General features: G+C 69.8%; 57 protein-coding genes and 1 pseudogene (2 of these 58 only partly in view). 22 read left to right on the top strand and 36 right to left on the bottom strand.

Going from position 1 to position 55,126, the window contains the following annotated elements:
* Positions 1-113: the 5' portion of a DUF4229 domain-containing protein gene (locus ABZ463_RS20860; protein ID WP_352010923.1), read on the bottom strand. It extends 85 nt beyond the left edge of the window; 113 of the gene's 198 nt are visible here — the first part of the coding sequence; the start codon lies at positions 111-113; its stop codon lies off the left edge, out of view.
* Between the two features lie 269 nt (positions 114-382).
* Between ABZ463_RS20860 and ABZ463_RS20855 the strand changes: the two genes are divergently transcribed.
* On the top strand, positions 383-622 hold the full coding sequence (locus ABZ463_RS20855) for a BldC family transcriptional regulator (protein WP_184711992.1): 240 nt from the start codon (positions 383-385) through the stop codon (positions 620-622).
* A 133-nt stretch (positions 623-755) separates the two neighbouring features.
* Here the strand turns inward: ABZ463_RS20855 and ABZ463_RS20850 are convergent, their stop codons facing one another.
* Entirely contained in the window at positions 756-995 is a 240-nt protein-coding gene (locus ABZ463_RS20850; RefSeq protein ID WP_352010924.1) for a hypothetical protein, read from the bottom strand.
* A 10-nt stretch (positions 996-1,005) separates the two neighbouring features.
* Positions 1,006-1,842, bottom strand: coding sequence for a hypothetical protein (locus ABZ463_RS20845; protein WP_352010925.1), 837 nt, complete (start codon positions 1,840-1,842; stop codon positions 1,006-1,008).
* 114 nt (positions 1,843-1,956) lie between these two features.
* Between ABZ463_RS20845 and ABZ463_RS20840 the strand changes: the two genes are divergently transcribed.
* Complete coding sequence (locus tag ABZ463_RS20840; RefSeq protein ID WP_352010926.1) at positions 1,957-2,259, top strand: PLDc N-terminal domain-containing protein; 303 nt, start codon at positions 1,957-1,959, stop codon at positions 2,257-2,259.
* A gap of 69 nt (positions 2,260-2,328) precedes the next feature.
* Here ABZ463_RS20840 and ccsB read toward each other — a convergent pair whose 3' ends face one another.
* The 7 genes from ccsB to ABZ463_RS20805 form a co-directional block, all read right to left on the bottom strand.
* The gene (ccsB, locus tag ABZ463_RS20835; protein ID WP_362778048.1) at positions 2,329-3,309 is read right to left on the bottom strand and encodes a c-type cytochrome biogenesis protein CcsB; all 981 of its coding nucleotides are present in this window, start codon (positions 3,307-3,309) and stop codon (positions 2,329-2,331) included.
* Entirely contained in the window at positions 3,299-4,897 is a 1,599-nt protein-coding gene (locus tag ABZ463_RS20830; RefSeq protein ID WP_352010928.1) for a cytochrome c biogenesis protein ResB, read from the bottom strand. The genes ccsB and ABZ463_RS20830 overlap by 11 nt, the downstream gene beginning before the upstream one ends.
* Positions 4,897-5,643 (bottom strand): cytochrome c biogenesis protein CcdA, encoded by a 747-nt coding sequence (locus tag ABZ463_RS20825; RefSeq protein WP_352010929.1) that lies wholly within the window; start codon positions 5,641-5,643, stop codon positions 4,897-4,899. The genes ABZ463_RS20830 and ABZ463_RS20825 overlap by 1 nt, the downstream gene beginning before the upstream one ends.
* Positions 5,633-6,214, bottom strand: coding sequence for a TlpA disulfide reductase family protein (locus ABZ463_RS20820; protein WP_362778044.1), 582 nt, complete (start codon positions 6,212-6,214; stop codon positions 5,633-5,635). The genes ABZ463_RS20825 and ABZ463_RS20820 overlap by 11 nt, the downstream gene beginning before the upstream one ends.
* A 56-nt stretch (positions 6,215-6,270) precedes the next feature.
* Positions 6,271-6,909 carry a histidine phosphatase family protein gene (locus ABZ463_RS20815; protein WP_362778041.1) on the bottom strand — a complete coding sequence of 213 codons (639 nt, stop codon included), beginning with the start codon at positions 6,907-6,909 and terminating at the stop codon, positions 6,271-6,273.
* Between the two features lie 219 nt (positions 6,910-7,128).
* The gene (locus ABZ463_RS20810) at positions 7,129-8,073 is read right to left on the bottom strand and encodes a LysR family transcriptional regulator (protein WP_352010932.1); all 945 of its coding nucleotides are present in this window, start codon (positions 8,071-8,073) and stop codon (positions 7,129-7,131) included.
* A 232-nt stretch (positions 8,074-8,305) separates the two neighbouring features.
* On the bottom strand, positions 8,306-8,590 hold the full coding sequence (locus ABZ463_RS20805) for a hypothetical protein (RefSeq protein WP_362778038.1): 285 nt from the start codon (positions 8,588-8,590) through the stop codon (positions 8,306-8,308).
* A 518-nt stretch (positions 8,591-9,108) separates the two neighbouring features.
* Here ABZ463_RS20805 and ABZ463_RS20800 point away from each other — a divergent pair.
* Both ABZ463_RS20800 and ABZ463_RS20795 read left to right on the top strand, forming a co-directional pair.
* Positions 9,109-9,591: a vitamin K epoxide reductase family protein gene (locus ABZ463_RS20800; RefSeq protein WP_362778035.1), complete on the top strand. Its 483-nt coding sequence runs from the start codon at positions 9,109-9,111 to the stop codon at positions 9,589-9,591.
* Positions 9,592-9,621: 30 nt separating this feature from the next.
* Positions 9,622-10,401, top strand: coding sequence for a thioredoxin domain-containing protein (locus tag ABZ463_RS20795; protein ID WP_362778032.1), 780 nt, complete (start codon positions 9,622-9,624; stop codon positions 10,399-10,401).
* 301 nt (positions 10,402-10,702) lie between these two features.
* Here ABZ463_RS20795 and hemL read toward each other — a convergent pair whose 3' ends face one another.
* The 7 genes from hemL to ABZ463_RS20760 all read right to left on the bottom strand — a co-directional run bounded on the left by hemL (position 10,703) and on the right by ABZ463_RS20760 (position 19,097).
* Positions 10,703-11,998, bottom strand: coding sequence for a glutamate-1-semialdehyde 2,1-aminomutase (gene hemL / locus ABZ463_RS20790; protein ID WP_352010937.1), 1,296 nt, complete (start codon positions 11,996-11,998; stop codon positions 10,703-10,705).
* Positions 11,999-12,536: 538 nt separating this feature from the next.
* Positions 12,537-13,175 carry a bifunctional DNA primase/polymerase gene (locus ABZ463_RS20785; protein ID WP_352010938.1) on the bottom strand — a complete coding sequence of 213 codons (639 nt, stop codon included), beginning with the start codon at positions 13,173-13,175 and terminating at the stop codon, positions 12,537-12,539.
* A 202-nt stretch (positions 13,176-13,377) separates the two neighbouring features.
* Positions 13,378-14,364, bottom strand: coding sequence for a porphobilinogen synthase (hemB, locus tag ABZ463_RS20780; protein WP_362778029.1), 987 nt, complete (start codon positions 14,362-14,364; stop codon positions 13,378-13,380).
* 141 nt (positions 14,365-14,505) lie between these two features.
* On the bottom strand, positions 14,506-16,086 hold the full coding sequence (locus tag ABZ463_RS20775; RefSeq protein WP_352010940.1) for a bifunctional uroporphyrinogen-III C-methyltransferase/uroporphyrinogen-III synthase: 1,581 nt from the start codon (positions 16,084-16,086) through the stop codon (positions 14,506-14,508).
* Positions 16,083-17,003, bottom strand: coding sequence for a hydroxymethylbilane synthase (hemC, locus tag ABZ463_RS20770; protein WP_352010941.1), 921 nt, complete (start codon positions 17,001-17,003; stop codon positions 16,083-16,085). The genes ABZ463_RS20775 and hemC overlap by 4 nt, the downstream gene beginning before the upstream one ends.
* Complete coding sequence (locus tag ABZ463_RS20765) at positions 17,000-18,319, bottom strand: glutamyl-tRNA reductase (protein ID WP_352010942.1); 1,320 nt, start codon at positions 18,317-18,319, stop codon at positions 17,000-17,002. Before ABZ463_RS20765 ends, hemC begins: the two co-directional genes overlap by 4 nt.
* 70 nt (positions 18,320-18,389) lie before the next feature.
* On the bottom strand, positions 18,390-19,097 hold the full coding sequence (locus ABZ463_RS20760; RefSeq protein ID WP_352010943.1) for a redox-sensing transcriptional repressor Rex: 708 nt from the start codon (positions 19,095-19,097) through the stop codon (positions 18,390-18,392).
* A gap of 215 nt (positions 19,098-19,312) precedes the next feature.
* Between ABZ463_RS20760 and ABZ463_RS20755 the strand changes: the two genes are divergently transcribed.
* The gene (locus tag ABZ463_RS20755; protein ID WP_184711971.1) at positions 19,313-19,561 is read left to right on the top strand and encodes a glutaredoxin family protein; all 249 of its coding nucleotides are present in this window, start codon (positions 19,313-19,315) and stop codon (positions 19,559-19,561) included.
* On the opposite strand, the gene ABZ463_RS20750 is transcribed toward ABZ463_RS20755, so the two are convergent.
* On the bottom strand, positions 19,558-21,339 hold the full coding sequence (locus tag ABZ463_RS20750) for an antibiotic biosynthesis monooxygenase (protein WP_352010944.1): 1,782 nt from the start codon (positions 21,337-21,339) through the stop codon (positions 19,558-19,560). The two genes, ABZ463_RS20755 and ABZ463_RS20750, sit on opposite strands and share 4 nt — an antisense overlap.
* 203 nt (positions 21,340-21,542) lie before the next feature.
* On the opposite strand from ABZ463_RS20750, the gene ABZ463_RS20745 reads away from it, so the two are divergent.
* From ABZ463_RS20745 to ABZ463_RS20735, 3 genes are all read left to right on the top strand, one after another.
* Positions 21,543-22,190 carry a sigma-70 family RNA polymerase sigma factor gene (locus tag ABZ463_RS20745; protein WP_362778023.1) on the top strand — a complete coding sequence of 216 codons (648 nt, stop codon included), beginning with the start codon at positions 21,543-21,545 and terminating at the stop codon, positions 22,188-22,190.
* A 154-nt stretch (positions 22,191-22,344) separates the two neighbouring features.
* Positions 22,345-22,983: a DUF5667 domain-containing protein gene (locus ABZ463_RS20740; RefSeq protein ID WP_362778020.1), complete on the top strand. Its 639-nt coding sequence runs from the start codon at positions 22,345-22,347 to the stop codon at positions 22,981-22,983.
* Positions 22,984-23,080: 97 nt separating this feature from the next.
* Entirely contained in the window at positions 23,081-23,947 is an 867-nt protein-coding gene (locus tag ABZ463_RS20735) for an HAD-IB family hydrolase (protein WP_352010947.1), read from the top strand.
* 38 nt (positions 23,948-23,985) lie between these two features.
* On the opposite strand, the gene ABZ463_RS20730 is transcribed toward ABZ463_RS20735, so the two are convergent.
* The 8 genes from ABZ463_RS20730 to proC form a co-directional block, all read right to left on the bottom strand.
* On the bottom strand, positions 23,986-24,837 hold the full coding sequence (locus ABZ463_RS20730) for a lysophospholipid acyltransferase family protein (RefSeq protein ID WP_352010948.1): 852 nt from the start codon (positions 24,835-24,837) through the stop codon (positions 23,986-23,988).
* On the bottom strand, positions 24,834-25,838 hold the full coding sequence (locus ABZ463_RS20725) for an NAD-dependent epimerase/dehydratase family protein (protein WP_362778016.1): 1,005 nt from the start codon (positions 25,836-25,838) through the stop codon (positions 24,834-24,836). The genes ABZ463_RS20730 and ABZ463_RS20725 overlap by 4 nt, the downstream gene beginning before the upstream one ends.
* 23 nt (positions 25,839-25,861) lie before the next feature.
* On the bottom strand, positions 25,862-25,960 hold the full coding sequence (locus tag ABZ463_RS20720) for an AURKAIP1/COX24 domain-containing protein (RefSeq protein WP_018654693.1): 99 nt from the start codon (positions 25,958-25,960) through the stop codon (positions 25,862-25,864).
* Positions 25,961-26,256: 296 nt separating this feature from the next.
* Positions 26,257-26,460, bottom strand: coding sequence for a helix-turn-helix domain-containing protein (locus tag ABZ463_RS20715; protein WP_012887307.1), 204 nt, complete (start codon positions 26,458-26,460; stop codon positions 26,257-26,259).
* A gap of 321 nt (positions 26,461-26,781) precedes the next feature.
* Positions 26,782-27,579 (bottom strand): phosphatase, encoded by a 798-nt coding sequence (locus tag ABZ463_RS20710; protein ID WP_352010950.1) that lies wholly within the window; start codon positions 27,577-27,579, stop codon positions 26,782-26,784.
* Positions 27,580-27,623: 44 nt separating this feature from the next.
* Positions 27,624-28,787, bottom strand: a complete 1,164-nt coding sequence (locus ABZ463_RS20705; RefSeq protein ID WP_352010951.1) for an acetoin utilization protein AcuC — start codon at positions 28,785-28,787, stop codon at positions 27,624-27,626.
* A 166-nt stretch (positions 28,788-28,953) separates the two neighbouring features.
* On the bottom strand, positions 28,954-30,204 hold the full coding sequence (locus tag ABZ463_RS20700) for an MFS transporter (RefSeq protein ID WP_352010952.1): 1,251 nt from the start codon (positions 30,202-30,204) through the stop codon (positions 28,954-28,956).
* 79 nt (positions 30,205-30,283) lie between these two features.
* A complete protein-coding gene (gene proC, locus ABZ463_RS20695; protein ID WP_362778011.1) occupies positions 30,284-31,078 on the bottom strand; it encodes a pyrroline-5-carboxylate reductase in 795 nt (264 codons plus the stop codon).
* 121 nt (positions 31,079-31,199) lie between these two features.
* Between proC and ABZ463_RS20690 the strand changes: the two genes are divergently transcribed.
* Positions 31,200-31,697 (top strand): hypothetical protein, encoded by a 498-nt coding sequence (locus ABZ463_RS20690; protein WP_362778009.1) that lies wholly within the window; start codon positions 31,200-31,202, stop codon positions 31,695-31,697.
* Positions 31,698-31,704: 7 nt separating this feature from the next.
* On the opposite strand, the gene ABZ463_RS20685 is transcribed toward ABZ463_RS20690, so the two are convergent.
* A complete protein-coding gene (locus ABZ463_RS20685; protein ID WP_362778006.1) occupies positions 31,705-32,832 on the bottom strand; it encodes a CU044_5270 family protein in 1,128 nt (375 codons plus the stop codon).
* A complete protein-coding gene (locus ABZ463_RS20680) occupies positions 32,825-33,394 on the bottom strand; it encodes an RNA polymerase sigma factor (RefSeq protein WP_352010956.1) in 570 nt (189 codons plus the stop codon). Before ABZ463_RS20680 ends, ABZ463_RS20685 begins: the two co-directional genes overlap by 8 nt.
* A gap of 193 nt (positions 33,395-33,587) precedes the next feature.
* On the opposite strand from ABZ463_RS20680, the gene dnaK reads away from it, so the two are divergent.
* The 6 genes and pseudogenes from dnaK to ABZ463_RS20650 all read left to right on the top strand — a co-directional run bounded on the left by dnaK (position 33,588) and on the right by ABZ463_RS20650 (position 41,152).
* Positions 33,588-35,459, top strand: a complete 1,872-nt coding sequence (dnaK, locus tag ABZ463_RS20675) for a molecular chaperone DnaK (RefSeq protein WP_352010957.1) — start codon at positions 33,588-33,590, stop codon at positions 35,457-35,459.
* 26 nt (positions 35,460-35,485) lie between these two features.
* Positions 35,486-36,082, top strand: a complete 597-nt coding sequence (gene grpE / locus ABZ463_RS20670; RefSeq protein ID WP_352010958.1) for a nucleotide exchange factor GrpE — start codon at positions 35,486-35,488, stop codon at positions 36,080-36,082.
* Positions 36,083-36,116: 34 nt separating this feature from the next.
* Positions 36,117-37,304 carry a molecular chaperone DnaJ gene (gene dnaJ / locus ABZ463_RS20665; protein ID WP_352010959.1) on the top strand — a complete coding sequence of 396 codons (1,188 nt, stop codon included), beginning with the start codon at positions 36,117-36,119 and terminating at the stop codon, positions 37,302-37,304.
* 2 nt (positions 37,305-37,306) lie between these two features.
* A pseudogene (locus ABZ463_RS20660) lies at positions 37,307-37,582 on the top strand (helix-turn-helix transcriptional regulator); the annotation flags it as partial.
* A 155-nt stretch (positions 37,583-37,737) separates the two neighbouring features.
* The gene (gene clpB, locus ABZ463_RS20655; RefSeq protein WP_362778001.1) at positions 37,738-40,323 is read left to right on the top strand and encodes an ATP-dependent chaperone ClpB; all 2,586 of its coding nucleotides are present in this window, start codon (positions 37,738-37,740) and stop codon (positions 40,321-40,323) included.
* Between the two features lie 88 nt (positions 40,324-40,411).
* Positions 40,412-41,152, top strand: a complete 741-nt coding sequence (locus tag ABZ463_RS20650) for a hypothetical protein (RefSeq protein WP_352010961.1) — start codon at positions 40,412-40,414, stop codon at positions 41,150-41,152.
* Between the two features lie 45 nt (positions 41,153-41,197).
* Here ABZ463_RS20650 and ABZ463_RS20645 read toward each other — a convergent pair whose 3' ends face one another.
* A complete protein-coding gene (locus ABZ463_RS20645; RefSeq protein ID WP_352010962.1) occupies positions 41,198-41,686 on the bottom strand; it encodes a hypothetical protein in 489 nt (162 codons plus the stop codon).
* 220 nt (positions 41,687-41,906) lie between these two features.
* Between ABZ463_RS20645 and ABZ463_RS20640 the strand changes: the two genes are divergently transcribed.
* The gene (locus tag ABZ463_RS20640; protein WP_362777998.1) at positions 41,907-42,506 is read left to right on the top strand and encodes a hypothetical protein; all 600 of its coding nucleotides are present in this window, start codon (positions 41,907-41,909) and stop codon (positions 42,504-42,506) included.
* On the opposite strand, the gene ABZ463_RS20635 is transcribed toward ABZ463_RS20640, so the two are convergent.
* Both ABZ463_RS20635 and ABZ463_RS20630 read right to left on the bottom strand, forming a co-directional pair.
* Complete coding sequence (locus ABZ463_RS20635; protein WP_352011280.1) at positions 42,482-43,120, bottom strand: TetR family transcriptional regulator; 639 nt, start codon at positions 43,118-43,120, stop codon at positions 42,482-42,484. The genes ABZ463_RS20640 and ABZ463_RS20635 overlap by 25 nt on opposite strands.
* Positions 43,121-43,237: 117 nt before the next feature.
* The gene (locus tag ABZ463_RS20630) at positions 43,238-44,347 is read right to left on the bottom strand and encodes a CapA family protein (protein ID WP_362777996.1); all 1,110 of its coding nucleotides are present in this window, start codon (positions 44,345-44,347) and stop codon (positions 43,238-43,240) included.
* Positions 44,348-44,494: 147 nt separating this feature from the next.
* Here ABZ463_RS20630 and ABZ463_RS20625 point away from each other — a divergent pair, with 147 nt between their 5' ends.
* The 4 genes from ABZ463_RS20625 (at position 44,495) to ABZ463_RS20610 (ending at position 48,142) form a co-directional block, all read left to right on the top strand.
* Complete coding sequence (locus ABZ463_RS20625) at positions 44,495-44,914, top strand: Fur family transcriptional regulator (protein ID WP_352010965.1); 420 nt, start codon at positions 44,495-44,497, stop codon at positions 44,912-44,914.
* Between the two features lie 21 nt (positions 44,915-44,935).
* On the top strand, positions 44,936-46,387 hold the full coding sequence (locus ABZ463_RS20620; RefSeq protein ID WP_362777993.1) for a catalase: 1,452 nt from the start codon (positions 44,936-44,938) through the stop codon (positions 46,385-46,387).
* A 243-nt stretch (positions 46,388-46,630) separates the two neighbouring features.
* The gene (locus tag ABZ463_RS20615; RefSeq protein ID WP_352011281.1) at positions 46,631-47,185 is read left to right on the top strand and encodes an HD domain-containing protein; all 555 of its coding nucleotides are present in this window, start codon (positions 46,631-46,633) and stop codon (positions 47,183-47,185) included.
* A 135-nt stretch (positions 47,186-47,320) separates the two neighbouring features.
* Positions 47,321-48,142 carry a Rieske (2Fe-2S) protein gene (locus tag ABZ463_RS20610; protein WP_352010967.1) on the top strand — a complete coding sequence of 274 codons (822 nt, stop codon included), beginning with the start codon at positions 47,321-47,323 and terminating at the stop codon, positions 48,140-48,142.
* Positions 48,143-48,198: 56 nt separating this feature from the next.
* Here the strand turns inward: ABZ463_RS20610 and ABZ463_RS20605 are convergent, their stop codons facing one another.
* Positions 48,199-48,426 carry a hypothetical protein gene (locus tag ABZ463_RS20605; RefSeq protein WP_352010968.1) on the bottom strand — a complete coding sequence of 76 codons (228 nt, stop codon included), beginning with the start codon at positions 48,424-48,426 and terminating at the stop codon, positions 48,199-48,201.
* 29 nt (positions 48,427-48,455) lie between these two features.
* The gene (locus tag ABZ463_RS20600) at positions 48,456-49,211 is read right to left on the bottom strand and encodes a sulfite exporter TauE/SafE family protein (RefSeq protein ID WP_352010969.1); all 756 of its coding nucleotides are present in this window, start codon (positions 49,209-49,211) and stop codon (positions 48,456-48,458) included.
* Positions 49,212-49,365: 154 nt separating this feature from the next.
* Between ABZ463_RS20600 and ABZ463_RS20595 the strand changes: the two genes are divergently transcribed.
* Entirely contained in the window at positions 49,366-49,974 is a 609-nt protein-coding gene (locus ABZ463_RS20595; RefSeq protein WP_362777989.1) for a response regulator transcription factor, read from the top strand.
* Here ABZ463_RS20595 and ABZ463_RS20590 read toward each other — a convergent pair.
* Positions 49,915-51,588 (bottom strand): histidine kinase, encoded by a 1,674-nt coding sequence (locus tag ABZ463_RS20590; RefSeq protein WP_362777986.1) that lies wholly within the window; start codon positions 51,586-51,588, stop codon positions 49,915-49,917. The genes ABZ463_RS20595 and ABZ463_RS20590 overlap by 60 nt on opposite strands.
* A 95-nt stretch (positions 51,589-51,683) precedes the next feature.
* Between ABZ463_RS20590 and ABZ463_RS20585 the strand changes: the two genes are divergently transcribed.
* Positions 51,684-53,564, top strand: a complete 1,881-nt coding sequence (locus ABZ463_RS20585) for a serine hydrolase domain-containing protein (protein WP_362777983.1) — start codon at positions 51,684-51,686, stop codon at positions 53,562-53,564.
* Between the two features lie 15 nt (positions 53,565-53,579).
* Here ABZ463_RS20585 and ABZ463_RS20580 read toward each other — a convergent pair whose 3' ends face one another.
* Positions 53,580-54,500 carry an SPFH domain-containing protein gene (locus tag ABZ463_RS20580; RefSeq protein WP_352010973.1) on the bottom strand — a complete coding sequence of 307 codons (921 nt, stop codon included), beginning with the start codon at positions 54,498-54,500 and terminating at the stop codon, positions 53,580-53,582.
* Positions 54,501-54,594: 94 nt separating this feature from the next.
* Positions 54,595-55,126 carry the 3' portion of an ABC transporter ATP-binding protein gene (locus ABZ463_RS20575; protein ID WP_352010974.1) on the bottom strand. Its footprint extends 263 nt past the window's final position, so the window shows 532 of its 795 coding nt (coding positions 264-795); the start codon falls outside the window, past its right edge — the gene reads right to left on this strand; the stop codon is at positions 54,595-54,597.

Below are 55,126 nucleotides of genomic sequence, written 5' to 3'. Positions count from 1 at the left end.
AATGCGGCGACCAGCAGGATGAAGGGCTGGCGAAGGCCGAGGAGATAGAGCACACCGATGCTCACGGCCAGGAGTCCCAGCCGGGAGACGGTGTAAACGAAGACGGGATGCACAGCGTTGAGGTTACGTCACCCCACACCCGGCCTGCTCAGGGGTAGGTGTGGGGTGCCGAAGTGGGTGCTTCGCACTGCGCGTGAGCGCTGCTAGTGTGCACAACAGATCAGTTTCGTAAAGAAACACCCACGAGACTCTCAAAGAGGCTCTATCATATAACAATCGGGCAGTCAGTCGATAACAACCCGTGATCTTTGTAGAAAAGCACGGATAAATCAGACTTCGCTCGGCACACTGGTTACCTGTCCGCCCGCTGGCAGGAAGCGGGATGCGAGGGGGAGAGATTGTGGAGAGTAGCAGCGAGCGTCTGCTGACGCCCGGAGAGGTTGCCGCCCTCTTCCGGGTCGACCCAAAGACGGTTACACGCTGGGCCGCGGCAGGCCGCATCAGCAGCATCCGTACCCCCGGAGGGCATCGGCGGTTCCGCGAGTCGGAAGTGCACGCCCTTCTGCGCGGGGAAGACGTCTTGACGGCCGAAAGGCCGGCAGGCGACGCACCGCGTGTCTGACGACTTATGACGTCACACCATCGGTGGTCCTACGGGGCCCCCACCCGGAAAGCCGCAGGGTCACCGATGGAGTCGTACGGCTCGCACCCCCCGAGCCGCAACCCCGCCCCCACCCGGGGTGTCCCCAGGGACCTCAGCCGTCCTGTTCGGCCTTGAAGGCCAGGAACTCACGTTCCAGATCGTCGTTCTCCTCAAGCCAGCGCCGTCTGCGCTCGGCGAGTTCCTCCTCGGTGAACGCCTCCGCCAGCCACCGGTCGTAGTCCGGATCTCCCGGTAGCAGTTCCACGTACGCGTTGCCGATCAGACGCCCGTCATCACTGGACAGAGTCTGCGGCACGCGCAGCGTTCCGTCAGCGAGCCGGATGACGTACATCCCAGATCACCTAGATTCCGTAACGCCGGTTGAAGAACAACATGACATCGAGCGCCAGCCTCGTGTTACCGCCGAGCATGTCCACCAGGGCCGGACGCTGCCGCGAAACGATCGCGGCGAAGGCGTCAGCGAAAAACTCCTTACGCCCCAGATCGCCCGACTGAAGGTGGAACCCGGAGGCCAGCATAGGGACGCATCTCTCATAAAGGGCCGCGAACTCGGGAGAGTCGGAGACCCAGTCTCCGTGGGGAGCGTCCACGTCGTCCAGGGCGTGCCCGACCTCGTGCATCATCACGTCCGGAGTCGGCGAGGGCCGGTCCCCCACGACGATCTTGCGGTCGCCGTACGCTCCCGCGCAGATGTCCCAGGTCGCCCGGCCCGAGGGCAGCGGCGCGCCCCGCAGATAGCCCATGTCGTCCAGGTCGGGCACCCCGCCCGCTCCGACGTAGATGCCGTCGAGCCCCTCGGCGAGTTTCCTCTTGAGGATGTCGGGCAGCCTGGCCAGGCTCTCGACCGCCCGTACGGCGTCTGCGGACGGCGGCCCCTGGTCGGCGTCCCACTGGCGGTGCAGGATGCGTTCGAGCCGCCCGCAGTGCCGTAGGCCGTCGCCCATCCCGGGAGCGTCCGGAGGGTTCGGCATGGCCCTCGGCCGCTCGTCGTCGAGCTCGAAGTCCCGCCAGGTGTACTGCGGGCGGTCGACCACCGGAGCCGTCACGGCGCCCATCCGCCACTCCGGCGCGAGCGGCGCGTCACGGACCGCTCTCCCTGCGACACTCTCCGTGCGCTGCGGCAGGCTCCGCTGCCACCAGCGCCGCCGATGACGGCCCTTGTCCGCCGAATTCGCCATCACACGCCCCAGGAGGAAGTGGCAACAGGCTCCACCGTACGGCGTGGGCCCCCGTCAGTCACCCGGATCGGGGCCACGACCGCACCCTGCCGCCGAATGGCTTACAGTTCGGGCATGCCCCTGCTTGTCGGTCTGGCGATACTCGCCTTCTGGCTCTACTGCCTGTTCGACGCGATCACCACGCCGGACGAGGACGCCAGAAACCTGCCCAAGCTCCTATGGGTGATCATCGTGCTGCTGCTGCCCGTCGCGGGCGGCGTGTTCTGGCTCCTGCTCGGCAGGCCGAGCGTCTCCGGGGCCAGGGGAACGCTCCCCCCCGACGACCACAGGCCCGTGCGCCGCGAGGCCCCCAGGGGCCCCGACGACGACCCCGAGTTCCTCAGGGACCTGGAGCGGCGGCTGCGTGACGAGGAGTGAACAGCGCATGCGAAAGCCCGCCAGGAGGTACGGCACGGCCGCCCTCCTGACGGGCGGGAAGGACCGGTCTCAGCCGGGAACCTCGGCGTAGGAGTGCAGACCGCCGAGGAAGATGTTCACCCCGACCAGGTTGAACATCAGGCAGGCGAAGGCGATGAGTTGCACGATCATCGCGGCCCTGCCCCTGAACCCCGCAGTCGCGCGGGCGTGCAGGTAGGCCGCGTAGGCGATCCAGGTGATGAACGCCCAGACCTCCTTGGGGTCCCAGCCCCAGTAACGTCCCCACGCCTTGTCCGCCCAGAGGGCGCCCGCGATGACGGCGAACGTCCAGATCGGGAAGCCGACCACGATGGCGCGGTGCGCGACCCGCTCCAGGTCCTGCCGGGACGGCAGCCGGACCGCGCTGTCCTTCCTCACCAGGAAGAGGACACCGGCGACGCCCGCCATGATGAACAGGCCGCTGGCGATGATCGCCGCCGACACGTGGATGGCGACCCAGTAGGAGTTCAGCGCCGGCACGACGGGACCGGCCTGCACGTACAGATACCGTACGGCGAAGCCGAGCCCGAGGGCGGCGGCGACCGTGACGAAGGCCCCCAGGAACAGGTTCCGGTAGCGCAGGTGCATGAACAGGAACGCGCTCACCGCCGCGAAGCACATCGCGACCACGAACTCGTACATGTTGCCCCACGGCCAGCGGCCGATGGCCCAGCCCCTGGTCAGGATGGCCGCCAGGTTCGCGGCCCAGCCGAGCCAGGTCAGCGCGAGCGCGACCGGGGCCGCCCGCAGCGCCCAGGCGGGCGGTGCCTTCTCCTCGGGCGCCTCGTCCCGGGGGGTGTCCTGGGAGACACCCGCCGCGTCCCCGCCGACCGTGACGAGCGCGGGTTCACCGGCGGTCCTGGCCTTCGCGGTGGCCTTCGCGGTGCTTCTGACCCGGCCGAAGCCGAGGTCGAGGGCGTAGCCGATCATCGCGACGATGTAGAGCAGCACGGTCGCCAGGGTGAGCTGGTCGCTCAGCGTGGCGAGGCCGACATCGACCTCAACGGGCATCGTTGTTCACTCCTGGATTCAAAGCGGCGACGATCCCGGCGAACTCCTCGCTGAAATCGCTGCCTTCGGTGCGCGTGAGACCGCCGATCTCGACGTGTCCACTGTCCTTTTCCTGCCGGTCGCCGATCCGCACCCACACCCGGCGGCGGCGGACGGTCAGCGAGAGCACCAGGCCGATCACCGAGAGCGCGGAGGCGACGAGCGCGGGCATCCGGCCCGGGTCGTGGGTGATCTGCAGCGCGATCCACTGCCTGAGCCCGGTGAACTCGATCGACCCCATACCGTTCGGCAGGTCGAGCTTCTTGCCGACGGCCAGCGGGTCGGCCTTCATGACCAGCGGCTTCATCTTCTTCAGGCTCGTCGGGTCCAGCTCGTAGACCGACTGCGGCCTGCCGTTGCGCAGCCCGAGGTCCCCGGCGAACGCGCCGTACACCTGGGCGGTCGGGTTGGCCGCGCCGGGGAAGACCGAGATCCACTCACCGTTCATCGGCACCGTGGTCGGCAGGAAGCCGATCAGGAGGCCGAGCTGCTCCGGCTGGGCGTCGGGCACCTTGATGACGCACTCGGAGGTGAACGTCGCGGGCTGGACGACCAGGCACGGCACGGGACCGTCGAAGGCGACCTGCCCCCTGCCGTCGGTGATCTTGAAGGTGGGGGCGTAGCCGTGGTCGATGAGGTAGGTCAGCGTGCCGTTGACGTCCAGCGGGTCGTTGACCTTCAGCGTGTAGTCGCGCTGTCCGGCGCCGGGGGCGTCGGTGACCTTGAGCCTGGCCTCGAAGTCGAGCGGCTGGCCACGTCGCTCGCCCTGGGCGATGTAGGTGGCCTGGAAGTCGTCAAGGGTGAAGGAGAACGGTTCGAGCGACTCGGCGCTGACCTGCTGGCCGGGCATGTAGCGGTCGTAGGCGGCGACCGTGTTGGCGAAGCCCTCCCCCTCGACGACCAGCACGTTGCCGCGGTAGCCGTACAGGGCGCCCGCGCCGACCGCGACGAGCAGGCCGAGCAGCGCGACGTGGAAGATCAGGTTGCCCGTCTCGCGCAGGTAGCCCTTCTCTGCGGAGACCCAGCCGGGCCCGGTGACCACCCGGAAGCGCATCCGGCGCAGCCGCTTCGCCGCCTCCTCGACGGTCAGGTCACCCTCGAAGGAGGCGTTCTGCGGCAGTCGAAGCAGGTTGCGCGGCGGCGCCGGGGGCTTCTTCCGCAGCTCACGCAGGTGCGTCGCGGCACGTGGGAGCACGCAGCCGATCAGGGACAGGAACAGCAGCAGGTAGATCGCGGCGAACCACGGCGCCCTGAACACGTCGAACAGCCACAGCCGGTCGAGCCACTCGGCCAGGGCCGGGCTGTCGCTGAAGTACTGCGAGACCTTGGCGTCGGAGACGCCGCGCTGCGGCCAGATCGACCCCGGGACCGAGGCGAGGGCGAACAGGAACAGCAGGATCAGGGCCGTGCGCATCGAGGTGAGCGTGCGCCAGAACCAGCGCGCCCACGCGACCACGCCGAACGAGCCCGGCCGTACGGCCCGCTCGTCCCCGTCCGGCTCGCGCCGCCCGGCCGTACGGCCAGGCTCGGCCTGCTTGACTTCCTCCATCAGATCACCGGCTCGAATCCGCCGATCCACCCCTGCATGGTCGCGACGAGCTCTCCCCAGAGTCCCGTGACGAGCAGCAGGCCGACGGCGACCAGCATGGCCCCGCCGATCCGGGTGATCAGCTGCGAATGGCGGCGAACCGCCTTGAACGTGTGCAGTGCCCTACGGTATGCCAGCCCCGCCACCAGGAAGGGCAGTCCGAGGCCGAGCGCGTAGGCGAAGGCCAGCAGGGCTCCCCGCCCCGCGCTGCCCTCGGTGAGTCCCAGGGTGAGCACGACACCCAGGGTGGGGCCGATGCAGGGGGTCCAGCCGAGGCCGAAGACCACGCCGAGCAGCGGCGCCCCGGCCAGCCCTGCGGCTGGAATCCGGTGGATGCGCAGGTCACGCTGGAGACCGGGCAGCACCCCCATGAACGCCAGGCCGAGCACGATCGTCAGTACGCCGAGCACCCGCGTGATGATCGCGGCGTTGTCGGCCAGCGCCTCGCCGAGACTCCCGAAGATCGCCCCGCCCGCCACGAAGACCAGCGCGAAGCCGAGCACGAACAGCCCGATGCCCGCGACCATCCGGCCGCGCCTCGGGTCACCGCTCATCCCCGTCACGTACGACAGGTAGCCGGGCACCAGTGGCAGCACGCAGGGCGACAGGAAGGAGACGAGGCCGGCGGCCACCGCGATCGGCAACGCCAGCAGCAGCGACCCGCTCGCGACCGTCGCGGTCAGGTCGGTTCCCACCTCAGTGCTCACCGCCGACCTTGGTGACCACGTCGAGGAGGTCGTTGTACTTGACGGCGCCGAGGGCACGGGCCGCGATCCGGCCCTGGCGGTCGATGACCAGCGTCGAGGGGATCGCGGCCGGGGGCACGGTGCCGTGGAAGGACAGCGCGATCCGGCCCGGCTGGTCGAAGATGCTGGGGTATCCGGGCTGCTGGCTGCGTTCGAAGGCCTGGGCCTCGGCCTTGCGGTCCTTGAAGTCGATGCCGAGGAACTCCACGCCCGACGCCTTGGTCTTGGCGGCGATGTCCTTGAGCACCGGCGCCTCAGAGCGGCAGGGCGCGCACCAGGCGGCCCAGAAGTTCAGCACCACGACCTTGCCCTTGTACGAGGCCAGGGAGACGGCCTTGCCGTCGAGGGTCTCGCCCTCGACGGCTGGAGCTGGTTTGCGGCCGGCGGCCTCGAACGTGGTGATCTTGCCGTCACCCGGCACGAAGCGGGTGTCCCCGCTCTGCGGCTGCGATCCCTGGTTACCGGCACATCCGGCCACGGTGACGATCGACACGGCCACGAGCAGCACGGCGGCGAAGGGTTTTGCGCGCATCAGGGGCTGAGTCTTCCTGTACTACAACCGGTAGAGCAGTCACTCTACCGGCGTGGTCAGGCGCCCGGTACGGCAGGGCGCCCGACGAGCGCGCCCGCGGGTTCGCTGTATCCGACACTGACCAGCCGGTCGCCCTCGAAGGAGAAGCTCGTGAGGCTGGCCAGCGAACACTGCCTGCGTCTGGGGTCGTGCGGCAGCCGCCTGCCCTCGGCTGCGAGCCGGATGATCCAGATCGGCAGCTGGTGGCTGACCAGCACCGCCTCGTGACCGCGCGCCGCGTCCCTGGCGGTGTCGATCACGCTCTTCATCCGCCGGACGACGTCGGTGTAGCGCTCTCCCCAGGAGGGACGCAGCGGGTTCCACAGGTGGCGGTAGTGGCGCGGGCTGCGGAAGACGCCGTTGCCCCCGGCGACCGAGACGCCTTCGAAGATGTTCTCCGCCTCGATGAGACGTTCGTCGAGGGTGACCTCAAGGCCGAAGGAGGAGGCGATCGGAGCGACGGTCTCCTGGGCCCGCTCCAGAGGGGAGGAGAACAGGGCCGTGATGTCTCGTCCCGCGACGGACTTGGCGACCAGTTCGGCCATCTGCTTTCCCGTCTCCGACAGGTGGTATCCGGGGAGCCTGCCGTACAGGATGTTCGCGGGGTTGTGCACCTCACCGTGGCGCAGGAGGTGAACGACGGTCGTCTCAGCCATGGTGCCGCCAGCCTACCGACAGGTATGGATGAATAGGGCGCATAGATGGACCAGTGTGGCTGTGCCGCCCGGACGACGCCAGCGCCGAAGACAGTCGACTTCCGGGTTTAGCGGCGTTTTCCGGTGCTTCGTGCATGATCTCACCGTTCTACGGCCGATCTGTGGCCGATATGGGACACCTGTTCACGGGCCGGTCACCGTGGCGCCCGGCCCGCGCGCTCAGCCTTCGACGGGTTCCCCGACCGGATCGGCCGTACCCGCCGGACAGTGGGGCTCGGAGGCGAGCCTGAGCGCCTCGACCGCGGCCCTGATCGCCGGGCGGCGGGCCGCGTCGGTGCGCCAGAGCGCGTAGATCTTCCGGGTGGGACGCGGCCTGAGCGGGACGATCCGCACCCCCTCGGGCACGAAGTCGCGGCCGAGACGGGGGACGATCGCGCAGCCCTGCCCGGCCGCGACGAGGGCGAGGTGGGTCGGATACTCGTCGGCCATGCAGGCGATGTCGGGTTCGAGCTCGGCCGAACGCAGCGTGTAGACGAGCCAGTCGCGGCAGACCGTACCGGGCGAGGAGCTGATCCATCGCTCGCCGGACAGTTCGGAGAGCTCGATCTCCTGCCGGTCGGCCAGCGGATGGCACGAGGGCAGGATCGCGTCGGCGACGTCGTCGAAGAGCATCGCCCTGGAGAGCCCCTCGGGAACGGCCAGCGGCCGGTTCATCCAGTCCTGGACGACCGCGAGGTCGAGCTCACCCCTGCTCACCTCACGGAGCTGGCGCTCCGGCTCCCGCTCGTGCAGCTGGAGCCTGAGGTCGGGGTGGCGCCGCTGCAGGTGGGACAGCGCCGCGGGCAGCAGCCCCCGCGCCGCCGTGGGGAACGCCCCGATGCTCAACCTGCCGACGACCGCTCCCCGCAGCGCCTCGAAGTCGGCCTCCGCGGTCTCGACCAGCGCGAGGATGCGCTCGGCGTGGTCGGCGAGCAACCCGGCCGCGTCCGTCAACCGGACCCCGCGCCCGTTGCGCTCAAGCAACGTCGCGCCGGTCTCCCGTTCGAGCTTGGCGAGCTGCTGAGACACGGCGGACGGGGTCACCATGAGGGCGTCGGCCGCCGCGCCGACCGATCCGTACACGGCCACGGCGTGCAGAGCTTTGAGGCGGTTGAGATCCAGCATGTAGCAACTCTAAACGCCCGTAGCGGAAAAAGCTCCCTTTGCTAAAGAAAAAGCACGAACAGGGACGAAAGTCGCCGAATCCATCACACCTTCGCCCAGCCCGGCCCATCGCCTTCGTTCATACCCTTTCAAGCCACCCGTACAGCTTCGCGACGCCTGGGTGGTTTTGCGGCATCAGGTCCCGTACGGCCGCCGCCCCCGGAGGCCGTACGGGGACCGAAGAACGGAGACCTCAGTCCTTGGCGCTGACCTGCCCGCTCCCCTTGCAGGGACGGCAGGTGATCTCGACCTGGGTCACCACCGTCCCGCCCGCGGCGGTCTTGGTCTCACGGGTCTCGTAATAGTGGCCGTTTCCCTCACAGTTGCCACAGGGGCGCGTCGCTCCCATCGGCCTCTCCTTCACCTGGGCCGCGGCCTGGGCGACGTCCGCGAACGACGCCCTGACCCGCTCCGCCTGCTCCCCCGTCAGGAAAGGCAACACCACCTTGCCGCCCGCGGCGGTGGGAATGCCCAGCACATACGTTCCTCGTTCGGTCACAGGCTTTTCCAATCGGGGGACGATGATCGATCCGGAGGGCGACCGTCTACCACGTATCTCCGATGATCATGGTAGGCCGCCCATGACACCACACCGGCACATGCACGACCGTCCGGCGCGTCTCCCCTCGGGCACCGCCCTGGGGAGTCACCGGCACGGCCCCACGACCGACTCCGTCAGGCTACCTGCCCGATCCTCGCCGCCACCCTCGACTTCTCACAACCCCCACTTCCGGGAGGAACACAACCACTCCCCACACCGAAAAGTCCCCACCGAACCGCAGAAATCACGAAAGGAAAACCACCCCGGGTCTTTCCAAGGACTTTGTCCCCTACTTCGGGAAAGCCTGTCCCGGCTATCGTCGCTCAGACCCGACAGATCCCCATGAGCACCAAAGACGCACTACCAAGCCCCTTACCGCCCTCTTACGCCCTTTGTTCTAGCCTCGCCTCTGTCCCGCACGGCGACGCGAAGCTGGAACCCCCATAGGAAACCCCATGGCCACAGACGTTCACCCGCACCCCGGTCGAGCACCGGAACGGCCGCGCTGGTTCCTCGTCGCGACGATCCTGCTGAGCGTCATGGGCCTGGCGGTCTCGGCCTACCTGACCCTCGCCCACTACGACACCGCGGTGCCCCTCGTGTGCGCGGAGAACTCCACGATCGACTGCGCCTCGGTGACGTCGAGCAGTTACTCCGAACTGCTGGGCATCCCGGTACCCGTGCTCGGCCTGCTGTTCTTCGCCGCGATCACGGTGCTGACCACCCCGTGGGCCTGGCGCTCGACCTCCCCCCTCATCCGCTGGGTACGGCTCGGCAGCGTGATCGTCGGCGTGCTCTTCGTGGTCTACCTGGTGAGCGCCGAACTGCTCGTCCTCGGCAAGATCTGCCTGTGGTGCACGGCCGTACACGTGATAACCGTGGCGCTTTTCGGATGCGTCGTGACCGACGAATACCGGCGGGCGGGCCAGCCGGTCTGACCGCCGCAGCGATATCGATGAGGAGTCCTCATGAGCAAGAACGCCCGGCGGCAGTCGGCCAGGGAGCGCGTCGCCGAGGAGCGCAGGCTGCAGGCCGCCAAGGACAGGCAGCGGAAACTGCTGCTGGGCATCCTCGGTGGCATAGCCGCCGCGGCGGTCATCGTGGTCGCGGTCGTCGTGGCGCAGAACAACGCCGGTCAGAGCAACCAGAAGGCCGTCGCCTACACCGGGCCGCTGGCTCCGACCACACGCCAGGAGGACGGCTCGATCCTCATGGCCAAGGAGGGCGTCACCGCCCCCACCCTGGAGATCTTCGAGGACTTCCAGTGCCCCTTCTGCAAGAAGCTTGAGGACACCGCCGGCGACGCGATCTACAAGGCCGCCGCCGAGGGCAAGGCCCGGGTGATCTTCCGGCCGTTCCAGCTCTTCCAGGCCCCCGCCCACCCCGAACCCGTACCGTCGGTCTCCCGGCGCGGCGCCAACGCCGCCCTGTGCACCCCGCCCGACAAGTGGGCCTCCTACGCCAAGACGCTGTACGCCAACCAGCCGGTCGAGGGGCAGAACGGCTTCGAGAACAAGGACCTGCTCAACTGGGCCCGGGACCTCGGTTTCTACGACGCCGGGTTCGACAAGTGCGTCACCGGCCTGGAGATGGGGGCCGACGTCGACAAGGCCACCGAATACGCCCAGAAGCAGAAGGTCAACAGCACCCCGACCCTCCGCCTCAACGGCAAGGACCTGACCGCCGAACAGGTCAACGAACTCCTCTCCGCTCCTGAGAGCTTGGAGCAGATCCTGAGCTCGAAATAATGTTGTGTCTCTTTGCGCCGCCTTCGGCGTCGCGGGTCCGGGCGCTTCGAGCCGGCGCTTTCCCTCGTCACTCCGTCGCTACGCTCCTGCGTTCCTCAGTCCAAGCACCGGCGCACCCGAACCGAAAACCCCTCACACACAGCACCGGTAAAGCACAAGACCAAACTCTTCACTTCTGGCGCCGGGGCGTCCGGGGCGGAGCTCTTCAGGCTTGGCGTCGGGGCACCCAGGGCGCCTCTCAGCCTGGGTGCGGGGCACACCCAGGCCGAGGTGTTTCGGGTCGGCAGGTCCGAGCGACGGTTCAGAAGGCCTGGGCTGCGGCTTTGGCGGCTGCGGGGAGGGCTTCGACCACCTGGGAGAGGGCCTCCTCGTCATGGGCGGAGGAGAGGAACCACGCCTCGTACGCCGAGGGAGGCAGATAGACGCCCTGGTCGAGCATGGCGTGGAAGAACGCCCGGTAGGCGGCGGTGTTCTGGGTCTGCGCACCGGCGAAGTCGGTGACCTGGTCCTCGGTGAAGAAGATGGAGAACAGGCTGCCCGCACGCTGCAGGCGGTGCGGCACCCCGGCCGCGGCCAGGGCGTCGGAGGCGGCACGGCCGATGATCAGGGCGGCGGCGTCGACCCGGTCGTAGACCTCCTCGTCGCAGGAACGCAGGGTGGCCAGGCCCGCCGCGCAGGCCAGCGGGTTCCCCGACAGGGTGCCCGCCTGGTAGACCGGCCCCTCGGGAGCGAGATTGGCCATCACGTCGGCACGACCACCGAAGGCGGCGGCGGGCAGACCACCACCCATGACCTTGCCGAAGGTCATCAGGTCGGCCTCGACCGGGTCGAGGCCGTACCACCCGGCTTCGGAGACCCGGAAGCCGGTGAGCACCTCGTCGAGGATCAGCAGGGCGCCGTGGGCGGTGCACAGCTCACGCAGCTTGGCGTTGAAGCCGTCCAGCGGAGGGACGACGCCCATGTTGGCCGGGCACGCCTCGGTGATCACGCACGCGATCTCGTCGCCGAACTCCCGGAAGGCCTCGGTGACGGCCTCGACCGAGTTGTACGGCAGCACGACCGTGTCGGCGGCCGACGCTCCGGTGACACCGGGGGTGTCGGGCAGCCCGAAGGTGACCAGTCCCGACCCGGCGGAGGCGAGCAGCGCGTCCACGTGGCCGTGGTAACAGCCGGCGAACTTGACGATCTTCGCCCGGCCGGTGAACCCCCGCGCCAGCCGTACGGCCGACATCGTGGCCTCGGTGCCCGAGCTGACGAGGCGGACCTTCTCCACGGGCTCGACGAGGGAGACGATCTCCTCGGCGAGTTCGACCTCGCCGGGCGTGGCCGTACCGAACGAGGTCCCGGCCGCGAGCGCCTCCTGCAGGGCCTCGACCACGGCCGGGTGCCGGTGCCCAAGGATCATGGGCCCCCAGGAGCACACCAGGTCGACGTAGCGGTTACCGTCCACGTCGGTGATGTACGGCCCCTGCCCCGAGGCCATGAACCGGGGCGTACCACCGACGGCGCCGAAGGCGCGGACGGGAGAGTTCACCCCTCCAGGGACGATCTCGCGGGCACGGGCGAACAGGTCCTCGGACTTCTCAGTAAGGCTCACGCCCCCAGCGTAACCACGACAGGCCCAGCCCCCACCCCAGGGCATCCCAACCCCCGCCCCTGGCCTCAACCTGCGAAAGGCCACGGTAGGAGCACCGTCCTTGGCCGGATAGGGGTCCGCTCCGGACACCACAATTACTCAGCGTGCAGAGACCCTGCCCTCGGCAACCAGCGCGAAAAGCCCCTATGCCAGAAGTGCAGGGCTTCACCCCGACCGTCCGGCGCGGTGCGTGAAGAGTTCCGGCCTGTGCCTTACCGCCGCCAGGCGGATCAAAGAGGCATGATTCGGGCGCGCCAACCTCGGGCGTGAAGAGTTTGATCTTGTGCTTCACCGGCGCCAAGCGTGAGGAGTTTCGGTTCGGGCGCGCCGGTGCTTGGACTGAGGAACGCAGGAGCGAAGCGACGCAGAGACGAGGGAAAGCACCGGCCCGAAGCGCCCGAACCCGCGACGCCGCCAGGCGTCGCAAAGAAACACAGCACCGACCCGAAAGCGCCCAAGCCCGCGACGCCGCCAGGCGGAGCAAAGAGACGCATCGCCATCAGCAGGTATCGGCCAGCTTTTCCAGCACGACCAGCGGGTCAGGCAGCGGTCGCCCGTCCGGGGGGCGGAGCCAGGTGGCGGGTTTGCCTGTCGGCAGCAGGGAGGGCGGTGCCATGACGTAGCTGTCGCGGCAGTGCCACCGTAGTCCGGGCATCTCCTCGATGGTCGAGGGGCCATAGTCGAGGGAGCAGGACCACCACTCGTCCTCGTCGTCGGAGGTGTTGCGGGTGGCCACATAGAACAGGACCCGGTCACCGTTGGCGGCGACCGGGCCCTGGGCGGTTCCGGCGGAGTCCATGTTCGCGAAGGCGGTCAGGCCCGCGGCGAGCGGCACGTCGAAGACGTCGAAGACCCTGCCCGTGGGGAGGATCACGTTCGCCTCCGGGTCACGTTGCCACCAGTGGCTCAGCAGGGCGGGGTCGGTGGTCGCCTGCATCTGCCAGGCGCGGGAGAGCGGGTGGGCACCGGCGTCCGGGCAGCCGATGCGGTCGCACGAGCAGGCGCGGGAACCGCTGTTCAGGGGCCGCGCCCCGGGACAGCTCGCCCAGCCGAGGGCGGCGTACTCCAGCACGGAGGCGACCGTCTGCTTCGGATGAGCGCGTCGTTTGCCCCGACGAGTCAGCGGTACCCCCACCATCGTGTCCTCCGTCGTCCGCGCGTCCCGCGTGCCTTCGGATGCGATGACATGCCCGTGTTCGGTCGATCAGCGAAAGAAGTCAGACAGCCAGGGTCTACACCACCTGGGACACATCCGCACCGGTCCTCGCACTCTAACGCACAGACCCCATGTGCGAATGACAAACCCCCGGTTCTCACCACGTGCCTGTCGTCACACCAGGTCAGCCGAGCTTCCTGGCCACCTCGGTCGCCCAGTAGGTGAGGATCATGTCCGCCCCGGCCCTGCGGATCGCGATCAGGGACTCCATGATGGCGCGGTCCCGGTCGATCCAGCCGTTCGCCGCGGCGGCCTCGATCATGGAGTACTCGCCGCTGACCTGGTAGGCGGCCACCGGGACGTCCACCAGGTCGCGGATCTGGCGCAGGATGTCGAGGTAGGCGAGGGCGGGCTTGACCATGACGGCGTCGGCCCCCTCCTGGAGGTCGAGGCGCACCTCGCGCAGCGCCTCACCGATCGGACCCGCGGGGTCCTGCTGGTAGGCGTTGCGGTCGCCGAACTGCGGCGCGCACTCGGCGGCCTCCCTGAAGGGGCCGTAGAACGCCGAGGCGTACTTGACGGAGTAGCCCAGGATGGGGATCTCCTGGAAGCCGTCGGCGTCCAGCGCGGCGCGGATCGCGGCGACCTGGCCGTCCATCATGCCGCTGGGCGCGATGACCTGGGATCCGGCCCTGGCCTGGGCGACCGCGACGGCGGCGTAGCGCTCCAGGGTGGCGTCGTTGTCGACCTCCCCGCCGGGGGTCAGGATGCCGCAGTGGCCGTGGTCGGTGAACTCGTCCAGGCAGGTGTCGGTCATCACGACCAGCGCGTCGCCGACCTCGGCGACCACGTCGGCGACCGCGCGCTGGACGATGCCCTCGGGGTCGTCGCCGGCCGAGCCCCTGGCGTCCTTGACCTCGGGCACGCCGAACAGGATCAGGCCGCCGACGCCCGCCTGCGCGGCCTCGTTGGCGGCCTTGAGCAGGGAGTCGCGGGTGTGCTGCAGGACGCCGGGCATGGAGGTCACAGGGCTGGGCTCGTCGATGCCCTCCTTGACGAACACCGGCAGCACCAGCTCCGCGGGATGCAGCCGGGTGCCCGCTGACATCCGGCGCATCGCCGCCGTACGGCGGAGCCTGCGTGGGCGCGCGACAGGGAACTGGGCGGTCATGATGTCTCCCCCTCCCCCCGGCACACGGGCACCACGGAGGGTGAGAGGAGCCGGGGGACGTATTCGGTTTGTCCAACGTCTTCCCGGGTGCCGACGCGCCGACCTCCTGCCGCGCGGCACCCGTGCCTACCGTCCTCCAGGCTACTTGGCGCGGCGCCTGGCCCCTCGTCTGGTCTGGGAGGGCCTGCGGGGGACGTCTCCCGCGGCGACGGCCGCCTGGCGCTGCTTGGCGCCGTACTCCGCCAGTGCCGAGGCGAGAGCGGAGGCGGAGGGCTTGTCGGCCATGACGTCCACCCTGAGCCCGAACTCCTCGGCGGTCTTGGCGGTCTGCGGGCCGATCACGGCGATGACCGTGACGTTGTGCGGCTTGCCCGCGATGCCCACGAGGTTGCGCACGGTGCTCGACGAGGTGAACATCACCGCGTCGAAGCCGCCGCTCTTGATCGCCTCCCGGGTCGGCGCGGGCGGCGGCGCCGCCCTGACCGTCCGGTAGGCGGTGACGTCGTCGCACTCCCAGCCGAGTTCGGTCAGCCCGGCGACCAGGGTCTCGGTGGCGATGTCCGCGCGGGGCAGCAGGACCCGGTTGATCGGGTCGAGCATCGAGTCGTACGGCGGCCACTCGGCGACCAGTCCCTCGGACGACTGCTCCCCCGAGGGCATCAGGTCGGGCTTGACGCCGAAGCTCACCAGGGCCCGCGCGGTGGCCTCGCCGACGGCGGCGACCTTGAGCCCGGCGAAGGCCCTGGCGTCGAGGCCGTACTCCTCGAACTTCTCCCTGACGGCCTTGACGGCGTTGGCGCTGGTGAAGGCCACCCACTCGTAACGGCCTGTGACCAGGCCCTTGATCGCCCGGTCCATCTGCTGCGGGGTCCGGGGCGGCTCGACGGAGATCGTGGGGACCTCCTCGGGCACCGCGCCGTAGGAGCGCAGCTGTTCGACGAGCCCGGCCGACTGCTCCTTGGTCCTGGGCACGAGCACCCGCCAGCCGAACAGCGGCTTGGTCTCGAACCACGACAGGCGTTCCCGCATGCCGACGGCCTCGCCGACCACGATCAGCGCGGGTTCGGTCATCCCGGCGTGCTTGAGGTCGGGCGCGATCCGGCCGAGGGTCGTCACCACGGTGTACTGCTCGGTGGTGGTGCCCGAGCCGCTGATCGCGACCTGTGTCGAGTCGGGACGGCCCGCGGCGATCAGTGCCTTGCCGATCGCGGCGGCCTGGGAGAGCCCGTTGTAGATCACCAGGGTTCCCGCGCCGGTCGCGTGCGCCGACCAGTCGTCGACCTGGGTGGCGTCCACGACACGGAACTCGGGCACGGAGACCGCGGCGGGAATGCCCGCGTAGGTGAGGACGGCGGTCGCCGCCGGCACGCCGGGGACGATCTCGAAGTCCACCTCGGCCTTGGCGCAGGCCGCGACCTCGTCGGTGATCGCGGAGAAGAACATCGGGTCGCCCGCGCACAGGCGCACGACGTCACGGCCCGCCTTGGCGGCGTTGACGGCCCGTAGTGAGACGGCCTCCTCGTTCGCGGTGTCGACGACCTCGACGTTCTCCCGGCAGTGGCGCAGCAGCGTGCCGTACGGCTCCCGATCGAGCACGACGACGTCGGCCTTCGAGAGCAGGTCGGCGCCGCGAAGCGTGAGCAGGCCCTCATCGCCTGGCCCGGCGCCCACGAAGGCGACGAACCCGGCGGAGCGCTCGAAGGTGGTACTTCCGGAGCTCAATGTGCTCGCTCCCCTATCAACGTGCCTGCCCCTTCGGCGATCATCTCGGCCGCGAGGTCGCGACCGAGATCCATGGGCGCCGAAGAGGTCCCGGCGGCGGACTTGCGTACCGCTCTGCTGCCGTCCACGGCGACGACAGCGGCGGTCAGGAACAGATCGTGCCCGCGCTCGGCGGAGTAGGCGCCGACCGGAGCCGAGCACCCCGCCTCAAGTGCGGCGAGCACCGCGCGTTCGGCGGTCACCGCGGCGCGTGTCGCGGCGTCGTCGAGCACGCTCAGGAACTCGGCGAGGTCGGGGCGGTCGGCACGGCACTCGACGGCCAGCGCGCCCTGCCCGGGGGCCGGGAGCATCTCCTCGACCTCGAAGACCTGGGAGATCTCGGCCTCGCGCCCGAGACGGCCGAGTCCGGCGGCGGCCAGGACGATGCCCTGCAGCTCACCGGAGGTGACCTTGCCGATGCGGGTCTCCGCGTTGCCCCGGATCGGGACGTACTCCAGGTCGGGCCTGAGGACCCGCAGCTGGGAGACCCGGCGCGGGGAGCCGGTGCCGATCTTGGCGCCCGGCGGCAGGTCGGCCAGCTTGGCGGGGCCGACCAGCGCGTCCCTCGGGTCGTCGCGGGGCGGGATGGCGGCGATGACGATGCGCGGGTCCGGCGTGGTCGGCAGGTCCTTCAGCGAGTGGACCGCGAAGTCGATCTCGCCCTCGATGAGCTTGTCGCGCAGCGCGCTGACGAAGACGCCGGTGCCGCCGAGCTGGGTGAGGTTGGCCTTGGTCACGTCGCCGAAGGTGGTGACGCCGACGAGTTCGACGGCGCGGCCGGTCAGCTCGGTGAGGCGGGCGGCGACCAGGCCGGACTGGGTCGTCGCCATCAGGCTGCGCCGGGTCCCCATCCTCAGTGGAGAAGCGGTGTCGCTCATCTGCCCACCTCCTTCTTGTTCGTCTCCGTTTCCACCGAATCGACCCGTCTCACCGCATCGGGCACCTTCGGGTCAAGATTGAACAGCTCGCGCAGCGCCTCCGCATAATGATCGCCTGCCGGAGACTCGGCGAGCTGTTTGACACGCACGGTGGGCTCGTGGAGCAGCTTGTCGACCACGCGCCTGACCGTCTGCGCGACCTCGTCGCGGACCCGTCCGTCGAGGCCGGGCACCCGGGAGGCGAGCCGTCCGAGTTCGGCCTCGACCACGTCGGCCGCCTTGCTGCGCAGCGCGACCACGGTCGGGGTGACCCGCGCGGCGCGCTCGGCCGACAGGTAGGCGGCGACCTCGCGGGTGACGATCTCTCGTACGGCGGCGACCGCCTCGGCCCGTCCGCCGTCGTCGGTCTCGGCGATGTCGCCGTCCTGCATCGACTCCAGGTCGACGAGGGTGACGCCGGGCAGGCTCCGCACGGCCGGGTCGACGTCGTGGGGCAGGGCGAGGTCCAGCACGAACATCCGCCTGGCGGGGACCATGTCGACGGTGACGACCACGTCGGTCGCGCCGGTGCACGAGATCACCAGGTCGGCCTCGGCCAGTTCGGCCGTCAGGTCGTCGAACCGCGCGGCCCTGCCGCCGACCGTCTGCGCCAGCCGTACGGCGCGCTCGTGGGTGCGGTTGACGATCACGATGTCGGTGACGCCGGCCCGCTGGAGGGTCGCGGCCGACAGGGCGCTCATCGAGCCCGCGCCGACGACCAGGGCGCGCCTGCCCTGGATGGGGCCGAGGGCGCGTTCTGCGAGGGTGAGGCCGACGCCGACGAGGGAGGCGCCCGCCCGGTCGATGCCGGTCTCGGTGTGGGAGCGCTTGCCGACCCGCAGGGCCTGCTGGACCAGCTCGTTGAGCGTCGGGCCCACGGTGCCCTGCTCCTGGGCGAGCCTGAGCGCCGAGCGGATCTGGCCGAGGATCTGCCCCTCGCCGAGGACCATCGAGTCGAGTCCCGAGCCGACGGAGAACAGGTGCTCGACGGCCCGGTCCTCGTAGTGGACGTACAGGTGGCCGGCCAGCCGCTCCATGGGAACGCCGGAGTGGACGGCGAGCAACTCGGAGATCGCGTTGACGGCCGCGTGGAAGCGGTCGACGGTGACGTAGACCTCGACCCGGTTGCAGGTCGAGACGACCATGGCCTCCGCGACCCGGACGTCCTGTTGCACGTCGTGCAGCAGTTTGACCAGCGCGTCACCGGTGACGGAGACCTGTTCGAGCAGTGCGACGGGGGCGGTCCTGTGACTCAGACCGACGACGAGGACGCTCACCGGGCCTCCTCGGGTCGTGGTGAACCCGTGGTCTCCCCGCGGGAGACGTCGTGCCTTCGGGCTCTGTCGTTCACAAGTCCACCGCCTCGGGCCACTCCTCGGCCATCGCGGGCCCCCCAGTCATCCGATCCGTCTTACGTTGTTCGTGGAACGCGAGGATCTGCAGTTCAATGGATAGGTCGACTTTACGGATATCGACGCCTTCGGGTACAGCGAGTACGACCGGGGCGAAGTTCAGAATGCTCGTCACACCGGCGGCTATGACCCGGTCGGCCAGTTCCTGCGCCGCCGCGCCCGGGGTCGCGAGCACGACGATCGACACGGCCCGCCGCCTGATGACGGCCTCAAGCTCGTCGACGTGCTCGACGGTCAGTCCCGCGATGTGGTCACCAACCACCTCCGGGTCGGCGTCCAGGAGCGCCGCGACCCGGAACCCCCTGGAGACGAACCCTCCGTAGTTGGCGAGCGCGCGCCCGAGGTTACCCACCCCGACGATCGCGACCGCCCAGTCCTGGGTCAGACCCAGTTCACGGGAGATCTGGTAGATGAGGTACTCGACCTCGTAGCCTACCCCGCGGGTGCCGTACGAGCCCAGATGCGAGAGGTCCTTGCGAAGCTTGGCCGAGTTCACTCCGGCGGCGACGGCCAGGTCCTCCGAGCTCACGGTCGCCAGGCCCCGCTCGGCCATGCCGTTGAGCGCTCGCAGATAGAGCGGCAACCGGGCGACGGTCGCCTCGGGAATGCCACGTTCACGAGCTTGGGAAAGACGGCGAATCACGTGCCGGAGCTCCAGGGGGACAGGCGGCCGGCGCGGCCCGGACGCGACGGATGACGAGGTGAGGCCACTGTCTTTCAGGTTAGTCCCTTTGTGAACCGGTGCACAAAGTGGGTCTTCCCAGTGTCGGGTACGGAACGGGACGACGAGAACTCCCAGGTTGCTCTCCTGTCCCCCACGTTCCCGGACCGGCCGTGCCCTGGGCTAGCGTGACGGACATGGCACCGCAGGACCACCGCATCACGCTGTACGGCAAGCCCGGCTGTCACCTGTGTGACGACGCGCGGGCGGTGATAGGCCGCGTGGCGGCGGAGCTGGGCGTTCCGTGGGAGGAGCGTGACATCACGCTCTCCGAGGAGGACCAGGCGAAGTACTGGGAGATGATCCCGGTCACGCTGATCGACGGCGTCCAGCACGACTTCTGGCGGGTCGACGAGGGTCGGCTGCGCGCCGCGCTGGCTCGCTAGATCCTGAACGCCGTGGGCAGCGGCATCACCTTGGCGGCGTTGACCGTGAGTTCGATCACGTTGGTCGCCAGCACCATGCTCTGCCGCTCGGCGACGAAGCGCTCGACGTGGGGCTGCCGCTGGTGCTCGGCGTAGGCCACCTCGTCGCGGTACAGCTCGTAGACGATGCGCTGCAACGGGGCCGACTTCACCGAGTGGCAGGCGTAGATCAGCGTGTCCGGCTCGGCGCGGCGGACGGCCTCAAGTGTCTCCTCGGCCAGCCGGTCGAACCTCTCCCCGGTGCCGTCGAGGAGGGTGAACACGGTCAGCAGCCCGAAGATGGCCGGGGAGGGACGGCCTGCGCCACCCGCCTGCTCGGGCCCGGCGCCGGGATACATGACGCCGGTCTCCGGGGCGGCCATGGGCGGCTGGCCGTAGGCGCCGAAGGCGGGCACCCCGGGCTGGGACTGTTCGGGCGCCTGGCCGTGCCTCGCGCCCCGTGAGAGGTCGGGGCCGCCGGGCGGGACGGGCGGGGCGCCGAAGGCCTGGTCGGCGGGCATGGGGGCGAGGCCGTTGTTGTGCCTGCCGCCGTACAGGGGGTCGGCGGCGAACTCGCCCGTGCCGGGACCGACGGCGGGATCGACGGGTTTGGCGCGCCTGCCGCCGCCGCGCCTGCCGTACTCGTTGGTCTGGATGTCGTACTCACCGGTGGCCGGGCCGCCGGAGGTCATGCCGAACTGGCCGTTCCCCTGCGGCTGCGGGCCGTACGCGCCTGCCGGGGGCGGTGCGGCGGGGGGCGCAGAGGGCTGCGCGGTGGGCGGCGCGGCGTAGTCGCCCGCCATGAACATGCCCGTCGCGGGCCCGCCGAACATCTCGTTCCCCACGGGCGGCGCGTTCGGCGGAATCGGTGCCTGCCGTGTGTGCGCCGCGTAGTCGGCCTCCCGCTCCCCGGCCCGATATTCGGCCACCAGGTCTCCGAGACCGGAATGGCGCGCGGAGTCCTCGGGTACGGCCCGGCGTCCGGCGACCTGGACGTCCTGGAAGGGCGGCTGCTCCGGCGCGGCCCTGCGGCCCGCGGGCCGTGTCTCGCGTCGTGCGTCCTCCACCGGTTCCTCCTCGTCCTCGTCCTCGTACGGCGCCAGCGGGCGCAGCACGACGTACCACACGGCGGCCCCTGCGACGGCGAGCAGGACGATGGTGAGCATCCCGGGGACCGCGAAGCTGACCGCCCCGATCGTGGCCAGGCCCACGGGGCCGAGCACGAGCATGGCGTGCAGGTTGTCGGCGTCGTAGTCGTCGCCGTTGCGGCGCAGCACCGCGAGGATCAGGGCGCCCAGCAGGACGAGCGCGGCGCCCGCGTGAACCGCCCAGAGCAGGTAGGCCGGGAAGACGTCCCAGTGGCGGCTGCCCAGCGGCAGGCTGGTGGTGAACTCCTGTTCGAGGTCCACCCGGTCGGAGATCATGATGACCGTTCCGACAATGGTGAACGCCACGCCGAGGAGCCAGGAGGCGAACCTTCCCGCGGACCCGCGTCCGATGAGCTGGACCACTCCGACGGCCAGCCAGAGCGGGGCGAGCAATGATCCGGAAAGCTGGAAAACGCGGAATGTGGTCGCCCCAAATCCAATGAGACAGCCGGTTCCGATTACTGCGAGTGACACGCCCAGCGTCGCCGTCGTGAGGCTCCAGGCGATCAGCCATCCCTTGCGTTCATCCCGGATACGGCTGATGAGAGCGACTGTGGCGATGATCGCGAGCAGCGCCCCGGCGAACGCGATGACAGCGACGAGGAGATTCATGGTGCCTCCAATGCTGCCGGACATTACCCGCTAACCGGTAGCCGAACTGATGACGGGCTGCTCGGACCGACGTAAAACCACCGGCGCCCTACCGTACCGACCGATTACCGGCAGTCACGACATTGCCCAGTGGATTGTGGAATTTCAGGTTGTTTTCCTAGAGTGTTCGAGCACGCCGTGCCCCCTCCCCCAAGGGATACCGGATGCCAGACACGTGGCCGTTCGCCGGGCCCCTCCCCACGACCACCGGGGTGACCCAGCCTGCCCGCAGTAATGAACTCGCCGCACGCGAGGAGGACGCCTCGGAGGAACTCCGGAGGCTTGTTCTGCGTGCCAAGACAGGGGACACGGACGCCTTTGGCACGCTCTACGACCGCTACCTGGACCTGGTCTACCGGTATGTCTACTTCCGGGTCGGCTCCCATCCACTGGCCGAGGACCTCACCAGCGAGACCTTCCTGAGGGCCCTGCGCCGGATCGCCGACTTCACCTGGCAGGGCCGCGACTTCGGGGCCTGGCTGGTGACCATCGCCAGGAACCTGGTCGCCGACCACTTCAAGTCGGGCAGATACCGCCTTGAGGTCTCGACCGCCCAGGTGTTCGACGTCCCCCTCGACGGCCCGCACATCCCGGAGAACGCCGTCGTCACCGCGATGATCAACGATCGGGTGCTCAGCGCGGTGCGCGCGCTCGGTCCCGAGCAGCAGGAGTGCGTGGTCCTACGGTTCCTGCACGGCATGTCCCTTGCGGAGACCGCTCTCGTCATGGGCAAGAAGAGCGGGGCGATCAAGGCCCTGCAGTTCCGTGCCATCCGGGCGCTGGCTCGTACGCTGCCCTCGGATCTCGGCTGACCGTACCGATGGCAGGGGATCGCGTAACCTGGCACGCGGGGCTGTCGTTAGGCAAGTGCACAGACGGATCATGACCTGGGGGCGGCAGGGAGCGTTCATGGGTAAGTGGCTGCCCGGCATCTCACACAGATCGCGGACACACATCCAGGATCGCGTGTCCCGGCTCGGTGCCGACATGAGCGGCGACCCCCGGCCCGAGTTCCGCGCCGAACTGCGTGAACGCCTGATGAACGCCGCCGAGGAGGACCTGCCCCCCGAGCCCGTCGCCGCCGACGTCCCGGACGTCCCCCGGCGGGCGCGGCGCCGTACGGCGCTGGTGCCCCAGCTGGTGAGCCTGGCGTTGGCGGGCGCGCTGGTCGCGGGAGGCGTGGGGACCTACCGGTCGATGCCCGGCGACGCGCTCTACCCCCTCAAGCGGGCGGCGGAGAGCACGTTGTTCCACCTGAGCACCGACGACGCCGAGCGGGCCGACCGCTCCTTCGGCTACGCCGAGACGCGCGCCCACGAGGTCGAGGAGCTTCTCGGCGCGACCAAGCGGGAGAGCGGCCTGATCGACGAGACCCTCAAGGACATGGAGGACACCACCCGCTCCGCGGTCACCTCCCTCACCCGGGTCGAGCGCCGCAGCGGCAGGAGCACCGGGCAGCTCAGGCGTTTCGTCCAGAAACAGCGCAACCAGATCGAGATCATGCTCCCCAAGATGGACGAGGAGGACCGCCGCAGGGCCAACGGCTACCTCGACTACATCGACGGCCTGACCCAGCCCGACTCGCGGCCCGTCACCAGGGACTGATCCACACCAGGACGTCACAGGGCGTCACGACGACTGTCACGGGGTCTAGAGAGCGGCGCACGGGCGCGGTGCACGGGCGCGGTTAAGCTGAGGGGCTATGAGGCGGCTACTACGACGGCGGGACGAACCTCGGACGGCCGGAGAGGTGGCGGCCGCGGCGGCGGTGGCCATGCCGATGGCCGAGCCCGACCCGTCCTCGGCCGCCTTCTTCGACGTCGACAACACGATGATGCGCGGCGCCTCCATCTACCACTTCGCCAGGGGGCTGGCCTCGCGCGGCCTGTTCACCACCAAGGACCTGCTCAGGTTCGCCCTCGGCCAGGTCATCTTCCGCGTCCGCGGCGACGAGAACCCCGACCACATCGCCAAGGCCAGGGAGACCGCGCTGGCGTTCGTCGCGGGCAGCAAGGTCGAGGAGATCGTCAGGCTCGGCGAGGAGATCTACGACGAGGTGATGGCCGACCGCATCTGGGCGGGCACCCGCGCCCTCGCCCAGGGCCACCTGGACGCCGGCAGACGGGTCTGGCTGGTCACCGCGACGCCGGTCGAGCTGGCCCGGGTCATCGCCCAGCGCCTCGGCCTGACCGGCGCCCTGGGCACGGTCGCCGAGACCAGGGACGGCGTCTACACCGGGCGTCTGGTCGGCGACCTGCTCCACGGTCCCGCCAAGGCGGCGGCCGTACGGGCGCTGGCCCGCCGGGAGGGGCTCGACCTGGACCGCTGCTCCGCCTACAGCGACTCGGCCAACGACCTGCCGCTGCTCTCGCTCGTCGGTCACGCGACCGCGGTCAACCCGGACGCCGAGCTGCGCGAGTACGCCAGGGAGAACGGCTGGGACATCAGGGACTTCCGTACCGGCCGTAAGGCGACCATGATCGGGCTGCCCATCGCCGCGGGCGCCGGGGCGGTCGCGGGCGGAGTCGCCGCGGCCGTCGCCCTGCGCCGTTTCTACCGCTCCAGGTGACCCGCTCCGGATGACCCGTTCCAGGTGACCCGAGAGGGTCAGAGGAACGGCGGGAAGGCGTGTCCCCGCCGCAGGCGCAGCTCGTTCAGCTGCTGCTGGATGACCTCACGAACCTGGTCGGTGAGGTTGAGGACCAGCATGGGGTCGTCGGCGTCCGAGGGGGCGAACTCGTCGGTCCTGATGGGCTCGCCGAAGCCGATCACCCACTTGGACGGCAGCGGCACCAGCCCGAGCGGGCCGAGCCAGGGGAAGAACGGCGTGACCGGCAGGTACGGCAGGCCGAACGCCCTGGCCAGGAAGCGCAGGTCGCCGATCTTGGGGTAGATCTCCTCGGCCCCCACGATCGCGCAGGGGATGATCGGCACCCCCGCCCTGATGGCCGAGGCGACGAACCCGCCACGGCCGAAGCGCTGCAGCCGGTAGCGCTCGGAGAACGGCTTGCCCACACCCTTGAACCCCTCGGGGAAGACCCCGACGAGTTCGCCCTTGCGCAGCAGGCGGTCGGCGTCCTCCGGGCAGGCCAGGGTGTGCCCGGTCTTGCGGGACAGGTGCCCGAGCACGGGGAGCTGGTAGACCAGGTCGGCGCCGAGCAGCCGTACGGCGCGGTGGCTCGGGTGCTCGTCGTGCAACGCCACCTGGAGCATGAGCGCGTCGAGCGGGACGGTGCCCGAGTGGTTGGCCACGACCAGGGCGCCGGAGTCGTCGGGGACGTTGTCCATCCCGACGGTCTGGACGCGGAACCAGTGCCGGTACAGCGGGCGGATGAGTTCGAGCAGCACCCGGTCGGTGAGCTCGGGGTCGAAGCCGAACTCGTCCACGTCGTACTGTCCGGAGACCCGGCGCCGCAGGAAGTCCAGCAGTCCCGCGACGCGGTCGTCCTTCTCGCTCACCGTCCGGCCGCCGTCGGGAGAAGCCGGGAGGGCAGGCCCCGCGAACGGACGAAGTCCTCGAACGCGGCGGCGGTGGAGAACTTGGGCCGCCAGCCGAGCTCCGCGGCGAGCCTGGTGGTGTCGACCACGCGTCCGTAACGCATCAGGCGCACCTGCTCGGCGGAGTAGCCGGTCAGCCCCGTGCCCTTGACCAGGTCGCCCATGAGCCGGAAGGCCGGTGAGGGCAGCGGGATCGTCGGCAGGCCCGCCCTGCGGGCGCACTGGGACAGCAGCAGCACACCGTCCCCGGCCACGTTGAACGTTCCGGGGTGGTCCTCGGTGGCCATCCGCCTGAGCACCTCGACGGCGTCGTCCTCGTGGACGAACTGCAGCCGGGGGTCGAAACCGAGCACGGTCGGCAGGACCGGCTGGGTGAGGTAACGCGTCAGGGGCGAGTCGATGCCCGGTCCCATGAAGTTGGCGAACCTGAGTGTCGAGACGACCACGTCCGCGCGTCGCCTGGCGAAGCCACGGACGTAGCCCTCGACCTCTGAGGCGTCCTTGGCGTAGCCATGGCCCGGGTGCTCGCCGGGATCGCTGTCCTCGGCGAAGACCGCCGGGTCGTGCGGGGAGGAACCGTACACCGCCGTGGTCGAGCGGATCACGACACGGCGGACCGTCGCGGACCGCTGACAGGCACCGAGCAGTTGCATGGTGCCGATGACGTTGTGCTCTTTCATGAGGGCCCTGCCACCGCTCCGCGAGGGAGCGCTGACCAGGCTCATGTGGACCACAGTGTCGATGTCGGCGGCCGCGATCACCTGGGCGATGTCGGGGCTGCGCAGATCGACACGGACGAACTCCGTCCGGCCGGGAGGTACGCCGCCATCACGTGAGAGCGAGGGCGGCGGCACCGTGTCCACTCCGATGACCCGGTCGATGGCCGGGTCAGCCGCGAGAACGCTCGCCACTCGGGCGCCGATGTGGCGCGAGACCCCGGTGACAAGCACGGTATGGGTCATCGGCGCCTCGCAGATCCGCGTCGCTACTTCTTGTTACGCCGCTGGATGCGGGTCTTCTTGAGCAGCTTACGGTGCTTCTTCTTCGCCATGCGCTTACGGCGCTTCTTGATCACAGAGCCCACGGGACCCCCAGGTAGCTGGTAGCCGAGTTTGTCAGACCGGTGCGCGCGAGCACACCGGCTCAACAGACTACCGGCGATCCGTGGTAGATCGCCCCCTGGGGGGAGCCCGGGTACCGGAACTCACGGCGTGACGCGCACGCCGCTACCCCACCGTCGTCTTGTCGAAGGCCGGGTTCCCGTCACCGGATCTCACCCGGGGACCGGAACCCGTCGGCCGTTCGCCCGTCTTCGCTCACCCGGTGGCCGGGTCACCCAGGACCCCGGCCGCCGGGCTCACCCGTCGGGCTCGCACCGCTTCAACCAGCCTCGATGTAGGCGTCCCTGAGATAGTCGTGGACCGCCTGCTCCGGCACTCTGAAGGATCGGCCGACCCGGATGGCCGGCAGCTCGCCCGAATGCACGAGTCGGTACACCGTCATCTTGGACACCCTCATGACAGTGGCCACTTCGGCCACCGTCAGGAACTTCACCTCACTGAGAGGTCTTTCGCCTGCACCCATCGGACGCCTCTTCCGCACGTGTTTCCGGGTTATCCCCACTGGTGCCATTGCTCACGCACGTGTACTGCCGTCAGCGTAAGACGGGACTCCGAGTGTGCAAACCCCCCACTGTCTCAGTCTTCGCAGTCCCACGTCAGCGAAACGGAAGAAAACGCTGGCCAGCAGCCGGAACCCACCTCTCCCCCTGGTCTTGGAACGGACCAACTGTCTCTTCTCAGAGTCGCCCACAACGGCCAAAAATTTGGCAAACGGGTGGCGAGGCAGATGGAATGCAGGCGCGAAAAGCACGTAAGGGTCGGGCCGATTCGTGCAACGCCCGTCTCAGAGAGCCCGTACGACTCTCTCGATCAGATGGTCCGTCAGCGGAGCGTAATACCTCGGTAGCACGTTGTCGTCAAGGGGCACGGTGACCGCGATCTTCCCCTCGGCCTCGCCGACGAAGAGCGCGGGGTCGTTGCTGTCGGCGAAACCGACCGTGAGGACGCCCGCCTCCCCTGCCGCCCCGGCCCAGCCGTGGTCGGCGATCACCAGGTCCGGCCGCCCGTCGCCGAGTTCGGCGAGCATGGCCTCCATGGGGGCCGCGTCGTGGGTGTGCGCGAAGTTGCCCCGGTCCGCGACCATGGCGACACCGCCCAGGTAGCGGATCTCGTGCTTGCGGCCCGAGGCGGGGCTGCGGTGGGACCAGCCCTCAGCCGGGTCGAGCAGCGTCGCGCCATGCCTGCTGAGCAGCCCGGCCAGCACCAGGTGCACGGCCAGCAGCCCGGTCGGGTGGCCGGTGGCGATCAGCACCCTCGGCGAGCCGACGCGCAGCGCCCCGGCGATCGTGTCTCCCATCGCCTCGACGGCGTCGATCGTCAGGTCGGGGTCGATGGTGTCCTGGCCGTCGCGGTGGTCGGGGTCGGCCACGACCCCGGCGGACTTGGCCATCAGTTCGAGGACGTCCCGCTCGTCCCAGCGGCCCTCCGGCCTCAGCCCGAACAGGTGGCGCGGCTCCCGCTCGGCCAGTGCCCGGTAGTGGTCGAGGTTGTTCTCCCTGCTGGTGGCCACGTCCCCGGCGATGCGGGTGCGGACCAGGTGCGCGCGGAGGCTCTCACGTGTCATCGGCCGCCGGTCGCTCATCCGTCCTTCCCCTCCTGTCTCGGCGTGATCTCCCACCGTCACGGTCATGGGAGGGGGTCCAGTCCGTGGAAGGGGAAGATGGCCTTCCTTGTCGCCATGATGGCTCTGTCGATCGGGTCTGCTGGATCATAACCAGCAGAAAAATCCCGAAATTCCGGGTTCCTGCCGTCGGTCAGCGTGAGCGGCGCCGTCTCCCCCGTGCGCTCGGCGACGAACCGCCGCCAGCCGGGAGGCGTCTCGGTCTCCGGGTCGAGCGGGTGACCGGAGACCTCGGCGATCAGGTGGGTCCAGGCCCTGGGCACCACCCGGACCAGCTCGTATCCTCCGCCGCCGGTGACGACCCAGCGCCCTCCCGCGGTCTCGTGCGCCAGCTCGTGCAGGGCGGCGTAGGCGGCGCGCTGGCCGTCCAGGCTGAGCATGAGGTGGGCCAGCGGGTCCAGCGCGTGGCTGTCGCAGCCGTGCTGGGTGACCAGGACCTCGGGGGCGAACTCCCGCAGCAGCGGCGGCACGACCGCGCCGAAGGCCCTCAGCCAGCCGATGTCCCCGCATCCGGCGGGCAGCGCGACGTTGACCGCCGTCCCCTCCGCCCCGCGCTCGTCGGGGAAGCCCGTCCCGGGGAAGAGCGTGCGGGGGCTCTCGTGCAGGCTGATCGTCAGCACCCTGGGGTCGTCGTAGAAGGCGGCCTGGACCCCGTCGCCGTGGTGCACGTCCACATCGACGTAGGCCACCCGGGTCGCGCCCTGGGCCAGCAGCCAGGCGATCGCCACCGCCGGGTCGTTGTAGACGCAGAACCCGCTCGCCGCGTCGGGCATCGCGTGGTGCAGCCCGCCGGCGACGTTGACCGCGTGCTCGGCCTCGCCGTGCCACACGGCGCGGGCCGCGGCGAGGGTGGCACCGGTGATCAGCGCGGAGGCCTCGTGCATCCCGGCGAAGGCCGGGGTGTCCTCGGTGCCGATCCCGTGGGCCCGGTCGGGGCGCCCCTCCGCGGAGGCCCGCCTGACGGCCTCGATGTAGCCGCGCCCGTGGACCATCGCCAGCTCGTCGTCGGTCGCGGCCACACAACCGGCCACCTCGACGGCGTCGAGCACGCCCAGCTCCCTGGCCAGCGCCATGGTCAGCTCGACCCGCACGGGCGCGAGCGGATGCCCCGGCCCGAAGTCGTATCCGGTGAGCGCGTCGTCCCAGACGACCCTCACGGACCGGCTCATGCGCCCTCCCTGTTCGACCGCGACGCGAGAAACGGGCGCTCCGGTACGGCCCCGCCCCCGGATCTCCCCACCCCGGCCGACGTTACCGCACGTGCAGACGCACAGACCCATCCGGCCTCTGACGGCCCCCAGGCGGCCCCTCGGACAGGCACCCCGCCTCGGACCCTCAGGCGGGCACGACCTCGGCGACCCTGCGCAGTCTCCTGACCGCGGGCACCAGCAGCAGGCAGACGCAGCCGCACACCGCGACCACCGCGGAGACGGCCAGCGTCTCCCGCGCGCCGAACACCCCGGCGAGAGGCCCGGCGAGCACCTGCCCGACCGGTACGGCGAGCGTCGAACCGCCGACCTCGTAGGCGGTGACCCGGTTGAGCGCCTCCGGAGGCACCTGCGTCTGGATGCTCGTGGCCCACATGACCGACCAGAACGCCCAGCCGACGCCGCCGACCACGTGCCCGGCCATCAGAACCCCCAGCGGCGCCCCGATCGCGATCGTCAGCGGTTCGAGCGCGAAGCCGAACATGCCGATCGCCCCGGCCATCAGCGGGCGGGCGGGACGCACCCGCATCGCGAGCAGGCCGCCCAGGATCGTGCCCGCGCCCGAGGCCGACATGACCAGTCCGTACGCCTGGTCCCCCAGCCTGCCGCCGATAAGCACAGAGCCCAGCGGGATCAGCGGGCCGAACAGGGTGGCGCCGAAGATGATCCAGACCAGGATCACCGACCACATCCAGGTCCTGGACCGGAACTCCAGCCAGCCGCCGCGCAGGTTGCGCCACATCGACTCCTCGGCGACGACCGGGGAGCCCGGGGGCAGACGCATCAGGAGCAGGCAGGTGGCACTGATCGCGAACCCCACGGCGTCGAGCGCGAAGACCACCCCGACGTTGACGAAGCCCGCGACGGCCCCGGCGACCCCCGGCCCGACCAGCATCATGATCGACTCGGAGACGCGCAGGGTGGCGTTGGCCCGCTGCACGTCCCTGGCCACCCTGGGGATCGTGCTGGCGACGCCGGGCTGGTACATGGCGGCCGCGGCGCCGTTGATCGCCGAGATGACCAGCACCTGCCACAGCGTGGGGGTGCCGAAGACGAACAGCGAGGCCAGCAGCGCCTGGGTCACGACCCTGACGACGTCCGCGCCGATCATCATGCGGCGCGGGGTGAACCTGTCGGCGAACACCCCGCCGAACAGGATCAGCAGCGCGACCGGTGCCATCCAGGCGGCCAGTGCCAGCCCGACGCCGGTCGGGCCGTACCCCAGGCCGCCGACGCCGAGCGCGGTCGCGATCGGCACCATCGCGCTGCCGAGCATGGAGACCGAACGGGCGGTGAAGAAGAGGCCGAAACCCCGCGACCAGACCGCGGGTCTCTCCCGTTCCCCCTGGCCGACGGCTCGTACGGCTTGCCCGCCCATCACATCACTCCCCGAGGCTTCCGTGGAGATGATGCCGCTTATCGCAAGAAAAGGAAACTTTACTGACTAATAGGGGATATCACCCACCGGCGAGCTGACGGCTTCGGTCCCTGGCGGCCTCGATGGCGGCCAGGAAGGCCGCGCGGACGCTGTGACGCTCCAGCTCGGCGATGGCCGCGATGGTCGTGCCGCCCGGCGAGGTGACCGCCTCGCGGAGGATCACCGGGTGCTCGCCGGAGTCACGGAGCATGATGGCCGCGCCGACGATCGACTGGGTGACCATGTCGAGGGCGGCGGAGCGGGGCATGCCGAGCAGGATGCCCGCGTCGACCATGGCCTCGACGAGATAGAAGAAGTAGGCCGGGCCGCTGCCGGACAGCGCGGTCGCGGCGTCCTGCTGGGACTCGGGGATGCGCAGCACCTTGCCGACCGGCCGCAGCAGGTCCTCGGTCAGCCGCAGGTGCTCCTCGGCGGCGTGGGCGCCCGCGGAGATCACGCTCATCGCCTCGTCGACCAGCACCGGGGTGTTCGACATGACCCGCACGACCGGGACGTCGCCGGCCAGCCTCGACTCCACGAACGAGGTCGTGATGCCCGCCGCCGCCGAGATCACCAGCCGGTCCGCGGAGACGTGCGGGGCGATCTCGGTCAGCAGGGAGCCCATGTCCTGCGGCTTGACCGCGAGGATGATCGTCTCGGCGCTCTCCGCGGCCTCGGCGTTGGTCACGATGCGCACGCCGTACCGCTTACCGAGGTCGGCGGCCCGCTCAGGGCGCCGCGCCGTCGCCAGCACCTCGTCCGGCTCGAACCCGGCCCGCAGCAGGCCCGACAGCAGGGCCTCGCCCATCTTCCCGGTTCCCAGAATCGCGATCACGTCAACGCACCTTGCATGAGGAGAAGCGGATGACCAGCCTAAGGGCAGCCCTGACGAGCCACGACGCGGGTGGTTGAACCGTACGGCGCCGTGATCCGTTGACAGGGTTATGCGTAGGATCGTGATTCCCGTCCTGGCCGGAGGCCTGCTGCTGACGGCGGCCTGCGGTACCCAGAGCGTCCAGAGCGGCGCCGTCGTCCCCGAGGCTCCCGCGGGCGCCGCGGGCGGCGCCGTCCCCTCCCTCTCGGTGGGCCACACCGTCGCCCCCAGGGTCGAACCGACAGAAAAGGGCGCCCCCAAGCCGGTCAAGCCGGAGGGCCACGCCATCGGCCCGCACAAGGTGGCCTGGCTGTCCGCCAAGCCGTCGAAGGACGGCCGGAGCCTGCGGGTCGTCTGGTGGTCCGGGGTCGAGCCCTGCCAGGTGCTCGACCGGGTGACCGTCAAACAGACCTCCAAGCGGGTGACCGTCACCCTCTGGGAGGGCCAGAGCGGCAGGATCCAGAACCCGGTCTGCATCGACATCGCCATCAAGAAGGTGACGACCGTCAAGCTCAAGGCCCCCCTCGGGCACCGCAAGGTCGTGGACGGCGCCAAGCCCGCCTCCAAGCCCAAGAACTGACCCTGCGTCAGGGAACGTTCGCCACCCGCCTGCACCCGCCGGGCCGGGCGGGCCGCTCGTCGGTCCAGCCCTGCTCGGTGTAGGCCGTGTAGTCGAGCACCGTGCCCCGGGGCAGCCCGCCACGGTTCGTCACCGCGGTGCTCCTGTCCCCGGCCAGCTCCCCCGTCCGGGGGTCGACCATGATCTGGTAGTCGGTGGGAATCCTGACCTTGGACGGCCGGTCGGCGTTGATCCGCACGGCCACCTCGGTACGGCCCAGCGCGTCGACGACCTCCCCGACGACCTCCGTGCCGGGACGGCCCGCGAGGATCCGCAGCGCCGCGGCCCGCAGGGCGGGAGGGCTCGGCAGATCCAGCAGCGAGACCGCGGCGAGGCTCAGGTACTCCTCCTCCCCCGCGTCCTTCGGCACCTCCCTCCGCGCCGCCCTTCCTGAGACGGGGGGCGCCTGGCGCGGGCGGGTCCGCAGGGTCCTCAGCCGTTCGAGCAGCGCCGCCGGGTCCGTCGGCAGCGCCTGCAGTTCGGCGAAGGTCAGCTCGGCCGCCCTGTGGTCGTACAGGATCCTCCCGGGCCCGGTGTTCCAGGAGTATCCACACATGTTCGACATATCACCCAGCGTGTAGTCGTACTTCTCGGCCGGGTTCCACGGCTTGCGCGCCTTTCCACGCGGCAGGACCAGGGAGCGTTTCGGCTGCGCCTCGGAGATGACGAGGGTGGGATCATCGGGCTTCCGCGGTGCCCAGAGCACGACGTCGTAGGTGTTGATCACGACACCGCTGGAGACGGCGTCCGACGGGAAGAGCGACCCGACGACGGAACGGCGCCGCCAGTAGGCACCGGTCCCCACCGGAGCCTTCTCCACCTTGTCCGCGAGGTCCAGGAGGACCTGCCCTCCCTTCGCCGGGACCACCACGGTCGGCGGTACGGCGTCGCCCAGGCCGGACACGACGACCGTGACCGCCACCGCGACCGCCACGGTCGCGGTGGCCACCCCGGCGACCGGTGTCCATCGCCGCGCCCCGGCCCTGGCCGTACGGGTCCCGGGGTCCTTCAGGCGCGCCCTGGCACGGGCCACGATCTCGGGCGTGGGCGGCGGCGCGTCGGGCAGGTGGGACGCCATCAGGGTGATCTCATCCATCGTGGGCCTCCTCCAGCGGGTTGACGCCGCCCAGTGCCTTGCGTAGCTGTTTGCGGGCCCGGTTCAGCCGGGAGGCCACGGTTCCGTAGGGGATGCCGAGCGCCTCGGCGACCTCGGCGTGCGCCAGGCCGCCGAGCGCCAGGAGCAACACCACGTCGCGGTCCCGCTTGGCCAGACCGGCGAGCGCCCCCGCGAGCCTGCCCGTCACCTGCTCCGCGGTGACCCTCGCCGCCACCGCGTCCTCGTGTCCCTCGTGCGCCCGCCCCCACGGGGTGCCGGTACGGCTGAGCGCCTTCCAACGGCGTACCTCCTGGCGCCGATGCCTGGCGACGAGGTTGGTGGCGATGCCGTACAGCCACGGTCTGACGGCACCCCTGGCCGCGTCGAAGCGGTGGCGGTCGCGGAAGGCGATCAGGAAGGTGTCCGCCGCGAGATCGTCGGCGGCGTCGGTGTCCAGACGTCTGGCGACATAGCGGTGGATCTCGGCGAAGTGGGCGTCGAAGACCCGGTCGAATGCCTCCCCGACCCCCTCCGCCAGGTCCACATCGGAGGGGTCGATCATGTCGGGGCCGTCCCGGGAGCGATCATGCGTGTTCCTTCGTTGGGGGATGTGGATCGCCCGTTGTTTCCCGGATTCCGGGAACCCTTTCACGCGCCCAAGGGTTGAGCGGCATAGACTCAAGTCGTTTGACAAACACCACTCGAAGCTCCACTATGAGTCTGACCCACTCAACTTTGACTACAAGGACGTACTCATGGCACGTGCGGTAGGTATCGACCTGGGGACGACCAACTCCGTCGTCTCGATTCTCGAAGGCGGTGAGCCCACGGTCATCGCCAACGCTCAGGGCTCGCGGACCACCCCGTCCGTGGTCGCCTTCGCGAAGAACGGTGAAGTCCTCGTTGGTGAGGTCGCCAAGCGGCAGGCCGTCACCAACGTCGACCGGACCATCCGCTCGGTCAAGCGCGAGATGGGCACCACCTGGGCTCAGGAGATCGACGGCAAGAAGTTCTCCCCGCAGCAGATCAGCGCCTTCGTCCTGCAGAAGCTCAAGCAGGACGCCGAGGCCTACCTGGGCGAGAAGATCACCGACGCGGTGATCACCGTCCCGGCCTACTTCAACGACGCCCAGCGTCAGGCCACCCAGGAGGCGGGCACCATCGCCGGCCTCAACGTGCTGCGCATCATCAACGAGCCGACGGCGGCCGCGCTCGCCTACGGTCTCGACAAGGAGAAGGACGAGACCATCCTCGTCTTCGACCTCGGTGGCGGCACCTTCGACGTGTCCCTGCTCGACGTCGGCCAGGAGGACGGCCACGGCTTCGTCGAGGTCAAGGCCACCAGCGGCGACAACCACCTCGGTGGTGACGACTGGGACCAGCGCGTCGTCGACGAGCTGGCCAACCGCTTCAAGAACGCGCACGGCGTCGACCTGACCAAGGACAAGATGGCCCTGCAGCGTCTGCGCGAGGCCGCCGAGAAGGCCAAGATCGAGCTGTCCAGCCAGTCCGAGACCTCGATCAACCTTCCCTACATCACGGCCTCCGCCGAGGGTCCGCTGCACCTGGACGAGAAGCTCACCCGGGCCGAGTTCCAGCGGCTGACCGCCGACCTGCTTGAGCGGTGCAAGGGCCCGTTCAACCAGGTCGTCAAGGACGCCGGCATCAAGGTCTCCGACATCGCCCACGTGGTCCTCGTCGGCGGCTCGACCCGTATGCCCGCGGTCGCCGAGCTCGTCAAGGAGCTGACCGGCGGCAAGGACCCCAACAAGGGCGTCAACCCGGACGAGGTCGTGGCCATCGGCGCCGCCCTGCAGGCCGGTGTGCTCAAGGGTGAGGTCAAGGACGTCCTGCTGCTCGACGTGACCCCGCTGTCGCTGGGCATCGAGACCAAGGGCGGCATCTTCACCAAGATCATCGAGCGCAACACCACGATCCCCACCAAGCGCTCGGAGGTCTTCACCACGGCCGAGGACAACCAGCCGTCGGTGCAGATCCAGGTCTACCAGGGCGAGCGTGAGATCGCGGCCTACAACAAGAAGCTGGCCACCTTCGAGCTGACCGGCATCGCCCCGGCGCCGCGCGGCATCCCGCAGATCGAGGTCACCTTCGACATCGACGCCAACGGCATCGTCAACGTCTCCGCCAAGGACCTCGGCACCGGCAAGGAGCAGACGATGACCATCACCGGCGGCTCCGCGCTGCCGAAGGACGACATCGAGCGCATGATGCGCGAGGCCGAGTCCTACGCCGAGGAGGACAAGCGCCGCCGCGAGGAGGCCGAGACCCGCAACAACGCCGAGTCGCTGGTCTACCAGACCGAGAAGTTCCTCGGCGAGAACGCGGAGAAGGTCCCCGACGACATCAAGAACGAGGTCAACGAGGCCCTCACCGAGCTGAAGAAGTCCCTTGAGGGCACCGACTCGGCGACGATCCGCGCCTCCGCGGAGAAGCTCGCCACGGTCAGCCAGAAGATGGGTTCCGCCATCTACGCCCAGTCCCAGGCCTCCGAGGGCCAGGCCGGTGCGGCGGGCGCCGCGGGCGCCGACGGCCAGAAGGCCGACGACGACGTGGTCGAGGCTGAGATCGTGGACGACGAGCCGAAGCGCGACAACGGCGCGAAGTGACGTCGCAGGCCGAGGGGAGCACGAGCGTGAACACGCGTGAGAACGGTTCCGAGCAGGAGCCGGTGATCCGCGACAACCGCAAGATCGACCCCGAGACGGGGCAGGCGCGCGCGGCGGACGGTGAGCAGGTCAAGGAGCAGGCCGAACAGCCCGCTCCGGCCGCCGACCTGGCCTCGGCCGAGCTGGCGATCCAGCTCGCCGAGCGCACCGCGGACCTGCAGCGTCTCCAGGCGGAGTACTCCAACTACCGCAAGCGGGTCGATCGAGACAGGACCCTGATCAAGGAACAGGCGGTGGCCGGTGTGCTGACCGAGCTGCTCCCGGTTCTCGACGACATCGGCAGGGCCCGCGACCACGGCGAGCTCACCGGCGGTTTCGCCAAGGTGAGCGAGTCGCTGGAGGTCGCGACGGGCAAGCTGGGGCTGAGCGCCTTCGGGACCAAGGGCGAGCCCTTCGACCCGACGGTGCACGAGGCCCTCATGCACAGCTACTCCCCCGATGTCACCGAGCCGACCTGCGTGGAGATCCTGCAGCCCGGCTACCGAATCGGCGACCGCGTGCTCCGCCCCGCGCGGGTCTCGGTCGCCGAGCCCGAAGAAGAGCCTGTCGCGAGCGACAGCTGAACCCCCCGTATCTGAGATCTGAAAAGGAACTGAGATGAGCACCAAGGACTACCTGGAGAAGGACTACTACGCCGTCCTTGGTGTGCCCAAGACCGCCACCGCCGAAGAGATCAAGAAGGCGTACCGGAAGCTGGCCAGGCAGTACCACCCGGACGCCAACCAAGGCAGCACGGAGACCGAGTCGAAGTTCAAGGAGGTCTCCGAGGCCTACGACATCCTGTCCGACACCAAGCGCCGCAAGGAGTACGACGAGGCGCGGACGCTGTTCGGATCAGGACTCGGCGGCTACGCGGGGGCCGGGGGGGCCTCGCGTGGGGGTGGGTTCCCCTTCGACCTGGGAGACCTGTTCGGAGGCACCCAGCAGGGCGGCACGGGCGGCGGGGGTGGCATCGGCGACATCTTCGGAGGCATCTTCAACCGGGGTGGCGCCCAGCGCTCCGGGGGGACGACCACGAGGGCGCGGCGTGGCCAGGACATCGAGTCCGAGGTCACGCTCTCCTTCGGCCAGGCGGTCGAGGGGACCACGGTCTCGCTCCGCCTGACCAGTTCCTCGGCCTGTACGGCCTGCGCGGGCACGGGGGCGAAGGCCGGGACGACCCCGAGGGTCTGCCCGACCTGCGAGGGCACCGGGGCGGCCAGCAGGAACCTCGGCAACTTCGCCTTCTCCGAGCCGTGCCGTGACTGCAAGGGCAGGGGGCTGCTGGTCGACAACCCGTGCGAGGTCTGCGAGGGCAGCGGACGGGGCAAGAGCACCCGGACGATCCAGGCGCGCATCCCGGCGGGGGTCGGAGACGGTCAGCGCATCAAGATCAAGGCCAAGGGCGCACCGGGCGAGAACGGCGGTCCCGCCGGTGACCTGTACGTCCAGATCCACGTCAAGCCGCACCCTGTCTTCGGCAGGACCGGCGAGAATCTGACGATCACCGTGCCCGTCACCTTCACCGAGGCGGCGCTCGGGGCCGAGATCAAGGTGCCGATCCTGAAGGGGCTGCCGGTCACACTGCGCATCCCCGAGGGCACGCCCAACGGCCGCACCTTCCGGGTGCGGGGCAGGGGTGTGGCCCGCAAGGACGGCACGAAGGGCGACCTGCTCGTCACGGTCGAGGTCCTGGTGCCTCAACAGCTGGAGGACAAGGCCAGGGGGGCCCTTGAGGACTTCCGCGACGCGACGGCTGGTGGTGACCCCAGAGCCGAGCTCATCGAACTGGCCAGAAGCGAGTAGCCATGGACGCCAACTACTTCGACCTGTCGGACGACACCCCCGTATATGTGATCTCGGTGGCGGCCCAGCTGTCCGGCCTCCATCCCCAGACCCTGCGCCAGTACGACCGTCTCGGCCTGGTCAGTCCGGGCCGTACGGCGGGGCGCGGACGCCTGTACTCGACACGCGACATCGTCATGCTCCGCGAGGTCCAGCGGCTCTCCCAGGAGGAGGGCATCAACCTCGCGGGCATCAAACGCATCCTGGCGCTGGAGACCGAGGCACTGCGCCTTCGTGACGAGAACCATCGCCTGCGCGCGGAGATGGCCATGATCCGCGCCCTGATCCAGTACCAACTGCCGCCCGCCTGACACTCCAACTCGAAGGCCGGGGGGACATCATCGCGCCGGCCCGCCCGGCGCCGTAGCCGCCGAACGGAGCAAGGCAGACAAGCATGGACTACAAGCTCACCCAGAAGAGCCAGGAGGCTCTCTCCTCAGCGATCAGGCGGGCGGCCGCCGAGGGCAACCCCGAGGTCGCCCCCGCCCACCTGTTCACCTCGCTGCTCGCCCAGACCGGCGGCACCGCCGTACCCCTGCTTGAGGCCGTCGGCGCCGACTGGAAGAAGCTGCGCACCGAGGCGGAGACGCAGCTGGCGGCCCTGCCGAAGGCGCAGGGTTCGACGGTCAGCGCCCCGTCCAGCTCGCGGCAGCTGCTGACGGTGCTGAACATCGCCGCCCAGCGGGCGACCCAGCTTGAGGACCTGTACGTCTCGACCGAGCACCTCCTGGTCGGCCTCGCCGCGGACGGCGGCCCGGTCGCCGAGCTGCTCAGGCGCAACGGGGCGACCCCGAACGCCCTGCTCGACGCCTTCGAGAAGGTTCGCGGGCACGCCAGGGTGACCAGCGAGACACCCGAGGACACCTACCAGGCGCTGGAGAAGTACGGCGTCGACCTGACCGAGCGAGCCAGGGCGGGCAAGCTGGACCCGGTGATCGGCCGTGACTCGGAGATCCGCAGAGTGATCCAGGTGCTCAGCCGCAGGACCAAGAACAACCCGGTGCTGATCGGTGAGCCCGGCGTCGGCAAGACCGCCGTCGTCGAGGGGCTGGCCCAGCGGATCGTTGCGGGCGACGTGCCCTCAAGCCTGCGCGACAAGCGCCTGGTCGCGCTCGACCTGGGCGCGATGGTCGCCGGGGCGAAGTACCGCGGTGAGTTCGAGGAGCGCCTCAAGGCCGTGCTCGGCGAGATCAAGGAGAGCGACGGGCAGGTCATCACCTTCATCGACGAGCTGCACACCATGGTCGGCGCGGGCGCGGCCGAGGGCGCCATGGACGCGGGCAACATGCTCAAGCCCATGCTGGCCCGCGGCGAGCTGCGGATGATCGGCGCGACGACGCTCGACGAGTACCGTGAGCGGATCGAGAAGGACCCCGCCCTCGAACGGCGTTTCCAGCAGGTCTACGTCGGCGAGCCGACCGTCGAGGACACCATCGCGATCCTGCGCGGCCTCAAGGGCCGCTACGAGGCCCACCACCAGGTGCAGATCGCCGACGGCGCGCTGGTGGCCGCCGCGGCGCTGTCCGACCGCTACATCACCTCCCGGTTCCTGCCGGACAAGGCGATCGACCTCGTCGACGAGGCCGCCTCCCGGCTGCGCATGGAGATCGACTCCCGTCCCGTGGAGATCGACCAGCTCCAGCGGAACGTGGACCGGATGAAGATGGAGGAGCTGGCGCTCGCCAAGGAGACCGACGAGAGCAGCCTGCAGCGCCTCGAACGGCTGCGCAGGGAGCTCGCCGACCGGCAGGAGGAGCTCAACGGCCTGGTCGGCCGCTGGGAGCGGGAGAAGGCGGGCCTGAACCGGGTCGGCGACCTGAAGAAGAAGCTCGACGAGGTGCGCGGCGCCGCCGAACGCGCCCAGCGCGACGGCGACTTCGAGGCCGCCTCCCGGCTGATGTACGCCGAGGTGCCCAGGCTGGAGGAGGAGCTGGCCGAGGCGACCGCCGCCTCCCAGCCCGAGGACCCGATGGTCAAGGAGGAGGTCGGCCCGGACGACATCGCCCAGGTCATCTCCTCGTGGACGGGCATCCCCGCCGGCCGTCTGCTCGAAGGCGAGAGCTCCAAGCTGCTGCGCATGGAGGACGAGCTCGGCAGGCGCCTGATCGGCCAGCGTCAGGCCGTGCAGGCGGTCTCCGACGCCGTACGGCGCGCCCGCGCGGGCATCGCCGACCCCGACCGGCCGACCGGCAGCTTCCTGTTTCTCGGCCCGACCGGCGTCGGCAAGACCGAGCTCGCCAAGTCGCTGGCCGACTTCCTGTTCGACGACGAGCGGGCGATGGTCCGCATCGACATGAGCGAGTACGGCGAGAAGCACAGTGTGGCGCGTCTCGTGGGCGCCCCTCCCGGCTACGTCGGCTACGAGGAGGGCGGCCAGCTCACCGAGGCGGTCCGGCGCAGGCCGTACGGCGTGGTGCTGCTCGACGAGGTGGAGAAGGCCCACCCCGAGGTCTTCGACATCCTGCTCCAGGTGCTCGACGACGGGCGGCTGACCGACGGGCAGGGCAGGACCGTCGACTTCCGCAACGTGATCCTGATCCTCACCTCCAACATCGGCTCGCAGTTCCTGGTGGACCCGGGCCTCGACAAGGAGACCCAGCGCAAGGCGGTGCTGGACACGGTCAGGAGTTCCTTCAAGCCGGAGTTCCTCAACCGGCTCGACGAGGTCATCCTGTTCGACGCGCTCGGCACCGAGGAGCTGTCCAGGATCGTCGACCTGCAGGTGGCCCACCTGGCCAGGCGCCTTGCCGACCGGAGGCTGACGCTGACGGTCACCCCGGCCGCGCGTGACTGGCTGGCGCTGACCGGCTACGACCCCCTGTACGGCGCGCGTCCGCTACGCCGTCTGGTGCAGTCGGCGATCGGCGACACGCTGGCCAAGAAGGTGCTGGCCGGGGAGATCCAGGACGGTGACGAGGTTCTGGTCGATCTCGACGAGAAGGGGGACACCCTGGTCGTGGGACCGTCGGCAAGAGTTTGACCAGCATCGGTCCAAACGCTCCCGGCGCAGGGCTCTTCCTGTTACTTTCAGCATTCTTCCGACAACCGAAAGTAACAGGGAGACGCGCATGTCGAACGGGTCACGCAAGACCCGCGGGATCCTCGCGGGGGCGGTGCTCAGCACCGCCCTCGTCGGTGGACTCGCGGCCGGGTTCGGACTTCCGGCGGCTGCTTCGGCCTCCGTCGTGGACTCGCTGGTGCCATGCCTGCTGCAGGCGCCCGGGACCGCACCGACGGTCTGTGAGGGAACCAACGATTTCCTGGACGCGCAGCGGACGACGGTCGCCAACGGGCTCGCGGCCGGGAAGGCTCCACTGCGGGTCACCGACAAGGTGATAGCCCCTCAGGCGGCGAACGCGCTCTCGTTCGCCAAGAACCTCTTCGGTCTGGTGAACGAGGTCGTCGCCGCCGAGGGCATCATGGACCCCAAGTACAGCAACTTCGCCAAGAACGCCACTGAGTCCGCCAGGACCCAGTCGGTCAGCGTCGCCGAGGGCAACCTGTCCGACCCACCCGCCTACGGTGTGAGCGTCGGCGAGACGCGCAAGAACGTCAACGCCGGCCGTCCGCAGTCGGCCCCCGTGCCACCGGAGACCCACGGCCGGTCGGACAACCCCTACGAGCTGACGCCGCTGCCCCGCCCCGCCTCGGCCAGGGAGATCGGCGACGAGCGCCCCTCGGCCGAGCCGGAGCAGTACGTCCAGCCGCCCGCCACCCGGCCCGCGGCTCCGAAGCCGGCGCCGAAGCCTCAGCTGCTGTCCCCGCTGGGAACGCTGCTTCCGCTCCTGGGCCTGGGCGGCCTGGGATGACCTGTGGGCCGTGGCTCTCTCTGCGCGGGGACCACGGCCCGACCCTCAGCGCGAGAGGTCGAGCAGCGCGTCCAGCTCGTCCTCGGGAAGCCCCAGATCGACCCTGATCCGGTAACGGGTGCGCAGTAGAGCCGTGTGCTCCCCGCTGTCCCGCACCGCCCTGTGCGCCCCCTCAGTGGCCCACAGATGCGCCTGCCGCAGATCGCCGTAGGCGACGAGGGTCTCGGCGACCGTGAGAGCGGTCGCGGCTGTCACCTCCCCCTCATGTCTGATCGTCTCGATGACCTGCCGTGCCTCGTCCGGCCGTTCGAGCTCGAAGAGGGTGTCGGCGATGCCCGCCCTCGGATCGACGCCCACCTCCCCACCGTCGTCCACGGCCCGCTGGAAGCAGACGAGGGCATGGGCCGGCTGCCCGGCCTGCCGCCACTCCTCGGCGGCGAGCACCAGGATCGCGGCCCGCGAGATGTCTCCGGACACGTACTCCTCGACCAGCCCTTCCAACCGCCGGGCGAGGTCTCCGTGATCGTCGGCCAAAAGTGCCTGCTCAAGCAACCGATCAAGTTGCCCACGTGTCACATGCGCCACATCGCGAGAGTAGCGAGCGGCGCTTGGTTTCGTCCGCACAACGGCAGGTATTCCTTCATCCACCAGTTGTAAACGATTGACTACCAAGCGCGTGTTTCGCCAGGAAAGCGGGCATATGGCAGGCGTCTCCTGCTCGTGGAGCGTTATGTTCGGAGGGGCTGCGATGGGCATGTCCAAGCAGACAACCTTCACTCTGACCTTCCTCGCGGGACTCTCCGTGATCGTCCCGGGGTGTGCCGGATACCTCTCGGCGAGGATGGACGCCGTCGAACGGGCGCATCGTGAGCTCGTCTCCCTGGAGAGCCGGATACGTCAGGAACAGCTCATCTCGCCGGTGGCCGAGGCGGAGGACTCCCCGGCACGGTTCCGCAACGAGACGGTCGCCGTACCGGGCGTGACGTTGTGCGGCCCCGGAGAGCGGGCGCGGGCGGACAACCGCAGGGAGCGAGGGGCCGGAACCCTCGCCGACGGCGCCCGGACGCCCGACGCCACCTCCGACGGCCGCCCGGGGATCGTCTCCCGGGCACGGGTTTCCGCCTCGGCAGGGGCCTCTGCGGGGACCTCGGTCACCGAGGCCGCGCAGGCGCGGGCCGCGGAGCGCGAGCAGCGGCGCAGGCACCGGCAGGAACGGCTGTGCGCGGCGGCTCAGGAAGAGCCCGCGGCCGACGCCCCCGCCGGCACCTCCGGCGGGGCCTCTGACAGGGCCTCTGACGGGGCCCCGGCCGACCCCGTGAGCGGCTCCTCTCAGGCGGAGGCTCCGGCGAACTGACGGTTCAGATAGCCCCTGATCAGGCGTTTCGCCTCGGCGACGATCTGGGGGTCGCCCTCGGAGTCACGCCGGAAGGCCAGTTTCAGCACCGCGTCGGCGGCCTCGACCGCGACGAGGATGGCCAGGTCCAGCTCCTCGCTGTCGGTCAGGCCGTACTCCTGGAGCAGGAGGCCGCGCAGCCTGCCCGCGATCACCGTGTTGCTGTCGGAGACCCCGTCGAGCAGGTTGAGGCCGACGACGTCGCCGAAGTGCAGGACGCCGAAACCTGGAACGGTCCTGTGCATGTCGACGTACTCGTCGATGATCGCGTCGACCGCGTCCCACCAGCCGCCGTAGTCCTCCGACAGGAAGCGCCTGCCGACTCGGGAGACGAACCGTTCGACATGGCGCCTGGTCACCGCCTGGGTGATGGCCCGCTTGTCGGGAAAGAACTGGTAGATCGAACCGATCGCGACACCCGCGCGTTCGGCGATCCTGGTGGTCGAAAGCGCCTCGTATCCGATCTCGTCCAGCAGTTCGGCACAGGCGTCGAGCATCTTCTCGACACGGCGTGCGCTGCGTCGCTGGGTCGGCTGGCGCCGCAGCGGGGCCTCACATGTCTCCTCGGCAGGCATGGTCACCCACCCATCTTGCCCGCCCGTCCCCCTTCCGGTCAGGTTCTCTCTGTCAATCGCATGATTTTCCCCGTACATCCCGTATGAGCCCTGTCAATTTCCGGCCCGTCCGGGGGGTCAGCTCGGGGTCGGCGTCAGGCCCGTGCAGCCGCGCAGCGCCTTCCAGTTCGCCGTCGCCCGCTGTCCGTTCACACCGGTGACCGGGACGGGGACGCCGCCCTGGATGGTCGCCGGGGTCCAGCGATCCTTGATCACCCGGCGCCCGTTGATCGTCAGGGTGAGGACACCGGTCCTGCCGGTCTCCGGCCCCCAGTTGTAGAAGACGAAGTTGCCCATGCCGTAGTTGACGTAGCCCCTGCCGAGGTAGCCGCTGCCGAGCAGGATGTGCGCGTGCCCGCCGACCACGACGTCGGCGCCCGCCGCGACCAGCTTGGGGGCCAGTGAGCGCTGGGCCTCGTTCGGGCACTTCTGCAGCTCGGTGCCCCAGTGCAGGTGGACGATCACCGTGTCGGAGTTCTTGCGCGCCTTGCGCACCTCCTGCAGCAGCCGTGCCTCGTTCTTGGCGGAGGCCAGACCGCCCTGCTGGTCGGTGGCGGTCCACGCCTGGATGAACTCGGCGTCGAGCACCTGGGTCGCGCCGATGACGGCCACCCGGTTGCCGTTCACCGTGGTCCGCCACGGCTTGTAGGCCTCGGCGGCGTTCCTGCCGATGCCGACGACCGGGAACCTGGAACGTTTGATCGCGGCCAGCGAGTCGGCCAGGCCGCTCTGCATGTAGTCCATGCCGTGGTTGTTGGCCATGGACGCCACGTCGACCCCCGCCGCCTTCAGCGCGGTCAGCGCGCTGGCCGGGGCGCGGAAGGTGTACTGCTTGCCCGGCGCCGGGGTCCCGCCGGTGGTGATCGCGGTCTCCAGGTTCACCATCGCGATGTCGGCGGCGCCGAGCACCTTGGCGATGGGGCCGAGGGCGGTCTTCGGGTTGGCGTTGAGCCTGCTGCGCAGCACCCCCTCGAAGTGCACGTCCCCTCCGAAGGAGATGGTGTACGGCCTGCGTTCCGGTTTGGTCTCCGGCTCGGTGGAGGAGGAGACCGGCTTCTCGACGACGTCGGGCGTGCTCCCCGAGGCTTCCGGGGTGGCCGATTCGGCCGCTGAGCAGGCCGTACCGAGGAGGGCTGAGGCTGCGACGACCGCGGCCACTGTGAGGCGGCGGGGGATATACGTGTTCATCGCTATCCGAGGATGCCATCCCGGCCTCGCGATGGGGAACAGGCAGGCCGTGATGACCCTAAGCAGACAAAGCGGTTACCTGAACCAGACAAAATGGAATACGTCAATTGGTTGAATCGTTCAGGTTTGGTGCATAACGTGGACTTCATGGAGGACGAGGACCGGCTCCGACAGGCGGGCCTACGGGTGACCGCGGCGCGCCTGGCGATCATGCAGACCGTACGGGAGGGCGATCATCTTGACGTGGACGCCGTCCACCGAGGCGTACGGGAGCGGGTGGGTCATGTCTCCCTGCAAGCCGTCTACGACTCCCTTCACGCGCTGCATCGTGAGGGGTTGCTGCGCCGGGTCGAACCGGCGGGCAGCCCCGCCCGATACGAGACGCGGGTCGGTGACAACCATCACCACCTCGTCTGCAGACGGTGTGGGCGGGTCGCCGACGTTGACTGCGCTGTCGGACACGCCCCATGCCTCGACCCCGCCTCGGACGCCGGCTATCTGGTCGACGAGGCGGACGTCATCTACTGGGGCGTGTGTCCCGAGTGTCGTTCCGAAGATGCTCGATGAAGAGAACCCGGAGGACCGATCATGAGCACCAGGCCCACTACCACGACCGATGCCGGAATCCCCGCCCCCAGTGACGAGCACTCCCAGTCGGTCGGACCGAACGGGCCCCTGCTGCTGCAGGACCACTACCTGATCCAGAAGATGGCCCACTTCAACCGGGAACGGGTTCCCGAGCGGGTGGTCCACGCCAAGGGTGGTGGCGCCCACGGCATCCTTCAGATCACCGAGGACGTCAGCCAGTTCACCAGGGCCGGACTGTTCCAGAAGGGCAAGGAGACCCCGCTCTTCCTGCGCTTCTCCTCGGTCGCCGGGGAACTCGGCAGCGCCGACACCCAGCGTGACCCGCGCGGGTTCGCGATCAAGTTCTACACCGAAGAGGGCAACTACGACATCGTCGGCAACAACACGCCGATCTTCTTCATCCGCGACCCGCAGAAGTTCTCCGACTTCATCCACAGCCAGAAGCGCCGCGCGGACACCAACCTCCGCGACCACAACATCCAGTGGGACTTCTGGACGCTCTCCCCGGAGAGCGCCCACCAGGTCACCTTCCTGATGACCGACCGCGGCACCCCGGCCTCCTGGCGGCATATGCACGGCTTCGGCTCGCACACGTTCCTGTGGTACAACGCGGCCGGCGAGAAGTTCTGGATCAAGTACCACTTCAAGACCGACCAGGGCATCAAGAACCTGACCGACGCCGAGGCGGGCGCGCTCGTCGCGCAGGACGCCGACCACCACATCCGCGACCTGCACACCGCGATCAAGAACGGCGACCATCCGTCCTGGACGGTCAACGTCCAGGTCATGCCGTTCGAGGACGCCGCCGACTACCGGTTCAATCCGTTCGACCTGACCAAGGTGTGGCCGCACTCCGACTACCCCGAGATCACGATCGGCAAGTTCGTCCTGAACCGGAACCCGGAGAACTACTTCGCCGAGGTCGAGCAGTCGAGCTTCGAGCCCGCCAACCTCGTGCCTGGCATCGGCCCCTCCCCGGACAAGATGCTCCAGGGACGGCTGTTCTCCTACCCGGACGCCCACCGCTACCGCATCGGCACCAACTATCTGCAGCTGCCGATCAACCGGCCGCTCTCGCCCGTCCACAGCTACAACAAGGACGGCCAGATGGCCTTCAACAACCCGGGGGACCCGGTCTACGCCCCCAACACCGTCGGCGGCCCCGTGGCCGACCCGGCGCTGTACGCGGGCGAGGACTACCACGTCAGCGGTGAGATCATCCGCTCCGCCTACACCCTGCACCGCGAGGACGACGACTACGTCCAGCCGCGCGCGCTGTGGGAGAACGTGCTGTCCGACACCGACCGCTCCCACCTGGTGAGCAACGTCGTCGGCCACGCCTCGGCCCCCGAGGTGACGGACGAGATGAAGAAGCGTGTCGTCGAGTACTGGACCAACATCCACAAGGACCTGGGCCAGGGCGTCGCCCAGGGGCTCGGCGTCACCGAGTGACGACGTCACGGCCCGCGCCGGCTCTCCGGCGCGGGCCGTGCGCCGTCATGCCGTGCCGTACGGCACGCGACACGCGGGGTGCCCGCCGTACGGCGGGAAAGGCGTGTTCAGCGGGGTCGTGGTCACTCTGGGTCCCGTGTCATCGCCTGACCGTCCGATGACCGGCGAGCGGCGCGCACTAGGCTTGCGCGCGTGACCACCCCTCCAGAACAGGACCGCCTCCACGCCCAGCTCACCTTCGCCATGGAGATCGACAAGCTCAGACGCGTCGTTCGCCGTAACACCCTCATGGACGGGTCCCGGCGGGAGAACGACGCCGAGCACTCGTGGTACGTCGGGATGCTGGCCATGATCCTGGCCGAGCACGCGCCGCCGGGCACCGACATGGACAAGGTCGTCGCGATGCTGCTCGTCCACGACATCGTCGAGATCGACGCGGGAGACACCTTCATCTACGACGCCGGGGCCGTCGAGGCCCAGCTCGGCATCGAACGCAAGGCGGCCGACCGCATCTTCGGCCTGCTCCCCGAGGACCAGTCGACGCGGCTGCGCGCGCTGTGGGACGAGTTCGAGGAGCGCGAGACCGCGGAGGCGAAGTTCGCCAAGGCCCTCGACAGGATCGCGCCGATCATGGCCAACCACCACAACGAGGGTGGCACCTGGTCGTTGTACAAGGTGACGGCCGACCAGGTCCTGGAGAAGGTGAAGATCATCGAGGAGGGTTCGCCGACGCTCGGCTCCTACGCCAAGGAGATCATCGAGCTCTCTGTCAGCCGGGGGCACCTGGCGCGTGCGTGATGCGGTTCCCGGGTAGGTCCCTAAAGGGTTGAGAAGGGGGCGATCGTGAAGGAATCAGTCAAAACGAACCGCCGCAGTTTCCGGCATCTCGTACCCCCGGTCGACATCGCCGGCCGTATCGAACGGTCGGAGAGGATGGACAGGCCCATCCGGGTCCTGGCCAAGGCCGTACGGCAGCGCATCGGCCCGGGGTGGCTGCGCGACCTGCTGCACGGGGTGCCGACGGGGAAACCGCTCCATCCACCGCTCACCGACCTCAGCCTGGGCTGCTGGCTGGCGACCGCGGTGCTCGACCTGGCCGGGGCCGACCCCCGCGCGGCGCGCGCCGTGCTCGCCACGGGCATCGCGGGGGCGATTCCCACCGCGGCCTCCGGGATCACAGACTGGTCGGCGCTCCACCGGGAGCAGCAGCGGGTGGGGTTCGTGCACGCGATCGCCAACGTCACCGCGCTGGGACTGTACGTGGGTTCCCTGGCCTTCCGGCTCGCCGGGCACGACAGGCGCGGCAAACTGCTGTCGTTCATCGGCCTGGGCGCCGCGGGCGCGGGCGGCTACCTCGGGGGGCACCTGGCCTACCGGCAGGCCGCGGGCTCCAACCACGCCGAGTCGGTCGCCCACCTCGTCCCGCTGGGCTGGCACGACCTGTGTGAGCTCAAGGACCTGCCGGAGGGGCGTCCCGTGGCCAGGCGTCTCGGCTACATCGACCTGTTCGTGCTGAGGGTCGGCGAGGGGGTCACCGTGCTCGCCGACCACTGTTCCCACCTGGCCGGGCCGCTGCACCAGGGTCAGCTGATCTCCGACGACGGCATGGTCTGCGTGGTGTGCCCGTGGCACGGCAGCGCCTTCCGCCTGGCGGACGGCACGGTCGCCCACGGTCCGGCCACGGCGCCGCAGCCGTACTTCGAGACCCGGATCCGCCGTGACGGCGTGCTCCAGGTCCGTCCCGCTCCGATCTGACCACCCGCACCGGCCGTACGGTGTCCGGGCCGCCTCGTGGGGAGGCGGCCCGGCGGTCAGTCCGCCTCGCCGTCGGCGGGGTGTTCGACCAGGGCGAGAATCCTGCTGGACATGAAGCGGGCGGTGCGCACCGCCGTACCACTGCGGGTGACCTCGGTGACCTCGATCACGCCGCCCCGGCTGTTGGCCACCTCGACGCGGCGGCCCGCGCGGGTGGCGACGACTTCGTAGGTACGCGAGCTGTCACCCGCGTCGATAACGATCTCTACCCGATCGCCTTTCATGCCTGATTCATGCCCATTAACGGGAGAATCTAGGCGTATATCAACTTGACCATCGCCACGATGCCGACGACGACGATGATCCCGCGCAGCACCGGGGCGGGCAGTTTCCTGCCGAACCTCGCACCGAAGAAACCGCCGATCGTCGCACCGAGCGCGACCAGCGCGACCGCCCGCCAGTCCACGTCCGCGACCAGGACGAACAGCAGGGCCGCGGTCCCGTTGACCAGCAGCGCGAGCACGTTCTTCGCGGCGTTGATCCGCTGCAGGTCCTCGTCGAGGACGCTGCCGAGCAGACCGATGAGCAGCACCCCCTGGGCCGCGCCGAAGTAGCCGCCGTAGGCTCCGGCGCCCAGGACCCCCAGCCACAGCCACGGGCCACCGTGCGGATGGGCGTTCTCCCGCCGGGCGGCGAGCCACCGGTTGAGCCTTGGCTGGACGACCACCAGCACACACGACAGGCCGATCAGGATCGGGACCACGACGTTGAACGTCCTGGCGGGCAGGGAGAGCAGCAGCAGGCCGCCGATGAGCGACCCGATGACGGAGCCGACCCCCAGCCTGACGAGCCGGGCACGCTGGCCCTTCAGCTCCGCCCGGTAGCCGAGCACGCTGGTCAGCGACCCGGGAACCAGTCCGATGTTGTTGGAGACGTTCGCGACGACCGGCGGTATCCCCACCGCGACCATCGTCGGGAACGTGATCAGTGACCCCGAGCCGACGACGGCGTTGATGCCCCCGGCTCCGATTCCGGCCGCGAAGATCGCGACCGCCTCCCACGGTGTCATGCCTCTCCTCACTTGTACGGCTCGCGCCCGTGAACCGGTGCACTGCCTTACCGGATGCTAGGAGGAGAACGCTCTCCGCCCGGCGGCGGGGTGGGCGGTGCCCCCGTCAGGAACACCGGGATCATTGGCACGGAGGACGTGTTGAGGGGGGATCGTGATCGGGGTTCTACTGGTCGAGGACATGCACCTCATCAGAGGGGCACTGGCCGCGCTGATCGGGCTTGAGGACGACATGCGGATCGTCGGGGAGGTGTCGACCGGGCGGGAGGCGGTCACGCTGGGGCTCGAACTCCGCCCCGAGGTGGTGGTGCTGGACATCCAGTTGCCGGGGGAACTCGACGGGCTCGACGCGGCACGGGAGCTACGGGCGGGGGCGCCGGAGTGCGGGCTGCTCATGCTGACCTCGGCGGGCGGCACCGAGACCCTGCGCAGGGCGCTGGAGATCGGGGCGCGTGGATTCATGCTGAAGGACGCGCCGCCCGCCCGGCTGGCCGAGGCGATCCGGCGGGTCGCCTCGGGGGAGACCGTCGTCGACCCCGGCCTGGCCGCCGCGGCCATCACCGGCCGGCCGAACCCGCTGAGCCCGCGCGAGGCCGAGGTGCTGCGCCGGGCGGGCGAGGGCGCCGACCTGGCCGAGATCGCCGCCGAGCTGTTCCTCAGCAAGGGGACGGTGCGCAACTACCTCGGGGCGGTCGTCACGAAGCTAGACGCGCGCAACCGGCTCGACGCCGTCCGCATCGCCGCTAAGAACGGCTGGATATAGCACCACAAGCCGGTATTCACCGTCGGCGTACCCGGCGGTCAGCGTGCCTCCCGCCGCGGTGACCCGCGCGGTGAGGTTGGCCGTCCCGCTCCCGCCTCCCCCGGCGCCGGGAGGGCCGTGGACGCCGTCGTTGACGACCAGCAGCCCGTCCTCGGTGATCTCGATGAGGCAGTGACCGGCCTCGCTGTGCCGCAGCACGTTGGTGACGGCCTCCCGCAGGACGATCGCCGGCAGCGCGTCGTCCCTGTCCGACTCCCTGCGGACGGTGACCTCGACGCCCGCCGCCCGCAGGACGGAGCAGGCCGAGTCGATCTCGGCGGCCAGCGAGAGCCGGGGGTCGGGCTCGGCCGGGATGTCCCGCAGCGCGGCCAGCGAGCGGCGGGCGATCGCGGCGATCTCCACGAGCTGCCCCCTCGCGTCCTCCTCCCCCGCCCGTACGGCCAGCTCGGCCTTGACCGTGATGGCGGAAAGCCCGTATCCGAGCAGGTCGTGGACGTCCCTGGAGATGCGCCTGCGCTCGTCGGCCGCCGCCAGCGCCGCCAGCGCCCGCTGGGCCCGCCTCGCCTGCAGGACCAGCGAGGTCTGTACGGCCAGCCCGTGGAACATGGCCGCGACGGCCACGGCGTCGAACGTCCAGTACAGGTTCTCCGCAGGAGCCTGTCCCCGTACGGCCAGCACGACCGCCAGCGCGGCCACGACCGCCCCGGCCACGGGCCACCAGGCCCGCCCGAGGGCCAGGAACCCGGCCACCGCGAACCCGGCCAGCTGTGGATGGGCCTGTCCCGGGAGCAGAAGTGTGACGGCCGTGAGCAGGAGCAGCAGGCAGGCCGTCCAGACGCCGTGTCCGGGGCGGGCGCCGTACGGGCGGGGCAGCGCGTGGTGCAGGTGCAGCCCGAGGATCCCGGCGGCGAGCAGGGAGAGGACCGGACGCCCACCGAGATAGATCAACGCCGTCACGAGATATCCGGCGTGCACCGCGACCAGGATCGGCAGGGCGAGCCTGGGCATGAGGTCCGGCTCGGGAGCCGCCGCTGCCGCCGGGGCCGGGACGGCGCGGGCCCGCGCGGCCGTCGCCCGGGAGACCTCGGCGATCTTCGCCGCCTCACCGCGTCCGGCGAGGGAGACGATCGTGGACAGGGCGGCCCCGAGGACGGAGTCCAGCTCCCGGGCGGCCCGTGAGCGCTCGTCGGAGACCGACCCGGCGGCCAGTTCCACGCGGGCCGCGTGGAGGGCGGCACGCGTGTCACCGAGCCGGGTCACCCCGAACAGAACAAGCCCCTGGCAGGCGGCGTTCAGCACCGCGAGCGTGATCCCGAACGGCGTCGCGGGCGCGAGTACCGCGGCTGTGACGGCGGCTGTGACGACCACTGTGGCGAACGCGCACCAGCGGGCCGTCCCGCGCAGGATCAGCAGCGCCGACGCCGCGACCATGCCCGCCGCAGCGGGGCCCGCCCAGGGCAGGAGCAGTGCCTGAACGGCCAGTGACCAGCGGCTTCGCCACGGCGTCAGGCAGTGCAGCACCTGCAGAGCGACGACGAGGGCGAACGGCGCGCTCGGCACCGGATGGAGCGGATCGAACGCGGCACCGACGAGGACCACCACAACGATCAGCACTTTATGCACCATATGCCCTGATCGTGCATTCTCCACGTCGAACACAGGTGCAGGACACTGATGGCGGGTCCCGGCGAAACGGCACGCTGACGGGCATGAAGAGAGCGCTAACCGCCGCCCTCGCGTCCCTGGCGGTCCTCCTCACCCCGCACACCGCCACAGCGGCGTCCCAGAGCCGGGCGGGCGGCCTCGGCGCGGCCCTGGACCGCCTCGTCCCCGAACTCCTTTCCAGGGACAGGATCCCCGGCGCGGCCGTCGTCGTCGTGGAGAACGGCCGGATGGTGTTCGGCAGGGGATACGGACTGGCCGAAACGACCTCGAACCGTCCCGTCGATCTCACCACCCCCTTCCTCACCGGGTCACTGGCCAAGATCTTCACGGCCGAGGCCGCACTGCGTCTGGTCCGGAAGGGCAGGCTCGACCTGCGCGCCGACGTCAACCGCTACCTCACCTCGTTCAAGATCGAGGACACCTGGCCGGGCCGCCCGGTGACCCTGGAGAACCTGCTCACCTACACGGCGGGCTTCGACGACGACATCGTCGGCCTCGCGAGCGACGGCCCGGCGAAGCCGCCCTCCCTCGCCGAGAGCCTGCGCGCCCGCACGCCGCCCCGGGTACGGCCACCGGGCACCCTGGTCGCCTACGACAACTACGCCCTCGCCCTCACGGGGCACCTCGTGGAGATCGCCTCCGGTCAGCCGTACGCGCGCAACGTCGCCGAGCAGGTCTTCGCCGCGCACCGGATGACCGGCTCGACCGCCGCCCTGCCGCACCCCGTCGCGATCGGGGCGCGGCTCGCCAGGGGCTACCGGCCGGACGGAGAGGGCTACGTCGAGCAGAGGGGCCAGTACTCCCCCTGGACGCCCTCGGGAACCGGCCCCGCCGTCACCCCGGCCGACATGGCCAACTACATGATCGACCAGCTTGGGGACGACCCCGTCGCCCGGATGATGCGGGAACGGCACTTCACCGTGGACGACCGCATGCCCGGCATGGGCTACGTCCTTGAGGAACGCCCCCGGGGCGGCAGAAGGCTCCTCTACAAGGACGGCGACGTCCCCGGCTACCACAACGCCATGGCCCTCATGCCCGACCAGGGGTTCGGCGTCTACGTCGTCCTCAACGGCAACGGCGTCTCGGGCGTGGGAGCCTGGGACGCGCAGTGGCTCACGGGCCGGATCGTCGACCTGCGCTTCCCCGACCCCGCGGGCCGTACGGCCACGCCCGCCCCGCTCACCACGGACGTCTCCCGGTACGCGGGCTCCTACCGGTCGGCCCGCACCAGCCACACCGCGCTGACGAAGGTCTCCGCCCTGTTCGCCACCCCGGTCGTCACCGCGGGCTCCGACGGGACTCTCACCACGACCGGTCTCTCCCCCGACCCCGGACGGCCGGTCCAGCACTGGGTCCAGACCGCCCCCGGCCTCTTCGCCGAACGCGGCGGCCCGGCCCGCGTCTCCTTTCCCCGCGACGGCGTCCTCGTCTCCTCGATGCTCCCCTCGGAGACCTACGAGCGGATCCCGGGGTACGAGAGCCTGGCCATGCCGCTCTTCGTGACCGGCGCCCTGGCCCTGTCGCTGACGGCGCTCGTCCTGCCCCTGACCGCCGCCGTCCGCCGCCTGCGGGGAGCACGGCGCCCACAGGGAGCACGGCCGCCGCTGCCCGCCCGCCTGGCCGTCCTCACCGCCTGGGCCTGCGCCGCCCTGGTCGCCGTCTTCCTCGCCGGGTTCGGCCTGCTGACGGCCGACCCCAACGTCCTCATGGCCGACATCCCGCTGTACTCCCCGAGGCTGGCCGTCCTGCCCGTGCTGGGCACCCTCGCGTTGGTCCTCGCCGTACCGATGGTCCCGGCCGCGGCGCTGGCCTGGCGCGCCCGCTGGTGGAGGCCACCGGCCCGGATCGCCTACACCCTGCTCACCCTGAGCACGGTCGCCTTCTTCGCGGTCGCCCTCGACTTTCGCCTGCTGTTGCTGTGAGCCCCCGGACGGCCGTCAGCCGGTCTCCTCGGCGGTCTTCTCCTTGGTCGAGAACAGGCCGCCGAGGTTCTCCACGGCCTTGGCCATTTCGGATGGAACGATCCAAACCTTGTTCGCGTCGCCCTTGGCGATCTCGGGAAGGGTCCTGAGGTACTGGTAGGCGAGGAGCCTCTGGTCGGGCTTGCCGTCGTGGATCGCGCGGAAGACCATGCCGATCGCGTCCGCCTCGCCCTTCGCCCGCACCGCCTTGGCCTCGGCGTCGGCCTGGGCCCTGAGCACCACGGCCTCCGCCTCGCCACGTGCCTTGAGCACCGCGGCCTGCTTGAGCCCCTCCGCGCTGAGGATGGCCGCCTGCTTCTGTCCGTCGGCCGCGAGCAGGGCCGCCTTCCTGTCCCGGTCGGCGCGGATCTGGCGCTCCATCGACTCCTGGATCTCGGCGGAGGGCTGGATGGCCTTGAGCCTGACCCTGCCGACCTTGATCCCCCAGTTGCCCGCGCCGTCGAGCGCCACGCGCAGCTCGGTGTTGATCTCGTCTCGGGAGGTCAGCACCCGTTCGAGCTCCATGTCGCCGATCACGTTACGCAGAGTGGTCACGGTGAGTTGCTCGACCCCGGTCAGGAAGTCGGAGACCTCGTAGGTGGCGGCCTTGGCGTCGACGACCCGCAGGTGCACGACCGTGTCGACGGAGACGACGAGGTTGTCCGAGGTCACCACGGGTTGCGGAGGGAAGGACACGACCTGTTCGCGCAGGTCGACCGTACGCTTGAGGCGGTCGACGAAGGGGAGCACGAGATTCAGGCCTGGGGAGAGCGTCCGATGGTAGCGCCCGAGGCGCTCCACTACCCCCGCGGTGGCCTGAGGGATGATGTGAATCGCCTTAAAAAGGACGAAACCTGCGACGGCCACCGCGGCGAGCGTGACAAGAAGCGTTTCCATGAGCCACTCCGGACGGTCGAGTCAAGTGGATCTCTCTCATTCGGAATGGTATTTGGTTTTCGCGTTACCGACCTCTGAACAGCGTAAACAGCTTTCAGAACTGGTAGGCGCGGGCGTACCACCGGTCGCCTTGGCCGCGTTCCAGGGTGAGCGGAACGGCGAAGGTGCGCGAGAGGTTCTCCGCGGTCATCACCTGATCCATCGGCCCCTGCGCGACGATCGAGCCGTGCCGCAGCAGCAGCGCGTGGGTGAAACCGCTGGGCACCTCCTCGACGTGATGGGTGACCAGCACCATGGTCGGCGCCTTCGGGTCGTTGGCCAGCACCGAGAGACGGCGGACCAGGTCCTCCCTGCCGCCGAGGTCCAGGCCCGCGGCCGGCTCGTCCAGCAGCAGCAGCTCGGGGTCGGGCATGAGCGCCCTGGCGATCTGCACCCTCTTGCGCTCACCCTCCGACAGGGTGTTGAACCTGCGCCTGATCAGATGGGCGCAGCCGAGCTGGTCGATCAGCTCGACGGCCCTGGTGACGTCGTTGGAGTCGTACTCCTCCGTCCAGCGCCCGAGGATCGCGTACGACGCGGTGAGCACCAGGTCGATGACCTTCTCGTCCGGCGGGACCTTCTCGGCG

The sequence above is a fragment of the Streptosporangium sp. NPDC020145 genome (assembly GCF_040631275.1).
In the GTDB taxonomy this organism is placed as follows: Bacteria; Actinomycetota; Actinomycetes; order Streptosporangiales; family Streptosporangiaceae; genus Streptosporangium.
This window is presented reverse-complemented; position numbering and strand designations above follow the sequence as displayed.

Bases quoted from the DNA above. Each gene is read 5' to 3' on its own strand.
- ABZ463_RS20855 (WP_184711992.1), top strand. From the start codon at position 383: ATGCGAGGGGGAGAGATTGTGGAGAGTAGCAGCGAGCGTCTGCTGACG.
- ABZ463_RS20850 (WP_352010924.1), bottom strand. From the start codon at position 995: ATGTACGTCATCCGGCTCGCTGACGGAACGCTGCGCGTGCCGCAGACT.
- ABZ463_RS20845 (WP_352010925.1), bottom strand. From the start codon at position 1,842: ATGGCGAATTCGGCGGACAAGGGCCGTCATCGGCGGCGCTGGTGGCAG.
- ABZ463_RS20840 (WP_352010926.1), top strand. From the start codon at position 1,957: ATGCCCCTGCTTGTCGGTCTGGCGATACTCGCCTTCTGGCTCTACTGC.
- ccsB (WP_362778048.1), bottom strand. From the start codon at position 3,309: ATGCCCGTTGAGGTCGATGTCGGCCTCGCCACGCTGAGCGACCAGCTC.
- ABZ463_RS20830 (WP_352010928.1), bottom strand. From the start codon at position 4,897: ATGGAGGAAGTCAAGCAGGCCGAGCCTGGCCGTACGGCCGGGCGGCGC.
- ABZ463_RS20820 (WP_362778044.1), bottom strand. From the start codon at position 6,214: ATGCGCGCAAAACCCTTCGCCGCCGTGCTGCTCGTGGCCGTGTCGATC.
- ABZ463_RS20815 (WP_362778041.1), bottom strand. From the start codon at position 6,909: ATGGCTGAGACGACCGTCGTTCACCTCCTGCGCCACGGTGAGGTGCAC.
- ABZ463_RS20810 (WP_352010932.1), bottom strand. From the start codon at position 8,073: ATGCTGGATCTCAACCGCCTCAAAGCTCTGCACGCCGTGGCCGTGTAC.
- ABZ463_RS20800 (WP_362778035.1), top strand. From the start codon at position 9,109: ATGGCCACAGACGTTCACCCGCACCCCGGTCGAGCACCGGAACGGCCG.
- ABZ463_RS20795 (WP_362778032.1), top strand. From the start codon at position 9,622: ATGAGCAAGAACGCCCGGCGGCAGTCGGCCAGGGAGCGCGTCGCCGAG.
- ABZ463_RS20785 (WP_352010938.1), bottom strand. From the start codon at position 13,175: ATGGTGGGGGTACCGCTGACTCGTCGGGGCAAACGACGCGCTCATCCG.
- hemB (WP_362778029.1), bottom strand. From the start codon at position 14,364: ATGACCGCCCAGTTCCCTGTCGCGCGCCCACGCAGGCTCCGCCGTACG.
- hemC (WP_352010941.1), bottom strand. From the start codon at position 17,003: ATGAGCGACACCGCTTCTCCACTGAGGATGGGGACCCGGCGCAGCCTG.
- ABZ463_RS20755 (WP_184711971.1), top strand. From the start codon at position 19,313: ATGGCACCGCAGGACCACCGCATCACGCTGTACGGCAAGCCCGGCTGT.
- ABZ463_RS20750 (WP_352010944.1), bottom strand. From the start codon at position 21,339: ATGAATCTCCTCGTCGCTGTCATCGCGTTCGCCGGGGCGCTGCTCGCG.
- ABZ463_RS20745 (WP_362778023.1), top strand. From the start codon at position 21,543: ATGCCAGACACGTGGCCGTTCGCCGGGCCCCTCCCCACGACCACCGGG.
- ABZ463_RS20735 (WP_352010947.1), top strand. From the start codon at position 23,081: ATGAGGCGGCTACTACGACGGCGGGACGAACCTCGGACGGCCGGAGAG.
- ABZ463_RS20725 (WP_362778016.1), bottom strand. From the start codon at position 25,838: ATGACCCATACCGTGCTTGTCACCGGGGTCTCGCGCCACATCGGCGCC.
- ABZ463_RS20715 (WP_012887307.1), bottom strand. From the start codon at position 26,460: ATGGGTGCAGGCGAAAGACCTCTCAGTGAGGTGAAGTTCCTGACGGTG.
- ABZ463_RS20710 (WP_352010950.1), bottom strand. From the start codon at position 27,579: ATGAGCGACCGGCGGCCGATGACACGTGAGAGCCTCCGCGCGCACCTG.
- ABZ463_RS20705 (WP_352010951.1), bottom strand. From the start codon at position 28,787: ATGAGCCGGTCCGTGAGGGTCGTCTGGGACGACGCGCTCACCGGATAC.
- ABZ463_RS20700 (WP_352010952.1), bottom strand. From the start codon at position 30,204: ATGGGCGGGCAAGCCGTACGAGCCGTCGGCCAGGGGGAACGGGAGAGA.
- ABZ463_RS20685 (WP_362778006.1), bottom strand. From the start codon at position 32,832: ATGGATGAGATCACCCTGATGGCGTCCCACCTGCCCGACGCGCCGCCG.
- ABZ463_RS20680 (WP_352010956.1), bottom strand. From the start codon at position 33,394: ATGATCGACCCCTCCGATGTGGACCTGGCGGAGGGGGTCGGGGAGGCA.
- dnaK (WP_352010957.1), top strand. From the start codon at position 33,588: ATGGCACGTGCGGTAGGTATCGACCTGGGGACGACCAACTCCGTCGTC.
- dnaJ (WP_352010959.1), top strand. From the start codon at position 36,117: ATGAGCACCAAGGACTACCTGGAGAAGGACTACTACGCCGTCCTTGGT.
- clpB (WP_362778001.1), top strand. From the start codon at position 37,738: ATGGACTACAAGCTCACCCAGAAGAGCCAGGAGGCTCTCTCCTCAGCG.
- ABZ463_RS20650 (WP_352010961.1), top strand. From the start codon at position 40,412: ATGTCGAACGGGTCACGCAAGACCCGCGGGATCCTCGCGGGGGCGGTG.
- ABZ463_RS20640 (WP_362777998.1), top strand. From the start codon at position 41,907: ATGTCCAAGCAGACAACCTTCACTCTGACCTTCCTCGCGGGACTCTCC.
- ABZ463_RS20635 (WP_352011280.1), bottom strand. From the start codon at position 43,120: ATGCCTGCCGAGGAGACATGTGAGGCCCCGCTGCGGCGCCAGCCGACC.
- ABZ463_RS20630 (WP_362777996.1), bottom strand. From the start codon at position 44,347: ATGAACACGTATATCCCCCGCCGCCTCACAGTGGCCGCGGTCGTCGCA.
- ABZ463_RS20625 (WP_352010965.1), top strand. From the start codon at position 44,495: ATGGAGGACGAGGACCGGCTCCGACAGGCGGGCCTACGGGTGACCGCG.
- ABZ463_RS20620 (WP_362777993.1), top strand. From the start codon at position 44,936: ATGAGCACCAGGCCCACTACCACGACCGATGCCGGAATCCCCGCCCCC.
- ABZ463_RS20615 (WP_352011281.1), top strand. From the start codon at position 46,631: ATGGAGATCGACAAGCTCAGACGCGTCGTTCGCCGTAACACCCTCATG.
- ABZ463_RS20610 (WP_352010967.1), top strand. From the start codon at position 47,321: ATGGACAGGCCCATCCGGGTCCTGGCCAAGGCCGTACGGCAGCGCATC.
- ABZ463_RS20605 (WP_352010968.1), bottom strand. From the start codon at position 48,426: ATGAAAGGCGATCGGGTAGAGATCGTTATCGACGCGGGTGACAGCTCG.
- ABZ463_RS20600 (WP_352010969.1), bottom strand. From the start codon at position 49,211: ATGACACCGTGGGAGGCGGTCGCGATCTTCGCGGCCGGAATCGGAGCC.
- ABZ463_RS20585 (WP_362777983.1), top strand. From the start codon at position 51,684: ATGAAGAGAGCGCTAACCGCCGCCCTCGCGTCCCTGGCGGTCCTCCTC.
- ABZ463_RS20580 (WP_352010973.1), bottom strand. From the start codon at position 54,500: ATGGAAACGCTTCTTGTCACGCTCGCCGCGGTGGCCGTCGCAGGTTTC.